Annotated in this window: 47 protein-coding genes and 2 pseudogenes (1 of these 49 running past the window's edge); 28 read left to right on the forward strand and 21 right to left on the reverse strand. The window is 64.7% G+C overall.

Going from position 1 to position 57,671, the window contains the following annotated elements:
* Positions 1-102, forward strand: a pseudogene (locus NCS00_RS15525) (IS3 family transposase); the annotation flags it as partial.
* Positions 103-177: 75 nt separating this feature from the next.
* Here the strand turns inward: NCS00_RS15525 and NCS00_RS15530 are convergent.
* On the reverse strand, positions 178-1,638 hold the full coding sequence (locus NCS00_RS15530) for an NAD-dependent succinate-semialdehyde dehydrogenase (protein WP_250440452.1): 1,461 nt from the start codon (positions 1,636-1,638) through the stop codon (positions 178-180).
* 739 nt (positions 1,639-2,377) lie between these two features.
* Positions 2,378-3,673, reverse strand: a complete 1,296-nt coding sequence (gabT, locus tag NCS00_RS15535) for a 4-aminobutyrate--2-oxoglutarate transaminase (protein WP_008353829.1) — start codon at positions 3,671-3,673, stop codon at positions 2,378-2,380.
* Between the two features lie 115 nt (positions 3,674-3,788).
* Here gabT and pdxR point away from each other — a divergent pair.
* Together pdxR and NCS00_RS15545 are read left to right on the forward strand one after the other, a co-directional pair.
* Positions 3,789-5,276, forward strand: a pseudogene (gene pdxR / locus NCS00_RS15540) (MocR-like pyridoxine biosynthesis transcription factor PdxR).
* Positions 5,277-5,397: 121 nt separating this feature from the next.
* Complete coding sequence (locus tag NCS00_RS15545) at positions 5,398-6,591, forward strand: M20 aminoacylase family protein (RefSeq protein ID WP_175979559.1); 1,194 nt, start codon at positions 5,398-5,400, stop codon at positions 6,589-6,591.
* A 6-nt stretch (positions 6,592-6,597) separates the two neighbouring features.
* On the opposite strand, the gene NCS00_RS15550 is transcribed toward NCS00_RS15545, so the two are convergent.
* The 5 genes from NCS00_RS15550 to NCS00_RS15570 all read right to left on the reverse strand — a co-directional run bounded on the left by NCS00_RS15550 (position 6,598) and on the right by NCS00_RS15570 (position 11,492).
* Positions 6,598-8,139, reverse strand: coding sequence for a methyl-accepting chemotaxis protein (locus NCS00_RS15550; RefSeq protein ID WP_034474397.1), 1,542 nt, complete (start codon positions 8,137-8,139; stop codon positions 6,598-6,600).
* 138 nt (positions 8,140-8,277) lie between these two features.
* The gene (locus tag NCS00_RS15555; protein ID WP_008353824.1) at positions 8,278-8,439 is read right to left on the reverse strand and encodes a hypothetical protein; all 162 of its coding nucleotides are present in this window, start codon (positions 8,437-8,439) and stop codon (positions 8,278-8,280) included.
* 27 nt (positions 8,440-8,466) lie between these two features.
* A complete protein-coding gene (locus tag NCS00_RS15560) occupies positions 8,467-9,054 on the reverse strand; it encodes a glycosyltransferase family 9 protein (RefSeq protein WP_008353823.1) in 588 nt (195 codons plus the stop codon).
* Between the two features lie 295 nt (positions 9,055-9,349).
* Positions 9,350-9,856 (reverse strand): hypothetical protein, encoded by a 507-nt coding sequence (locus NCS00_RS15565; protein ID WP_008353817.1) that lies wholly within the window; start codon positions 9,854-9,856, stop codon positions 9,350-9,352.
* Between the two features lie 139 nt (positions 9,857-9,995).
* A complete protein-coding gene (locus NCS00_RS15570; protein WP_250440453.1) occupies positions 9,996-11,492 on the reverse strand; it encodes a UdgX family uracil-DNA binding protein in 1,497 nt (498 codons plus the stop codon).
* A gap of 198 nt (positions 11,493-11,690) precedes the next feature.
* Between NCS00_RS15570 and NCS00_RS15575 the strand changes: the two genes are divergently transcribed.
* Entirely contained in the window at positions 11,691-12,401 is a 711-nt protein-coding gene (locus NCS00_RS15575) for a glycosyltransferase family 2 protein (RefSeq protein WP_250440454.1), read from the forward strand.
* A 7-nt stretch (positions 12,402-12,408) separates the two neighbouring features.
* Here the strand turns inward: NCS00_RS15575 and NCS00_RS15580 are convergent, their stop codons facing one another.
* The 6 genes from NCS00_RS15580 to NCS00_RS15605 form a co-directional block, all read right to left on the reverse strand.
* A complete protein-coding gene (locus NCS00_RS15580) occupies positions 12,409-12,996 on the reverse strand; it encodes a nucleotidyltransferase family protein (protein ID WP_175979123.1) in 588 nt (195 codons plus the stop codon).
* A gap of 110 nt (positions 12,997-13,106) precedes the next feature.
* Positions 13,107-15,329: a xanthine dehydrogenase family protein molybdopterin-binding subunit gene (locus NCS00_RS15585; protein ID WP_250440455.1), complete on the reverse strand. Its 2,223-nt coding sequence runs from the start codon at positions 15,327-15,329 to the stop codon at positions 13,107-13,109.
* Entirely contained in the window at positions 15,326-16,315 is a 990-nt protein-coding gene (locus NCS00_RS15590) for an FAD binding domain-containing protein (RefSeq protein WP_008353811.1), read from the reverse strand. The genes NCS00_RS15585 and NCS00_RS15590 overlap by 4 nt, the downstream gene beginning before the upstream one ends.
* A gap of 10 nt (positions 16,316-16,325) precedes the next feature.
* A complete protein-coding gene (locus tag NCS00_RS15595) occupies positions 16,326-17,018 on the reverse strand; it encodes a (2Fe-2S)-binding protein (RefSeq protein ID WP_250435556.1) in 693 nt (230 codons plus the stop codon).
* 309 nt (positions 17,019-17,327) lie between these two features.
* On the reverse strand, positions 17,328-17,843 hold the full coding sequence (locus NCS00_RS15600; protein ID WP_008353809.1) for an isochorismatase family protein: 516 nt from the start codon (positions 17,841-17,843) through the stop codon (positions 17,328-17,330).
* A 4-nt stretch (positions 17,844-17,847) separates the two neighbouring features.
* A complete protein-coding gene (locus tag NCS00_RS15605; protein WP_250440456.1) occupies positions 17,848-19,176 on the reverse strand; it encodes an inositol monophosphatase in 1,329 nt (442 codons plus the stop codon).
* 62 nt (positions 19,177-19,238) lie between these two features.
* Here NCS00_RS15605 and NCS00_RS15610 point away from each other — a divergent pair, with 62 nt between their 5' ends.
* The 9 genes from NCS00_RS15610 to NCS00_RS15650 all read left to right on the forward strand — a co-directional run bounded on the left by NCS00_RS15610 (position 19,239) and on the right by NCS00_RS15650 (position 33,068).
* Positions 19,239-19,661, forward strand: coding sequence for a GFA family protein (locus NCS00_RS15610; protein WP_008353807.1), 423 nt, complete (start codon positions 19,239-19,241; stop codon positions 19,659-19,661).
* Between the two features lie 7 nt (positions 19,662-19,668).
* Positions 19,669-20,580, forward strand: a complete 912-nt coding sequence (locus tag NCS00_RS15615) for a DUF72 domain-containing protein (RefSeq protein ID WP_175979128.1) — start codon at positions 19,669-19,671, stop codon at positions 20,578-20,580.
* A 151-nt stretch (positions 20,581-20,731) separates the two neighbouring features.
* Positions 20,732-22,318 (forward strand): S53 family peptidase, encoded by a 1,587-nt coding sequence (locus NCS00_RS15620; protein ID WP_250440457.1) that lies wholly within the window; start codon positions 20,732-20,734, stop codon positions 22,316-22,318.
* Between the two features lie 43 nt (positions 22,319-22,361).
* Positions 22,362-24,059 (forward strand): S10 family peptidase, encoded by a 1,698-nt coding sequence (locus NCS00_RS15625; protein WP_175979130.1) that lies wholly within the window; start codon positions 22,362-22,364, stop codon positions 24,057-24,059.
* A 930-nt stretch (positions 24,060-24,989) separates the two neighbouring features.
* Positions 24,990-27,110 carry a catalase HPII gene (katE, locus tag NCS00_RS15630; protein ID WP_241484931.1) on the forward strand — a complete coding sequence of 707 codons (2,121 nt, stop codon included), beginning with the start codon at positions 24,990-24,992 and terminating at the stop codon, positions 27,108-27,110.
* Between the two features lie 218 nt (positions 27,111-27,328).
* On the forward strand, positions 27,329-30,484 hold the full coding sequence (locus NCS00_RS15635; protein WP_250440458.1) for an ATP-binding protein: 3,156 nt from the start codon (positions 27,329-27,331) through the stop codon (positions 30,482-30,484).
* A gap of 125 nt (positions 30,485-30,609) precedes the next feature.
* Positions 30,610-31,143: a hypothetical protein gene (locus NCS00_RS15640; protein WP_008353800.1), complete on the forward strand. Its 534-nt coding sequence runs from the start codon at positions 30,610-30,612 to the stop codon at positions 31,141-31,143.
* 227 nt (positions 31,144-31,370) lie between these two features.
* Positions 31,371-31,637 carry a hypothetical protein gene (locus NCS00_RS15645; RefSeq protein WP_008353799.1) on the forward strand — a complete coding sequence of 89 codons (267 nt, stop codon included), beginning with the start codon at positions 31,371-31,373 and terminating at the stop codon, positions 31,635-31,637.
* 207 nt (positions 31,638-31,844) lie between these two features.
* Positions 31,845-33,068: a hypothetical protein gene (locus NCS00_RS15650; protein WP_250440459.1), complete on the forward strand. Its 1,224-nt coding sequence runs from the start codon at positions 31,845-31,847 to the stop codon at positions 33,066-33,068.
* A 15-nt stretch (positions 33,069-33,083) separates the two neighbouring features.
* On the opposite strand, the gene NCS00_RS15655 is transcribed toward NCS00_RS15650, so the two are convergent.
* Positions 33,084-33,968 carry a DMT family transporter gene (locus tag NCS00_RS15655; RefSeq protein ID WP_175979134.1) on the reverse strand — a complete coding sequence of 295 codons (885 nt, stop codon included), beginning with the start codon at positions 33,966-33,968 and terminating at the stop codon, positions 33,084-33,086.
* An 87-nt stretch (positions 33,969-34,055) separates the two neighbouring features.
* On the reverse strand, positions 34,056-34,241 hold the full coding sequence (locus NCS00_RS15660; RefSeq protein WP_008353795.1) for a hypothetical protein: 186 nt from the start codon (positions 34,239-34,241) through the stop codon (positions 34,056-34,058).
* Between the two features lie 181 nt (positions 34,242-34,422).
* Between NCS00_RS15660 and NCS00_RS15665 the strand changes: the two genes are divergently transcribed.
* The 6 genes from NCS00_RS15665 (at position 34,423) to NCS00_RS15690 (ending at position 42,597) form a co-directional block, all read left to right on the forward strand.
* Entirely contained in the window at positions 34,423-35,178 is a 756-nt protein-coding gene (locus NCS00_RS15665; RefSeq protein WP_250440509.1) for a DeoR/GlpR family DNA-binding transcription regulator, read from the forward strand.
* An 846-nt stretch (positions 35,179-36,024) separates the two neighbouring features.
* Positions 36,025-37,098: a 2-aminoethylphosphonate ABC transporter substrate-binding protein gene (gene phnS, locus NCS00_RS15670; protein WP_250435564.1), complete on the forward strand. Its 1,074-nt coding sequence runs from the start codon at positions 36,025-36,027 to the stop codon at positions 37,096-37,098.
* Complete coding sequence (gene phnT, locus NCS00_RS15675; RefSeq protein WP_250440460.1) at positions 37,098-38,159, forward strand: 2-aminoethylphosphonate ABC transport system ATP-binding subunit PhnT; 1,062 nt, start codon at positions 37,098-37,100, stop codon at positions 38,157-38,159. The genes phnS and phnT overlap by 1 nt, the downstream gene beginning before the upstream one ends.
* Positions 38,137-39,078 carry a 2-aminoethylphosphonate ABC transporter permease subunit gene (locus tag NCS00_RS15680; protein WP_250440461.1) on the forward strand — a complete coding sequence of 314 codons (942 nt, stop codon included), beginning with the start codon at positions 38,137-38,139 and terminating at the stop codon, positions 39,076-39,078. Before phnT ends, NCS00_RS15680 begins: the two co-directional genes overlap by 23 nt.
* Before the next feature lies 1 nt (position 39,079).
* Positions 39,080-39,898: a 2-aminoethylphosphonate ABC transport system, membrane component PhnV gene (phnV, locus tag NCS00_RS15685; RefSeq protein WP_175979137.1), complete on the forward strand. Its 819-nt coding sequence runs from the start codon at positions 39,080-39,082 to the stop codon at positions 39,896-39,898.
* Positions 39,899-40,143: 245 nt separating this feature from the next.
* Positions 40,144-42,597 (forward strand): glycogen/starch/alpha-glucan phosphorylase, encoded by a 2,454-nt coding sequence (locus NCS00_RS15690; RefSeq protein WP_008353789.1) that lies wholly within the window; start codon positions 40,144-40,146, stop codon positions 42,595-42,597.
* Between the two features lie 8 nt (positions 42,598-42,605).
* Here NCS00_RS15690 and NCS00_RS15695 read toward each other — a convergent pair whose 3' ends face one another.
* Together NCS00_RS15695 and NCS00_RS15700 are read right to left on the reverse strand one after the other, a co-directional pair.
* Positions 42,606-42,932 carry a hypothetical protein gene (locus NCS00_RS15695; RefSeq protein WP_008353788.1) on the reverse strand — a complete coding sequence of 109 codons (327 nt, stop codon included), beginning with the start codon at positions 42,930-42,932 and terminating at the stop codon, positions 42,606-42,608.
* Positions 42,933-43,042: 110 nt separating this feature from the next.
* Positions 43,043-43,450, reverse strand: coding sequence for a DUF6232 family protein (locus NCS00_RS15700; protein ID WP_250435569.1), 408 nt, complete (start codon positions 43,448-43,450; stop codon positions 43,043-43,045).
* A 186-nt stretch (positions 43,451-43,636) separates the two neighbouring features.
* Between NCS00_RS15700 and NCS00_RS15705 the strand changes: the two genes are divergently transcribed.
* From NCS00_RS15705 to NCS00_RS15720, 4 genes are all read left to right on the forward strand, one after another.
* Positions 43,637-43,930: an ArsR/SmtB family transcription factor gene (locus NCS00_RS15705; protein WP_008353786.1), complete on the forward strand. Its 294-nt coding sequence runs from the start codon at positions 43,637-43,639 to the stop codon at positions 43,928-43,930.
* Positions 43,931-43,984: 54 nt separating this feature from the next.
* Complete coding sequence (locus NCS00_RS15710) at positions 43,985-45,046, forward strand: alkene reductase (protein ID WP_008353785.1); 1,062 nt, start codon at positions 43,985-43,987, stop codon at positions 45,044-45,046.
* Positions 45,047-45,203: 157 nt separating this feature from the next.
* Positions 45,204-46,895, forward strand: coding sequence for an aspartate-alanine antiporter (gene aspT, locus NCS00_RS15715; RefSeq protein ID WP_008353783.1), 1,692 nt, complete (start codon positions 45,204-45,206; stop codon positions 46,893-46,895).
* Positions 46,896-46,944: 49 nt separating this feature from the next.
* Entirely contained in the window at positions 46,945-48,591 is a 1,647-nt protein-coding gene (locus tag NCS00_RS15720) for a bifunctional aspartate transaminase/aspartate 4-decarboxylase (RefSeq protein WP_250440462.1), read from the forward strand.
* 60 nt (positions 48,592-48,651) lie between these two features.
* On the opposite strand, the gene NCS00_RS15725 is transcribed toward NCS00_RS15720, so the two are convergent.
* On the reverse strand, positions 48,652-49,848 hold the full coding sequence (locus NCS00_RS15725) for a porin (protein WP_250435571.1): 1,197 nt from the start codon (positions 49,846-49,848) through the stop codon (positions 48,652-48,654).
* A gap of 240 nt (positions 49,849-50,088) precedes the next feature.
* On the opposite strand from NCS00_RS15725, the gene NCS00_RS15730 reads away from it, so the two are divergent.
* Entirely contained in the window at positions 50,089-50,457 is a 369-nt protein-coding gene (locus NCS00_RS15730) for a nuclear transport factor 2 family protein (RefSeq protein WP_250440463.1), read from the forward strand.
* Positions 50,458-50,472: 15 nt separating this feature from the next.
* On the opposite strand, the gene NCS00_RS15735 is transcribed toward NCS00_RS15730, so the two are convergent.
* Together NCS00_RS15735 and NCS00_RS15740 are read right to left on the reverse strand one after the other, a co-directional pair.
* Positions 50,473-51,588, reverse strand: coding sequence for a succinylglutamate desuccinylase/aspartoacylase family protein (locus NCS00_RS15735; RefSeq protein WP_175979142.1), 1,116 nt, complete (start codon positions 51,586-51,588; stop codon positions 50,473-50,475).
* Between the two features lie 199 nt (positions 51,589-51,787).
* Positions 51,788-52,582, reverse strand: a complete 795-nt coding sequence (locus NCS00_RS15740) for an ABC transporter substrate-binding protein (RefSeq protein ID WP_008353777.1) — start codon at positions 52,580-52,582, stop codon at positions 51,788-51,790.
* Positions 52,583-52,956: 374 nt separating this feature from the next.
* On the opposite strand from NCS00_RS15740, the gene NCS00_RS15745 reads away from it, so the two are divergent.
* Both NCS00_RS15745 and NCS00_RS15750 read left to right on the forward strand, forming a co-directional pair.
* Positions 52,957-54,369 (forward strand): MFS transporter, encoded by a 1,413-nt coding sequence (locus tag NCS00_RS15745; RefSeq protein ID WP_250440464.1) that lies wholly within the window; start codon positions 52,957-52,959, stop codon positions 54,367-54,369.
* 86 nt (positions 54,370-54,455) lie between these two features.
* Complete coding sequence (locus tag NCS00_RS15750; protein WP_008353775.1) at positions 54,456-55,352, forward strand: ferritin-like domain-containing protein; 897 nt, start codon at positions 54,456-54,458, stop codon at positions 55,350-55,352.
* Here the strand turns inward: NCS00_RS15750 and NCS00_RS15755 are convergent.
* On the reverse strand, positions 55,342-56,076 hold the full coding sequence (locus NCS00_RS15755) for a TetR/AcrR family transcriptional regulator (protein ID WP_008353774.1): 735 nt from the start codon (positions 56,074-56,076) through the stop codon (positions 55,342-55,344). The two genes, NCS00_RS15750 and NCS00_RS15755, sit on opposite strands and share 11 nt — an antisense overlap.
* 163 nt (positions 56,077-56,239) lie before the next feature.
* Here NCS00_RS15755 and NCS00_RS15760 point away from each other — a divergent pair, with 163 nt between their 5' ends.
* Together NCS00_RS15760 and NCS00_RS15765 are read left to right on the forward strand one after the other, a co-directional pair.
* Positions 56,240-57,421 (forward strand): isovaleryl-CoA dehydrogenase, encoded by a 1,182-nt coding sequence (locus NCS00_RS15760; protein ID WP_062603797.1) that lies wholly within the window; start codon positions 56,240-56,242, stop codon positions 57,419-57,421.
* Positions 57,422-57,431: 10 nt separating this feature from the next.
* Positions 57,432-57,671: the beginning of a carboxyl transferase domain-containing protein gene (locus NCS00_RS15765; RefSeq protein WP_250440465.1), read on the forward strand. The gene runs 1,368 nt beyond the window's last position; only the first 240 of its 1,608 coding nucleotides appear in the window; its start codon is at positions 57,432-57,434; its stop codon lies beyond the right edge, outside the window.

Raw genomic sequence — 57,671 nt, forward strand, 5'->3', positions numbered from 1 at the left:
CGGAATCAGACGCTACATTCACTACTACAATCACCACCGCATCAAGCTGAAGCTGAAAGGGCTGAGTCCTGTGATGTCAGAACTCAGCCCTTAGCGGCCTAGCCCAAAACTGTCCAACTTTGCGGGGTCAGTTCAGAAAGCGCCGAGGCTTTTTCTTTTCGCGTCAACGAAACGCGATCACACCGCCATGCAGAGATACTTGATGACGACGTAATCGTCGATGCCGTAATGCGAGCCTTCGCGCCCGAGGCCCGACTGCTTCACGCCGCCGAACGGCGCGACTTCGTTCGAGATGAGGCCGGTGTTGATGCCCACCATGCCGTATTCCAGCGCTTCGGCGACGCGCCAGATGCGGCCGATGTCGCGGCTATAGAAGTACGCGGCGAGGCCGAACTCGGTGTCGTTGGCGAGCTGCACGACTTCATCGTCGGACGAGAATTTGAAGATCGGCGCGAGCGGGCCGAAAGTTTCTTCCTTCGCCACTTTCATGTCCGGCGTGACGCCGGTCAGTACGGTCGGCTCGAAGAACCCGTGACCGAGCGTGTGCCGCTTGCCGCCCGAAGCGAGCGCGGCGCCTTTCGCGAGCGCGTCCGCGATATGCGATTCGACCTTTTGCACGGCCGCTTCGTTGATGAGCGGCCCGAGCGCGACGCCGCTTTCCGTGCCGCTTCCGACCTTGAGCTTGCTCGCGGCTGCCGCGAGCTTTTGCGCGAAGGCATCGTAGACGCGCTCGTGGACGTAGAAGCGGTTCGTGCACACGCAGGTTTGTCCGCTATTCCGATATTTCGATGCAATCGCGCCTTCCACGGCGGCGTCGAGATCGGCGTCGTCGAATACGATGAACGGTGCGTTGCCGCCGAGTTCCAGCGTCACCTTTTTGACGGTCGGCGCGCTTTGCGCCATCAGCAGACGGCCGACCGCCGTCGAGCCGGTGAACGACAGCTTGCGCACGATCGGATTTCCCGTCATTTCGCCGCCGATTGCTTTCGGATCGCCGGTGAGGACGCTGAGCACGCCTTTCGGCAGGCCCGCGCGTTCTGCGAGCACCGCGAGCGCGAATGCGGAGAAGGGCGTTGCTTCTGCGGGCTTCACGACGATCGGGCAGCCGGCTGCGAGCGCCGGTCCGACCTTGCGCGTGATCATCGCGGCGGGGAAGTTCCACGGCGTGATTGCGGCGCAGACGCCGATCGGTTCCTTGGTCACGACGATGCGCTTGTCGGCAGCGGGCGTGGCGAGCGTATCGCCGGCGACGCGCTTGCCTTCCTCCGCGAACCATTCGATGAACGACGCCGCGTAGGTGATTTCGCCCTTAGCTTCGGCGAGCGGCTTGCCTTGCTCGGTCGTGAGGATGAGGGCGAGATCGTCGGCGTTTGCCATCATCAGGTCGAACCAGCGGCGCAGGATGGCCGCGCGTTCCTTCGCGGTTTTTTTGCGCCAGGCGGGCCAGGCGGTGTTGGCGGCATCGATCGCGCGGCGCGTTTCGGTTGCGCCCATGTTGGGGACTTTGCCGAGGGATTCTCCCGTTGCCGGGTTCACCACTTCAAACGTTTCGCCGTTGTCGGCTTGTTGCCATTCGCCGTCGATGTACGCTGCGTGACGCAAGAGCGTCGGGTCTTTCAGGTGTTCTTTCAGGCTCATTTGCTAGTCCTTTCGGGTCGGCTCGGGGTTGTCGCTGGATCGCGTTCTCGTGTCGGCTCCGGTTTTTCGCCGGATCCCGTTTTCTTAGTGGTCTATTAGCACTGCCCCTGTGCGGGGCGGCACATACTTTCTTTGCTGCTGCAAAGAAAGTAAGCAAAGAAAGCAGCTTCCGATACGCCCGCGGTCACACGCAATTTGGGTAGTCCTCTCGTCGTTCGTGGGCTGCCTAAAGAGTGCCCTCATAGGCCCCATCGAGCTTGGCTCGCGCACGGTCTGTGTCATCGCACCACACACCAAACGGGTTCAGCACCAAATAGCTCCGGCCCGCTTCGCGGCCGACCGGTCAAGCGGGTCCGCGCGTGCTTCGCTACTAACGTCTCAATCTCGCTGCACTTGCCGCACGTTGGTTTCCCTTGCATACGGGGCGGCAGCGCGTAGCGCTGTGCCGAAGCTCTTTCGTGCTGAACCAGTGTCCTCAGCGTTTTCGGGCGGCGGACCGTGCGCGAGCCAAGCCCGATTAGGTGTTTGAGGGCACTCTTTAGGCGAGTGCCGCCTGGGACGAGAGGACTACCCAAATTGCGTGTGACCGCGGGCCTGAAAAGCTGCTTTCTTTGCTTACTTTCTTTGCAGCAGCAAAGAAAGTGAGTGCCGCCCCGCACAGGGGCAACGCTAATAGACCGACGCGAATACGGGATCCGGCGACCAACGCAAAACAAAAAACCAAAAACCAAAAACCAAATCAAACCGCAACGCCAACAGTCTCCGTCAACACATCTTCAAGAATACCGAGCGCCTCATCAAAAACCGCATCCTGAATGGTGAGCGGAAACAGGAACCGAACCACGTTCGAATAAACGCCACAAACCAACAGCAGCAACCCGCGCTCCAGCGCCCGCGTCTGCACGAGCTTTGCAAAAGCAGCATCCGCATCATGCGAACCGGGCTTGCAGAACTCGACCGCGATCATCCCCCCCGGCCCGCGCACATCGGCGATCTGCGGCACATCGCCCTTCAGCGCTTCGAGTTTCGCCTTCAGCTTGTCGCCGAGCACAACCGCGCGCTCGCAGAGCTCTTCATCGTCGATGATGTCGAGCACCGCATGCGCCGCCGCCACCGCCAGCGGATTGCCCGCATACGTGCCGCCGAGCCCGCCCGGCGCCGCCGCATCCATGATCTCCGCGCGCCCGACGACGCCCGACAGCGGCATCCCGCCCGCCAGCGACTTCGCGATCGTCATCAGATCCGGCACGACGCCGTGATGCTCCATCGCGAACAGCTTGCCGGTGCGCGCAAAGCCCGTCTGCACTTCATCGGCGATCAGCAGAATGCCGTGGTCATCGCAAATCTTGCGCAGGCCGCGCACGAATTCCGTCGGCGCCGGAACGAAACCGCCTTCGCCCTGCACCGGCTCGAAGATGATCGCGGCAACACGCGTCGCTTCGATATCCGCCTTGAAAAGATGCTCGATCGCGCGCAGCGAATCCTCGACGGACACGCCATGCAGCGAATTCGGGAACGGCGCATGGAACACGTCCGACGGGAACGGCCCGAAGCCGATCTTGTACGGCGCGACCTTGCCCGTGAGCGCCATGCCCATCAGCGTGCGGCCGTGAAAGCCGCCCGTGAACGCGATCACGCCCGGCCTGCCCGTCGCGGCGCGCGCGATCTTCACCGCGTTCTCGACAGCCTCCGCGCCCGTCGTGAAAAACGCCGTCTTCTTCGCGTGCGAGCCCGGCGCGCGGGCGCTGATCTTCTCGGCGAGCGACACATACGACTCGTACGGCACGATCTGATACGCCGTGTGCGTGAAGCAGTCGAGCTGCGCGCGAATCGCCTCGACGATCTTCGGATGGCGATGCCCCGTATTGCACACCGCGATGCCCGCCGCGAAGTCGATGAAGCGGCGGCCCTCGACATCCCACAGTTCCGCGTTCTCGGCGCGCGCCGCGTAGAAATCGCACATCACGCCGACACCGCGCGGCGTCGCAGCGTTCTTGCGGGCGTGCAGATCGGCATTCTTGAGGTTGGTGCTCACGGAAATCTCCTGGATCGTTGGTGGCCGCATCGGCCGACTGAATATAGAGACGACTATAGTAAGATTTGGCCCTCAAGTTCAGAGCCATTTCAATAAATCTATAGGAGCCAATTTGATGTCGACGCGCGCAAGCGTGCTGTCCGACTGGCTGGCGCAGCGCATCGATCGCACGAACGGCCAGCCGATCTACCGGCAATTGCATCGGCTGCTACAGCAGGCCATCCTCACGCGCGAGCTCGCGGCGGGCGCGAAAGTGCCGTCGTCGCGCTTGCTTGCCGCCGAGCTCGGCGTCGGGCGCAACACGGTGACGCAGGTCTACGAGCAACTCGCGCTCGAGGGCTACGTGTCGTCGGCGACGGGGCGCGGCACCTTCGTCGCGGACAGCACGCCCGACGACATCGTGTTCGACGACGCGCCGCCCGCGGCGATCGCGCCATCCGATGCACAATCGACGCTCTCCACGCGCGGCGCGCGGCTGATTTCGGGCGCGGGCGTGTCGAAGCGTCAGGGCGGCGCGTTCATGCCGGGCGTGCCGGACGTATCGCGGTTTCCGTCGCGCGTGTGGAACCGGCTGCACGCGAAATACTGGCGCAAGCCGCTGCCCGATCTGCTCACCTACGCGCCGGGCGGCGGCCACGCGGGACTGCGCCACGCGCTCGCGCACTATCTGCGCACGTCGCGCTCGGTGCGTTGCACGCCGGAGCAGATCGTCGTGACGACGGGCATCCATCAATCCATCGATCTCGCCGCGCGCCTGCTCGCCGATCCGGGCGACACGATCTGGACCGAAGATCCGTGCTACTGGGGCGTGCGCAGCGTTTTGCAGGTTTCGGGGCTCGATCTGAAGGCGATTCCCGTCGACGCGGAAGGCATCGCGCCGACATCCGCCGATCTCGCGTCGCCGCCGAAGCTGATGCTCGTCACGCCGTCGCATCAATATCCGCTCGGCATGGTGATGAGCCTCGCGCGCCGCCGCATGCTGCTCGAATATGCGCGCCAGCACCGCTGCTGGATCATCGAGGACGATTAGGACAGCGAATTCCGCTACGGCAGCCGGCCGCTCGCGTCGCTGCAGGGCATGGACACGGCGGGGCAGGTGATTTACGTCGGCAGTTTCGGCAAGACGCTGTTTCCGGGGCTGCGCATCGGTTATGTGGTCGTGCCGGAAGCGCTCGCGGAGAGCTTCGCGATGGCGAGCGCCGAGCTGTATCGCGAAGGGCAGTTGCTGCAGCAGGCCGTGCTCGCGGAATTCATCGAGCAGGGGCATTTCACGTCGCATATCCGGCGGATGCGCGCGCTCTACGGCCAGCGCCGCGACGCGATGCTCGCGACCATCGCCGCGCGCTACGGCGACACGCTTTCGATCGCCGGGGGCGATGCCGGGCTGCATCTCGTGCTGAAACTGCCGCGCCACGTCGATGATCGCGCGCTCGCCGCCGCCGCGCTCGCGCAGAACATCGTCGTGCGGCCGCTGTCGGGGTATTACGCGCATCGGCCGGACGCGGAATCCGGCTTGCTGATCGGATATGCATGCGTGCCGGACGACGACATCGCGCCGGCTTTCGCCACGCTCGCCGACGTGATCGACCGGTTTCTGCGCTAAAAGCGGTCGAAATTTCACGATTCGCTTACGGTCAGCGAAAAAAACGCGCGCGGAACTGGCAAGCGCGGCGCATGTGGAGGATCATGTGCGCCGTTTTCCGATCAACCGCAAGGGCTTCTCCATGACGATCTCGTCCGACCACCACTTCACCGTCATCGCCGATCTCTCCGACGACGCGCCTTCGCTGCGCGAAATTCGCCACGATATCCATCGTCATCCGGAGTTGTCGTATGAGGAGACGCGCACTGCGGCGCTCGTCGCGGAGCGGCTCGAAGAGTGGGGCTGGACGGTGACGCGCGGCGTCGGCGGGACGGGCGTCGTCGGCACGTTGAAGGCGGGCGACGGCACGAAGAGCATCGGACTGCGCGCGGACATGGACGCGCTGCCGATCATCGAGCAGAGCGGCAAGCCCTGGGCGAGCGAGACGCACGGCAAGATGCACGCGTGCGGCCACGACGGCCACACGACGATGCTTCTCGGCGCGGCGCGCCATCTCGCGCGCACGCGCAATTTCAACGGCACGGTGCATCTGTATTTTCAGCCGGCGGAAGAGCACGGCGTGCCGAGCGGCGCGCAGAAGATGATCGAGGAAGGTCTTTTCGAGCGCTTTCATTGCGACGCCGTGTTCGGCGTGCACAACCATCCCGGCGCGCAGCCCGGCACGTTCCTGTTCCGCAAGGGGCCGTTCATGGCGGCGGGCGATCAGGTGTCGATCGTGGTCGAAGGCGTCGGCGGGCACGCGGCGCGGCCGCATCTGTCGGTCGATCCGGTCGTCGTGACGGCGAGCATCGTCATGGCGCTGCAGACGATCGTCGCGCGCAACGTCGATCCGGCGCAGCCGGCCGTCGTCACTGTCGGCTCGATGCACGCCGGAACGGTCAACAACGTCATCCCGAATCGCGCGACGCTCGAACTGTCCGTGCGCTCCTTCGACCCGCAAGTGCGCGAACTGCTCAGGCGCCGCATCAAGGAACTGGTGGAATCGCAGGCGGCGAGCTACGGCGCGAGCGCGACGGTGAAGTATCTGGAAGGCTATCCGGTCGTCGTGAATTCGGACGCGGAAACGGAGTTCGCTATGGAGGTCGCGCGCGAACTGGTCGGCGCAGAGAACGTCGTCGCGCACGCCGATCTGCTGATGGGCAGCGAGGACTTCGCGTTCATGCTGCAGCAGCGGCCGGGCTCGTTCCTGCGCCTCGGCAACGGTGCGGGCGAGGACGGCTGCATGGTCCACAACCCGCACTACGATTTCAACGACAAGAATCTGCCGGTCGGCGCGGCTTACTGGGCGCGCCTCGTCGAACGATTCCTGGCGTGACCGAAATCACGCCGGCAGCCTGAAACTTCCGATCGCCTCGCGCAGCACATCGACCTGATCCTTCAGCGAATGCGCGGCGGCGGCGGCTTCCTCGACGAGCGCGGCGTTCTGCTGGGTCACCTGATCCATCTCGACGACCGCGCGGTTCACCTGCTCGATGCCCGCGCTCTGCTCGCGCGACGCGTGGCTGATCTCGTCGAGAATCTCGTTCACGCGGCGCACCGATTGCACGATTTCCGTCATCGTCGCGCCCGCGTTCGTCACGAGCGACGCGCCTTGCTCGACCGTCTGCGTCGACGTTTCGATGAGCGCCTTGATTTCCTTCGCCGCCGTCGCCGAGCGCTGCGCGAGACTGCGCACTTCCGCCGCCACGACCGCGAAGCCGCGTCCCTGTTCGCCCGCGCGCGCCGCTTCGACCGCCGCATTCAGCGCGAGGATGTTCGTCTGGAACGCGATGCCGTCGATCACGCCGATGATGTCGCCGATCTGCTGCGAGCTCGCGGTGATGCGCGTCATCGTGTCGATGACGTCGTCGACCACGCCGCTGCCGCGCGTCGCCACGTCCGCCGCCTGCTCCGCGAGACGCGCCGCCTGCGCGGCGCTCTCCGCGTTGTTCTTCACGTTCGCGGTCATCTGATCCATGCTCGACGCGGTCTGCACGAGCGCCGCGGCCTGTTCCTCGGTGCGCTGCGACAGATCGGTGTTGCCCGCCGCGATCTCCGACGCGCCCACGTTGATGTTGTCCGTGCCGCTGCGCACCCGCGACACGGTATCGACGAGACCGCTCTGCATCACGCTGAGCGCGTGCAACAGACTTGTGGTGTCGTTCGGACGGACGTCGACGCTGCTCGTCAGATCGCCACGCGCGATGCGATGCGCCGCGTCGACCGCCAGTTCGAGCTCGCCGCCGAGATTGCGTTTGATGCTGCGCAGAACGATGAGCATCGCGGCCGTCGCGAAGCCGCCGAGCACGGCCGTGATCGCGAGCCAGCGCAGCGCGCTTGCCCAGAACGCGCTCTGCACGTCGTCCATGTACATGCCGGTGACGATGTACCAGTCCCACTGCCCGAAGCGCTGCGAGTAGGAGAGCTTGCCGACTGGCTTGTCGCTGCCGGGCTTCGGCCACAGATAGCTGATGAAGCCGCCGCCGGGCTGATCGCCCGCCTTGACGATATCGACGAACAGGCGAGTGCCCGCCGGATCGGCATAACTCGACAGATCCTGCCCGTTCATCGCGGACTTGATCGGGTGCATCACCATCCTCGGATGCGAGTCGTTGATCGAGAGATAGCCGTCCGTGCCGTAGCGGATCGCGCCGACCACTTCCAGCGCGCGCTTTTTCGCTTCGTCTTCGGTGAGCGTCTTGTTCGCGGCGAGCGCCGCGTAGTGCGCGGTGATCGAGTGCGCCTCGTTGACGAGCGTCTTCAACTGCTCCTTGCGGTCGTCGATCATCGACGTCCGGTTTTGCCATGCCCCGATGATCCCGATCGCGATCAAGCCGATCCACAGCACGGCGATCAACGAGCCGAGCTTCTTGTTCAACGTCATTCTGTTCATGTTGCGCCCGTCGCCTGTTTGCGTTGTATTCGCGTTGTCGTTTGCGACGGCGCACGCCGCCGCATGCCCGCTTTACGGCAGGCATGGGCGACGAATGTAGGGCGGGAATTCCCGTAGGGAAGCGTCGGATCAGAGACGCCGGATCGGATCCTTGTCGGGCGGCGCGTCGGGATGCTGCGGCTCCTCCGGCCGATGACCGGGCGAAGGCGGCGTGAGCGGATCGGCTTCCGGATCGCGGTTCGGGTCCGCGACGGGATCCGGAACGGGATTGGTCTGCATGTCGAATTTCATGATGTCCCCCGAAAGGTGGCTCTTCGTCTATGCCGATTCGTGCGCCGCCGGCATGTGCAGCGTGAACGGCTCGCCCGGATGCGCGCCGCCGGTGTGCGAGAGCGCGTCGCGGGCGTGTGCGGCGATCGCGTCGCTGCCGGTGTCGCGCGGATGTTCGTCGAGCACGATATGCGGCGTGCCGAGCGCGCGGGCGGCGGCGACGGGCGAGGACGCTTCGGCGTCGTCGGACAGGAGCAGCCGCGCATTGGCGATCAGGCGCGGCAGCGTCGCCGGCGCGACGGCGCCCGCGAGAAAGAGCGCGGCCGTCTGCATCGCGCCGAGCACGCCGGCGGTGCGCTCGGGATCGGGCGAATCGCCGACGATCGCGATCTGCCAGCCATCGGCGGCGAGCTGGTCGGCGACATCGGCATATCGTTCGGCGGGCCAGGCGGGCGCGGCGTGATGGCTGCCCGGATGGATCAGCACCAGGCGCTCGCGCTCGATGCCGTGGAACGCGGCGAGCGTGTCGTAATCGTCGCTCCCGTCACGCGCGGCGGCGGGCGGGGCGCTCGGCGCGTCGGGGACGAGCGTTGTCGTGAGGTCGTCGCTCAACGTGGAAAGGGGATTGGCTCGCATCTTGGCTCCTGCAAGTGGCGTGGCCTCGCTCGATTCGGCGCAACTCGCGGGGCCGCGCGCTTGGCAAGCACCCGCCATGCCCGGCGCGTTTGCGGCACGTTCCGCCTGAAAATGCCCGCGTTGGACACAGATTGCGTTCCGAAGCGTGACAGTTTGAGCGTCGATTGCGGCATCTGTCACGTATTGAAGGAGGCGCGGCGGCGCTCGTCAAGGCGCGAAGTTTTCAGCGTCGATGTAAAAAAGCCGCCACCTCGCGATGGCGAGGCGGCGGCTTGGATGCGGCGTCGAGCGGCGCTCAGGTTTCCGTGTTGCCGTCGGCGGCGGGCAGCGTCTTCGGCGTGAACGCTTCGGCGCGGCGGCGGATGCCGTCGACTTCGCCAGTCACGAACGTGCGCTTGTCCGCGGCGAGCGCTTCCTGATACGACACGCCTTCCGGCACGCGATGCAGCAGCGCGCGCAATTCGCCTTGCGTCGTCTGCTCGACGGGCTCGTAGTCGTAAAGACCGAGCTCCAGTTCGGCGCGCTCGTGCAGGATGAACAGGCACGACGCGAACACCGCGACGCCGAGCACTTCCTGCACGCCGAAGCGGAATGCGTGCGGCACAGGCGAGAACGGCAGCCACGCGATGAGCGCGACGCCCGCGAGCGCCACCGCGATGGTCACGTTGAGCAGCAATTGCAGACGCGCGACGATGCGCTCGCGTTCGGTCTTCAGTTGCCCGGCCGATTTCGGCACGAGCGCGCGTGTGTGCAAGCCCTGCGATTGTTGACGGCGGAGTTCTTCGAGCGGGAGAGCGGCCATTTGGGTGTGATGTGGACCATCGGTGAGCGCCAGTCGGCGCGACACCGGTATAACGCGCGGCTTACAGGAACGTTGACGACGCTTTCGTCTTGTTGCGTCCTGTTTCGTCCTGTTTCGTCCTGTTGCATCTGCGGCTCGCTCAGCGCGTCGGGTCCTTCACCGGCGTGCGGATGGTCGCGGTGCCGTCGGCGATCTGCTGCGCGAAAACGAGCGCCTCGACGATCGTCCCGAAGACTTCCGCGCGCACTTTGTCGTCGGCGAGGCGCATCAGATACGACGGGTGATACGTCGGCACGATGATGTGCCCCTTATGCTCGATGGTCTTGCCGAGATACTCGGACAACGCCGTGCGATGCCCCGTGAGCGCCTTGAGCGCCGTCGCCCCGAGCGCGACGACGACTTTCGGCCCGATGCGCTTCAGTTCTTCGTCGAGCCAGTAGCGGCAGGCTTCGCGTTCGCGCTGCGCGGGCGCGAGATGCGCGCGCTCCTCGCCTTGCGCTTCCCATTTGAAATGCTTCACCGCGTTGGTCAGATAGAGCGATTCGCGCGCGATCTGCGCCTCGGCGAGCGCTTCGTCGAGCAGCTTGCCCGCCTGACCGACGAACGGCTTGCCCTCGCGGTCTTCCTGATCGCCCGGCTGCTCGCCGACCAGCATCACGCGGGCGTCGCCGGGACCGACGCCCGGCACCGCCTGCGTCGCGTTGCGCCACAGCGCGCAGCGCCTGCATGCATCGAGCGACGGCGGCTCGATCAGCATCGTGCCCTTGATCGGCTCCAGATCCGTGTTGATGGCGACTTCCATGTCGGGCGGCACATTACGCGGATGACGGTCGCGCCGCGAATAGGGATCGGCGCGGGAGATCAGCGCGGGATCGGTGCGCGCGTTCTCCGGGCTTTTCCAGTAGCGCACCGGCATATGCGACGCCATTTCGGCGGCGTTTTCCTGCGCCGGCGCGAACGTGCTCTCGTAATACGCGAGCCAGAGCGCCTCGATGGCGTCGCCGCTGATGGCTTCGCCGCTCATCGCGGTGTCGCCGAAATCCATCGGCTTTTCTTCCGGCTCGCTCGTGCGGTCCACGCGCAGGAGCGCGCCGTCCCAGAACGCGGCGCCGTGCGGCGTGGCGATCATCCACGTGGCGCTGCCCATGCGCGTGGCGAAGTGCATCGCGGCGTGCTCCAGCACATCGTGCACCGGCTCGAACCAACTGATGAACTCGGGCGGCCCGAGCGACGAATCGCGATGCCGGAAACGCAGCACTCTGCGCATTTCGCTTTCTTCGGCCTCGACCGATTCGATCATGCGCCGCAGCCGATGCCCGTCCGGATCTTCCGGCGAGGCGATCGCGCGGTCGCCCTGCGTCCAGCGCCACAGCGCCTTGTAGAGAAACCGCCAGCGGTCGGGCGCGCGATAGCACGCCGCCGTTTCGAGCATGGCGAGGAATTCGCGCGCGATCTTGACCGGCTTCTTCGCATTCGGATCCGACGGGCCACGCGACGCAACGATGGAGCCGAACACCGTTGCCGATGCATCGGTTTCGAGCCATTCCACGTCTTCCGGGCGCGCGTCTTCCATGAGGAGATTGCGCGCCTCGGTACGCCAGGCAGCGAACGACGGATCGATGGTGACGCTTTTCATCGGCGAACGGAATCATAAAAGCACTGTATATCCATACAGTAATTCTAGCGATTCCCGCCGCTTTTCAGCAACTATTTAGAGACGATCGCGCCCTTATACGGCGGAGCGGCCCGCCATTCGCGGGAACGGCCATTGCTGAAATTCATCCATCGCGCCGTCCGATTGCCAACGGAAAAAAACTCACACACGGAGCCGCCAATGCTTGCCATCGTCATTCCTGCTCACAACGAAGCCGCGCATATCGGCGCGTGCGTCGCGGCTGCACGTCGCGCGGCAGATCATCATCAACTGCTTGGCGAGGCGGCGCGCGTGATCGTCGTCGCCGACAGTTGCAGCGATGACACCGCCGCCATCGCGCGGGCGCTGGGCGCGGAAGTGACGTGCATCGAGGCGTGCAATGTCGGCGTCGCGCGCGCGCATGGCGCACAGCGGGCGCTGGCGCTGGGCGCGCGCTGGCTCGCGTTCACCGATGCCGATACGACCGTCGCCGCAGACTGGCTCGTGCGCCAGCTCGACTGCTGCGCGGACGCGGTGTGCGGCGTGATCGGCGTGCGCGACTGGTCGCCGCATATCGGCGCGGTGCGCGAGCACTTCGGGCGCACTTATACCGATGCGGACGGGCATCGGCATATTCACGGCGCGAACATGGGCGTGTCGGCGAGCGCGTACGTGAAGGCGGGCGGATTTGCGCCGCTGGAGACGAGCGAGGACGTGGCGCTCGTCGAAGCGCTGATGGCGACCGGCGCACGGATCGAGTGGAGTGCGTCGCCGCGCGTGGTGACGAGCGCGCGGACGGATTTCCGGGCGAAGAAGGGATTCGGCGCGACGCTGCTCGACGTCAGCCGGCGCTATCTGCCGATCGGCGCCGACGCCGAAGATTCCGCGGAAACGGCGGCGATCGCGGCTTAAGTCGCGCTCAAGTCTGCCCGAGGTCGCTCGGCAAATCCACGTCGCGCAGCACGTTCGCATCGTCCACTTCGACGATGAACGGCTTGTGCGTCGTGAAGATGGCGCGTGCGCCCGCGTCGCCGTCGAGCGTGGCGAGCATCTCGCGATGCGCGATGCCGAAGCCCACCGGATGCCCGCGCTTGCCACGATGGAACGGCGCGACGAGCGCTTCCCCGCCGTCGAGCGCACGCGCGACCGCTTCATACGACGACGCTTCGATCCACGGCATGTCGCCGAGCGCGACGAGCCAGCCATCGGCTTCGGACGTCGCGCGCACGGCCGCGGCGAGCGTCGCGCCCATGCCGCGCTCGGCGTCGACGCTGAAGATGACGTTGCAGCCTGCTTCGTTGAGCACGTCGGCGAGCTTTTCGGCGCCGGGACGCACGACCGCGATCACTTCGGCGCACACGGCGAGCAGCCTGCGCGCCGACTGGAACACGATGGACGTTCCGTCGGGCAGGGTGGCGAGCAGCTTGTTGTGGAGTCCGGACGGGTCGAAACGGGTGCCGAGACCCGCCGCCAGCAGAATGCCGGTCGCGTTCGACGAATAGGTCATCGCGGGTGCTCGTGTGGGGATGAATCGCGATTGTGCGGCGCATCGAACGGCGTCGCAAGCATAAAAAAACACACGGCGGCCGGGCGGACCGCCGTGTGCGTCGTTTCACTTCACGCCATCGTCGGCGGCAGGATTTTGTCGAGCGTAATCGGCAGATCGCGCACACGCGCCCCCGTCGCGTGATACACCGCGTTGCCGAGCGCGCCTGCCACGCCCGTAATGCCGATCTCGCCGATGCCCCGCGCGCCGTGCGGATTGATATGCGGGTCCGGCTCGCCGACGAACGCGATATCCAGCATGCCGATATCCGCGTTCACCGGGACGTGATATTCCGCGAGATTCGCGTTCGTATAGCGCCCGTAGCGCGAATCCATCTCGCTCTTTTCCAGCAGCGCCGAGCCGACGCCCCACACGATGCCGCCCATCAACTGGCTATGCGCGGTCTTTTCGTTGAAGAGCGTGCCGACGTCGTACACGCCGACGATGCGCGGCACGCGGATGATCCCGAGGTCCGCATCGACATGCACTTCCGCGAACACCGCGCCGAACGAGTGAAACGAATACTGCTTTTTCTCGTCGCCGGGTCGGGTCGTGGCGATCGCCTCGATCGGCTTGCCGCCGTTGCGCGCGATGATCGCCGCCGCGGGATCGCGCTTGTCAGGATTCGACAGGCTCACGACCCAGCCGTTGGACACGGTCACGTCCTCGCGCGCGAGACCGGCGACGGGCGATCCGCGATCCGCGAGCGCCATCGCGATGAGTTGATCGCGCGCCTCCATCGACGCCGCCCGCACCGCCGGCGACACGCTCGCCGCCGATTGCGAGCCGCCCGAGACCGGCGCCTTCGGCAAGGACGAATCGCCGAGCGCGAAGCGCACGTAATCGAGCGGAAAGCCGAGCGCGTCGGCGGCGACCTGCGTCATGATCGTGTACGTGCCGGTGCCGAGATCCTGCGTGCCGGACGCGACCATCGCTGTGCCGTCGGGCAGGATGCGCGCCACCGCCGACGCCTCGCTGCGATTCGCCGGATACGTCGCCGTCGCCACGCCCCAGCCGATGAGCGTATTGCCTTCGCGCATCGACTTCGGCGCGTGGTTGCGCTTGGACCAGCCGAAGGTATCCGCGCCGCGCCGATAGCATTCGAGCAGCGCCTTCTCCGACCACGGCTTCTTCTCCTGCGGCTCCATGTTCGCGTGATTCTTGATGCGAAACGCGAGCGGATCCATGTTCAGTCGATACGCCATTTCGTCCATCGCCGATTCGAGCGCGAACGAGCCGCTCGTCTCGCCGGGCGCGCGCATGAAGGTCGGCGTGCCGATGTCGAGCTTGACCAGCTTGTGCGACGTCGACTGGTTCGGCACCGCGTACAGCATGCGCGTGACGATCGCGGAGCTTTCGGTCCAGTCCTCGAACGTCGATGTCGTCGAAACGACGTCGTGACGCATGCCGGTCATGATGCCGTCGTCGCGCGCGCTCACCTGAAAGCGCTGCTCGGTGAATGGCCGGTTGCCGACCATGCCGAACATCTGCGGCCGTTCGAGCACGAGCTTGACGGGGCGGCCGGTCTGCTTCGACGCCATCGCCGCCAGCACGACGTGCGACCACACCGACCCCTTGCAGCCGAAGCCGCCGCCGACGAACGGGCAGATCACGCGCACGTTCTCATCGGAGATGCCGAAGAACTTCGCGACCGCGCTTTTCGCGCCGGACACGCCTTGCGTCGCGTCGTAGAGCGTGAGATTCGGGCCGTCCCAGCGCGCGACGGTCGCGTGCGGCTCCATCGGATTGTGATGTTCGTACGGCGTCGTGTAGACGGCGTCGAGGCGCGTCGGGCCTTGTTTCAAACCTGCGTCGACGTCGCCGCGTTTCGTCGTGATCGCGCGGCCCATCATCTTTTCCGGCTGATACGCCGAGGCCTTCGCGCGTGTGAAATCCGCGTTGGGCATCGCGGCTTCGTAGCGCACGTCGACGTAACGCGCCGCGCCTTGCGCGTGCTCCAGCGAGTCCGCGACGACGACCGCGACCGGCTCGTTGCTGTAGCGCACCTCGTTGGTCTGCAAGAGCGTGAGCTTGCGCACGGCGGGCGGCTGCGCGTCGGGGACGCCGTTGTTCGGCAGGCGCATCGCGTTCCGATACGTCATCACAAGAAGCACGCCGGGCATCGATTGCGCGCGGCTCGTGTCGATCGACGCGATACGGCCGTGCGCGACCGTGCTCGTGACGATGACCGCATGCGCGAGCTTGGCGTCGGTGTTGTCGGCGGAATAGCGCGCCTGGCCGGTGACTTTCAGCACGCCGTCGGTGCGATCGAGCGGTTTTCCGATGACAGTCATGCGACACCTCCGGCCTGTTGAACCGCGCGCACGATCGCGCGTTGCGCGAGCACGATCTTGAACGCGTTGTCGCGCTGCGGCTGGGCGCCCTGTACGGCGAGCGCGGCGGCGTTCTGCAGCGTGGCTTTATCGAGCGATTGGCCGACGAGCGCGCGTTCGGTCGCGTTCGCGCGCCACGGCTTGTGCGCGACGCCGCCGAGCGCGATGCGCGCGCTTTTCACCGTGTTGCCGTCCATCTGCAACGCGGCCGCGACCGACACCAGCGCGAACGCATAACTCGCGCGGTCGCGCACTTTCAGATACTTCGAGTGCGCGGCGAAGAGCGGCGGCGGCAGATCGACCGACGTGATGAGCTCGCCTGCGTGCAAGGTCGTGTCGAGCTCGGGCCTGTCGCCCGGCAGCCGATGAAACTCCGCGAACGGAATCGTCCGCTCGCCGTTCGGGCCCGCGACGCGCACGACGGCATCGAGCGCCGCGAGCGCGACGCTCATGTCGGACGGATTCGTCGCGATGCACTGACGGCTCGCGCCGAGAATCGCGTGCATGCGATTGTTGCCGTCGATGGCCGCGCAGCCGCTGCCCGGCGAGCGCTTGTTGCATTGAGGAAAGCCGGTGTCGTAGAAGTACGCGCAACGCGTGCGCTGCATCAGATTGCCGCCGACGGTCGCCATGTTGCGCAGTTGCGCCGATGCGCCCGCGAGCAGCGCCTGCGACAGAAGCGGATAGCGTTCGCGCACCCACGCATGATTGGCGGCGTCGCTGTTGCGCACGAGCGCGCCCAGCCGCAGACCGCCATCGGGCAGGGCGGTGATGCCATTCAGGCCGTCGATGTGCGTGATGTCGACGAGCCTCATCGGCCGCATGACGCCGCCTTTCATCAGGTCGAGCAGATTCGTGCCGCCGCCGATGAACATCGTGCCCGGCTGGCTCGCGGCCGCGAGCGCCGCGCCAATATCCGGCGCGCGCTGATAGGAGATCGCGTCCATGTGCGTCTCCTTACGCGTTGCCCGACGCGACGGCTTTTACCGCCGCGACGATGTTCGGATACGCGCCGCATCGACAGATGTTGCCGCTCATGCGCTCGCGAATTTCGTCGTCGGAGAGTTGCGCGGGGCGAAAGCGCACGTCGGCCGTGACCGCGCTCGCGTCGCCGTTGCGATATTCGGCGATGAGCGCCGTCGCCGAGCACAATTGCCCCGGCGTGCAGTAGCCGCACTGAAAGGCGTCCTTCTCGATGAACGCGCGCTGGATCGGCGCGAGCGTGTCGCCGTCGGGCGCGAGGCCTTCGACGGTCGTGACGGATTCGCCGTCGTGCATCACCGCGAGCGTCAGGCACGAGTTGATGCGCCGGCCCGACACGATCACCGTACACGCGCCGCACTGGCCGCGGTCGCAGCCTTTCTTCGTGCCGGTGAGGTTGGCATATTCGCGCAGCGCGTCGAGGAGCGTCGTGCGCGCCTCGACCTGCAGTTCATACGGATGGCCGTTGATGGTGAGCTTCACGGGCAACATCGGCGTGGCGGCGGGCGGCGGCGCCAAGGCAGGCGTCGCAGCCGGTTGCTGCGCGTGCGCGTGCGGCGCGGCGGTCACTGCTGCGGCCGCGGCGGCGGATTGCAGGAAACGACGGCGCGACGGCTTTTGCGCCGCGTCGCTGGCGTCGTCGTGAGGATGGGTATCGGCTGGGGACATGGCGATCGGTTGCTCCTCGCTCGTTCGGAAGGGCGTCGACGGGCTCAAGTCTTCACGGGGATTCGCTCGCAGCCGATTGCGACGGATCGGGCGGAGCGCCGATGCTCGAGTCCTCGGGGCGGCGCAAGAGGCGCGGTTCGCGATCGTTCGGCAACTGTAAGGGAACCGAACGTTCGTCGAGCCGCAATCGCAGACTACAGCAAGTGGGGTGCCATGCGCTCGGGACGGACGCTGGCTGGCTTATGAGCGGGCCGTGCGGGTAAATGCTGCATGCGCGCGTAAAACTAACGGTCTGGTTCGAAACCCACGTCACTTGATCAGCGCAAGCACGTCCCGAAAGCGCGGATGCCGGCAACTGCCCATCCATCCGAAGATCGTCGTTTCGACCGTCGTGAGCCGCGCGCCGTCCTGCCGCGCCCGTTCGATCGCGACGGCGCGATCCGCGGCTCGCCGCGACGCGACCGCGTCCGCCACGAATTCCACGCGATAGCCGAGCCGCAACACTCCGAGCACCGTCAGCAGCACGCACACATGCGCCTCCGCGCCGGCGACCCACAGCGTCGCGGGCGCGGGCGGCAGCGCATCGACGAACGCGGGTTCGAGCGTCGCATCGAATGTGTGCTTTTCGACGACTTTCGCCGACCGGAGATCGACGGGCAGGCTTTCGACCGTCCCGCCGAGCCCGCGCGGATTCTGCTCCGTAAAAAGCACCGGCACGTCGAGCAGGTTCGCCGCGCGCAAGAGCGTGCCGGCGCGCTCCGTCAGACGTTGCGCGCCATCCAGATGCGGCAGGAGCCGCGCCTGCATGTCGACGATGACGAGCATCGCGTCAGGCCTCGCTCTCCATGATCCGGTCGATGAGCCGCGCGTTCTCGCCCGCGGAGCCGATGCCCGCATGCTTGGCCATCGGCACGAAGAAGTGCGTGGCGATCGGCAGCTTCGAGCGTTCGAGCCAGTTGGTCAGATGCGCGGCGAGGCGCTTCGCCGGCGTCTTCAGTTCCTCGCGCAGCACGCCGGGCAGCTTCTCGAAGTGCCGCATGTCGGTCTGATACGGCTCGGGCGCGACGCACAGCGCGTTCGGCCGGCCATCGACATCGACGGGAAGGCGTTCCAGCGCCTGATGCAGCAGCGCGACGCCGAGGCCCTCGCCGCGCCACGGCTTTCTCACTTCCCACAGGCTGATGTAAATCACGCGATGCGCGTTGTAGACCTCGCACAGCTTGTCCGGACCGAGCGCTTCCGTCGATGCGAGCGCGAGCGAGAGCATTTCGCCCGAGTAAGTGTCGAGCGTGTAGACGAGATCGGCGCTGCTCGTGAGCGGCGGCACCTTGACGAGTTTCAGCCGCACCGCCGCCGCGACGATATCGCTGCCCGCCTCGTGGAAGACGGCGAACGCGGTGCCGAGCCGCTCGTCGTCGACCTGCGGGTATTCGTGACGATAGGTCATCGTGAAGAGAAACGGCCCGATCTTCTCGCGATACGCGAGCGGCCTGTCGACGTCGTAATCGTCGACGCCGTCGAGACCGTACGGATCGTAATCGCGCTTTTCTCGCCGCTCGCCGTTTTGCGCGGCGGCGAGCGCCGCGAGCGGACGGCGCGATTCCGGCACGAGATCCTCCGGCAAACCTTCCCAGCTCAGACGCAAAAACTCCCGTCCGCCGCGATAGTGCGTCTCGAAGAGCGAAAGAACCGGCTCGCCCGCGACCGGATCGAGAATGCGCTGGGCGCACTCGTAGGCGCGGTCGAGCAGCTGATCGGCTTCGGCGGGATCGGGCGCGAGATGCGGCTCGCTGCCTTGCGGCTCGGCGGGCAAGCCTTTTGCAACGCGTTCCTTGTGCGCGAGTTCGAGCCATTCGTCGGCCGCGCGTTCGGCGATGAAACCCGCCGCGATGCGATAGCCCGTCAGCACGATCGACTGGCCGGTGCGGCCGAGCGGGAACACGTACTCGTCGTTCATGACGTCGTCGACGGTGACGCCGCGGAACGTTTCGCGCGGCGCGTTCGCATTCGCGACCGCATCGAAGCGATCATGCGACAGCACGTGGGCGACGAGGTCGGATGCGGCCGGACCGAACTCCGATCCGGCGCCGGGAAGCAGCTTCAGCAGGGACAAGGTACTCGCGGTATACGTGGTGCCGGTCGTGCTTGGTGTGCTCATGAGTGCCATCTCCGATCGTGAAGGGTTATCGTAACAAACCATCGTATTTACGGGAGAGATCGATGAGCGTTGAAAAGGACGAAACGCGGGCGGCTACGGTTCATGAAGGCGGATGCGCGTGCGGCGCGTTCCGCTTTCGCGCGACGGGCAAGCCCATTCGCGTCTGCATCTGCCACTGCACGACGTGCCGGCAAGTGCATGGCTCCGCCTTCGGAGCTTATGCGATTTACGCGCGCGGCAACGTGATGATGAGCGGCAGCCTTTCGACGTGGAAGAGTTCCGACGATGGCCGGCGGCACTTCTGCCCGGCGTGCGGCTCGGTCGCGTACATGGAATTCACGACGCGCGACGAGGTCGATCTGCCCATCGGCGCATTCGACGAAACCGGCGTCTTCGAGCCGACTTACGAGCTCTGGTGCAAGCATCGCGAGCCGTGGCTGCCGCAGGGCGCGCGGGCGGAATACGACGAAGGCCGTCCGCACTAGGCGCGCGATGACCGGGCGCATCCGCATCGGTATTTCGGGCTGGCGCTATGCCGGCTGGCGCGGCGTGTTCTATCCGAAAAAGCTCGCGCAGGCCCGCGAGCTCGATTTCGCGTCGCGCGCGGTCCAGACGGTCGAGATCAACGGATCGCATTATTCGCTGCAAAGCGTGACGAGCTATCGCGCGTGGCGCGACGCGACGCCCGATGGCTTCGTCTTCAGCGTGAAGGGGCCGCGCTATCTGACGCACATGCTGCGTTTTCGCGACGAAACGGCGATTCCGGCGATCTCGAACTTCTTCGCGTCCGGCGTGCTCGCGCTCGGCGACAAGCTCGGTCCGTTCCTCTGGCAGTTTCCGCCGAACTTTTCCTTCCGTCCCGAAGCCTTCGAACGCTTTCTCGAATTGCTGCCGAAGGATACGGTCGCCGCCGCGCGGCTCGCCCAGGGCCACGACACGCGCGTGAAAGACCCGTGGTTCGAGCCCGGAAGAAAGCGCGCGCTGCGGCACGCGATCGAGATCCGTCATCCGAGTTTCTGCACCGATGAATTCGTGCGGCTGCTGCGCAAACACGGCGCGGCGCTGGTCGTGTCGGATTCGGTGGCCGGCTGGCCCTATGCCGAAGATCTCACGTCCGACTTCACTTATTTGCGGCTTCACGGCAGCGAAACGCTTTATGGCGGCAGCTATAAGGACGAGGCGCTCGACGAATGGGCACGCCGCATCGAATGCTGGGCGTCGGGCGGACAGATCGCCGACGCGCGGCTGATTTCATCGGCGAAAGCACGGCCGCGCGCGGGCCGCGACGTCTTCTGCTACTTCGACAACGATCAGAAAGTGCGCGCCCCGTTCGACGCGCGACGCCTGATGGAGCGCCTCGGCATCGCGCTCCCCGCCGAGCCGCACATCGAGACGAAACGTTGAAGACCGGGACAGCTTTTGTCTCGCTGGAACTGCATGCTCTCGTCAACGGTCCGAGCAATTGCATTCGCGCCCGGAAAATAAGACGATAAGCGCGGGCAGCGGCAGGATCGAGAAACTTTGATTTTCATGGCCAACGAGGAGCATCGATACCATGACGAAGCAACCGGTCAGCGGCAGCGACAAGATTCATCCCGAAGGCGCGCAATGCATCGGCGACTGCGATCCGTCCGAACAGATCGAAGTCATCGTGATGCTGCGGCGCAAGGACGAGGCGGGCTTCAAGCAGATGATGGCGCGCATCGATTCTGGCGAAGCGCCCGCGCAAGCCGTATCGCGCGAGGAATTCGACAAACGTTTCACCGCCTCGGACGACGACATCGCCAAAGTGAAGGCGTTCGCGCAGCAGTACGGCCTGACGGTCGTGCGCGCGGAAACCGAAACGCGCAGCGTCGTGCTGAAAGGGACCATCGAACAATTCCAGAAGGCTTTCGACGTCAAGCTCGAACGCTTTCAACATCACAACATCGGCGAATATCGCGGACGCTCGGGGCCGGTGAAGGTGCCCGACGAAGTGCACGACGCCGTCACCGCCGTTCTCGGCCTCGACAGCAAGCCGCAGGCGCGTCCGCACTTTCGTTTCCGTCCGCCGTTCAAGCCGGCGCGCGGCGCGGCGAGCGCGTCGTTCACGCCGGTCGATCTCGCGCGTCTCTACGATTTCCCCGATGGCGACGGCGCGGGCCAATGCATCGCCATCATCGAGCTGGGCGGCGGCTATCGCGATGCCGATCTTTCCGCGTACTTCTCGAAGCTCGGCGTGAAGTCGCCGCAAGTCGTGTCGGTCGGCGTCGATGGCGGCAAGAACGCGCCCACGGGCAATCCGAACGGCCCGGACGGCGAGGTGACGCTCGATATCGAGGTCGCGGGCGCGGTGGCACCGGGCGCGCGCATCGCCGTGTACTTCGCGCCGAACAGCGACGCCGGTTTCGTCGATGCCGTCAATCGCGCGCTGCACGATTCCACCAACAAGCCTTCGGTCATATCCATCAGTTGGGGCGGGCCGGAGGCGAACTGGTCGTCGCAATCGATCGGCGCGTTCAACGACGTGCTGCAAAGCGCGGCCGCGCTCGGCGTGACGGTGTGCGCGGCATCGGGCGACAGCGGCTCGTCCGATGGCGCGGGCGACGGCGCGGATCACGTCGACTTTCCGGCGTCGAGCCCGTATGTGCTCGGCTGCGGCGGCACGAGCCTGAAGGCGTCGGCGACGGGCATCGCGAAGGAAGTCGTCTGGAACGACGGCGATCAGGGCGGCTCGGGCGGCGGCGGCGTGTCCGGCGTGTTCGCGCTGCCGGCGTGGCAGAAGGGTTTGTCGGTGATGCGTAACGGCAAGCCAACGGTGCTCGCGAAGCGCGGCGTGCCGGACGTTGCGGGCGACGCATCGCCGCTGACCGGCTATGAGGTGCTGATCGACGGCGAGGATACGGTCGTCGGCGGCACGAGCGCGGTCGCGCCGTTGTGGGCTGCGCTGATCGCGCGCATCAACGCGATCAACGGTTCGCCATCGGGCTTCGTCAATCCGAAGCTCTACACGGCGAAGACGGCGTTTCGCGACATCACGGAAGGCAACAACGGAAGTTTTTCCGCGGCGGCCGGCTGGGACGCGTGCACCGGCATGGGCAGTCCCGACGGCGCGAAGATCGCGGCCGCGTTGAAACCCGCGAAGTCTTTGAGCAAGGCGTAAGACAGTGAACAACAACCACGACGACGATTCTGGAGCGATCACGATGAACTCCGATCCACTGGCAGCGAGCGACAAACCTGCGAACGCGGAAGAGCCGGCCTTGACCGCCGCCGCGAAGAAAGCGCCGAAGAAGACCACGACGGCGAAGAAGGATCAGCCGTATTTCGATCCGGTCGCGTACGGCAACGGTCCCGACGACGCCATCGCGGCGACCGAGGCCGACGAGAACGCGGCGATCACGCATCACAGCGTGACGATCGGCGGCGCGAAGATCGCTTATACGGCGACGGTCGGCCATCTCGTCACGGTCGATCCGAGCAGTTCGAAGCCGAGCGCGAAGATGTTCTACGTCGCGTTCACGAAAGACGGCGCGAAGGAAGAGGCGCGTCCGCTGACCTTCTTCTATAACGGCGGGCCGGGGTCGTCGTCGGTGTTCGTGTTGCTCGGCTCGTTCGCGCCGCGCCGCATCAAGACGGCGATGCCGGGCTTCACGCCGCCCGCGCCGTATCAGATGGAAGACAACCCGGACAGCCTGCTCGACCGCAGCGATCTCATCTTCATCAATCCGGTCGGCACGGGCTATTCGGCGGCGATCGCGCCGAACAAGAATCGCGATTTCTGGGGCGTCGATCAGGATGCGGGGTCGATCGCGCAGTTCATCAAGCGTTATCTGACGAAGAACAATCGCTGGAATTCGCCGAAGTTTCTGTTCGGCGAGTCGTACGGCACGGCGCGCAGTTGCGTGCTCGCGTACAAGCTGCATGAGGACGGCATCGATTTGAACGGCGTCACGCTGCAATCGTCGATTCTCGATTACGCGCAGGCGGGCAATCCTGTCGGCGCGTTGCCGACCGCCGCCGCCGACGCGTGGTATCACAAGAAACTCGGCGTGCATCCGACGCCGACCAACTTGCTGACGTTCGTGGAGGAAGTCGCGGAGTTCTCGCGCACGGATTATCTGAACGCGCTGCGCAAATTTCCGCAGACGGACGATGAAGTGGTCGAGAAGCTCTCCGAATACACGGGCATCGACCGCGCGACGTTGCTGGCGTGGAGTCTCGATATCGCGGCTTACGACAGCCGGGGGAATTCGCTTTTTCTCACGACGCTCTTGAAGTCGAAGGGCGAATCGCTCGGCTCCTACGATGGTCGCGTGACGGCGATATCGACGGGCATCGCGGGCAAGATCGATCCGAATTCGGGCGGCAACGATCCGACGATGACCGCGGTGAGCGGCGTCTACACGACGATGTGGAACAGCTATCTGAACGAGCAGTTGAAGTTCACGTCGACGTCGTCGTTCACGGACCTGAACGATCAGGCGTTCCTCAACTGGGACTTCAAGCATACGGACCCGACGGGCGAACAGAAGGGCCTGGATTCGAAGGGCAACATCATTCTCTACACGGCGGGCGATCTCGCCGCGGTGATGGCGCTGAACGTCGATCTGAAGGTGCTGGCCGCCAACGGGATGTACGACTTCGTGACGCCGTTCTATCAGACGATCATCGACTTGCAGCAGATGCCGCTGATCGACAAGACGGTGCGGCAGAATCTTTCGGCGACGTTTTATCCTTCCGGACACATGGTCTATCTCGATGGCGGATCGAGGACGCAGCTCAAGGCGGATCTCGCGAAGATGTACGACGAAGCGACCACGAATCATGCGGCTATGAGCCGGATCATTACGTTGCAGAAGACTACGGCGGATAAGTTGGGGGCGTTGTCGCCGGTGGGGTGATGGTTTGCTTTTACCGCGAGGCGGTGGGGTTCGGGGGTTTTTGTTTTGTTGTCGCCGGATCCCGTATTCGTGTCGGCTCCGGTTTTTCGCCGGATCCCGTATTCGTGTCGGCTCCGGTTTTTCGCCGGATCCCGTATTCTTAGTGGTCTATTAGCACTGCCCCTGTGCGGGGCGGCACTTACTTTCTTTGCTGCTGCAAAGAAAGTAAGCAAAGAAAGCAGCTTCCGATACGCCCGCGGTCACACGCAATTTGGGTAGTCCTCTCGTCCATCGTGGGCTGCCTAAAGAGTGCCCTCATAGGCCCCATCGGGCTTGGCTCGCGCACGGTCTGCCACATCGCACCACACAACAAACTGGCTCAGCACCAAATAGCTCCAGCCCGCTGCGCGGCCGACCGGTCTATCGGGTCGGCGCGTGCTTCGCTACTAACATCTTTATCGCACTGCGCGCGCAAACCGATGGCTTCCTTTGCAGACCCGGCGGCAGCGCGTAGCGCTGTGCCGAAGCTCTTTCGTGCTGCACCAGCGCGCTCAACGTTTTCGGGCGGCGGACCGTGCGCGAGCCAAGCCCGATTAGGTGTTTGAGGGCACTCTTTAGGCGAGTGCCATCTTGGACGAGAGGACTACCCAAATTGCGTGTGACCGCGGGCCTGAAAAGCTGCTTTCTTTGCTTACTTTCTTTGCAGCAGCAAAGAAAGTGAGTGCCGCCCCGCACAGGGGCAGTGCTAATAGACCGCTAAGAAAACGGGATCCGGCGACTACAGCAAAGAAAGTGAGTGCCGCCCCGCACAGGGGCAATGCTAATAGACCACAAAGAAAACAGGATCCGGCGAAAACAACCACGGCGAAAAGCACCCCCGCCCGGGAACATCAATTGCTGTGGAGGACCGCAAGTCCTCACCCAAACCCCGGAGTCCGCAAAAAAATGGCAATGGAGAAGCAACCGCCCGAAGGCGGCGTAGCCCGCACCCCCTCGCAGAGCAACACCAACAAAAAAGTCGAATCCCTCGAAACGTTCCGCTCCGACGCGACCAACCAGGCCCTGACGACAAACCAGGGCGTCAAGATCGCCGATAACCAGAACACCCTGCGCGCCGGCGAACGCGGCCCTTCGTTGCTCGAAGACTTCATCATGCGTGAAAAAATCACGCACTTCGACCACGAGCGCATTCCGGAACGCATCGTCCACGCCCGAGGCTCGGCCGCTCACGGCGTCTTCAAGGTGTACGAATCGCAGGCCGAACTGACGAAGGCCGCCTTCCTGCAAGACCCGTCGAAGGAAACGCCCGTCTACGTGCGCTTCTCGACCGTGCAAGGCTCGCGCGGCTCAGCCGATACCGTTCGCGACGTGCGCGGCTTCGCCGTCAAGTTCTACACCGAAGAAGGCAATTTCGATCTCGTCGGCAACAACATGCCGGTATTCTTCATTCAGGACGCGATCAAGTTCCCCGACTTCGTCCACGCGGTCAAACCCGAGCCGCACAACGAAATGCCGCAAGGCGCATCCGCGCACGACACCTTCTGGGACTTCGTCTCGCTCGTGCCCGAATCGGCGCACATGGTGCTCTGGACCATGTCCGATCGCGCGATTCCCCGCAGCCTGCGCACGATGGAAGGCTTCGGCATCCACACCTTCCGCTTCATCAACGCGCAAGGCAAAGGACGCTTCGTCAAGTTCCACTGGCGGCCGACGATCGGCTCCGCATCGTTGCTCTGGGACGAAGCGCAGAAACTCGCGGGCAAGGATTCGGACTTCCATCGGCGGGATCTCTGGGAAGCGATCGACAACGGCGACTATCCCGAATGGGAACTCGGCGTGCAGATCGTCGAAGAAGAGGATGAACACAAGTTCGACTTCGATCTGCTCGATCCGACCAAGATCATTCCCGAAGAGCTCGTGCCGCTCAAGATGATCGGCAAGCTCACGCTGAATCGCAATCCCGATAACTTCTTCGCCGAAACCGAGCAGGTCGCGTTCTGCCCCGGGCACATCGTGCCGGGCATCGATTTCACCAACGATCCGCTGCTGCAAGGGCGTCTGTTCTCCTACACCGACACGCAGATCAGCCGTCTCGGCGGCCCGAACTTCCACGAAATTCCGATCAACCGGCCGCTCGCGCCACTCGCCAACGGCCAGCGCGACGCGATGCATCGCCAGACGATCGACAAGGGACAGGCGTCCTACGAGCCGAATTCCATCGACGGCGGATGGCCGAAGGAAACCCCGCCCGCCGCATCGGGCGGCGGCTTCGAAAGCTACACGGAGCGCGTCGAAGGCTCGAAGATCCGCGTGCGCAGCCCGTCGTTCAAGGACCATTATTCGCAAGCCACGCTCTTCTGGAACAGCATGACCGATCCGGAAAAGGATCACATCGTCGGCGCGTATTCGTTCGAGTTGTCGAAGGTCGAGCGCAAGCACATCCGCGAGCGCCAGCTCGGCATTCTCGCGAACATCGATGAGACGCTCGCCGCGCGCGTCGCCGAGAATCTCGGCTTGCCCGCGCCGAAGAAGAACGCGGATGCCGACGAGCTCGGCAAGTCTTCGGTGACGGAATCGCCGGCGCTGTCGATCGTCGCGAAAACGAAGCCGTCGATCAAGACGCGCAAAGTCGCCATTCTCGCCGCGCCCGGCGCCGATGCCGCGAGCATCAAGGCCGTACAGGACGCGCTGAAAGCCGAGGGCGCGCACGCAAAGGTCATCTCGCCGACGCTCGGCTCGCCCGCGCAAGGCATCGAGGCCGATGCGACCATCCTCGGCATGCCGTCGATCATGTTCGACGGCGTGATCGTCGCGGGCGGCAAGGACAGCGCGAAGACGCTGTCGGAATCCGGCGACGCGCGTCACTTCGTGCTCGAAGCGTTCAAGCATCTGAAGGCCATCGGCGCGATCGGCGACGGCGAGGACCTGCTCGCGGCCGCGCATCTGCCGGGCGGCGAGGAAGGCGTCGCCGTGGGCAGCGACGCGAATGCCGTGCTGAAGAGCTTCATCGAAGCGATGAGCAAGCATCGCGTGTGGTCGCGCGCGCAAAAGGCGGAGTCGGTGCCCGCCTGACGCGCGTTTCGCGCCGCGCAACGAAGCGCGGCTTCATGCGTCACGCCGTCGATATACGCGCCCGGGTGTTTTTGAGACACTAGCCGCACTCGGGTCCATCGGGGCGTGACGTGTTCAATCTAGCGCAGCATCGCGCCGGCGCCGGGCGGGGCGCGTGCGCTGTTCTCGCGTGTGTGGTCTGCATCGCGTGCGGGTTTGCGCATGCGAAGGAGTCCATCGTGATCGGCGCGGTGCCGGGCATGGCGCCGCCGCTCGACATGGCCGATTCGGTGAATCATTGTTCGGCGCGGCCGGGCTTGCCGCGCGGCATCTCGGCCGATTTTGCGAACGCCGTCGCGAGTGCGCTCGGAATCGATCCGGACTGGCGCTTCTTTCCCGACAGGCCGGCGATGATCGCGGCGCTCAGGCTCGGCGACATCGACATGGCGACGGGCGCGACAGGCGAAGACGCCGGCGAACCGCTCGCGTTCAGCCGCCCGTATCTGCCGACGAAGCTGATCTACGTCGAGCCGCTCCATTCCCATCCGCCGACGCATCGGCTTGCTTACGTGGCCGCGCAGACGTCGCCGGCGCGTCTGCGCGCGGCGTATCCATCGCTCGAACCCGTCGCTTATCCCGATCTGACCGGCGCGCTGCTCGCGGTGTCGCTCGGCGACGCGGACGCCTTCGTCGGCGACATGACCGTGGCCTCGTACACGATCGATCATTTCGATTTGCCGAACCTGACGATCACCGGTTTCGCGACCTTCGACGAAGGCGGCTACAGTTTCGCGTTCGCGCCCGGACGCGCCGACGCCGATGCGCTGCGCAAGCGCGTCGACGATGCGCTCGCCGCATTGCCGCCGAGCTTCGCGCTCGTGACGCACGAGCGCTGGCAGCCGGCGGCGTCCGCGATCACGCGCAACACGCCGATCCCGCTCACGCGCGAGGAAGCAGCGTGGATCGCGGCGCATCCCGTCGTGCATTATTCGATGCTCGCGCAGGCCGCGCCGCTGATGTTCCGCGATCAGCGCGGCAACGCGGCGGGCATCGCCGTCGATATCCTCGACGCGATCGCGCGCGTGACCGGCTTGCGCTTCGAGCCGCGCATACGCACGTCGATGGCGCAGTTGCGCGCCGATCTGAAGAGCGGCGCGTCCGCGATCGTGCCGTTCAGTCTCGGCGCGTTGTCGCCGTTGCCCGGCGGCGAGGCGACCACGCCGACGGGCGAAAGCATTTTTGCGATCGTGACCGCCGTGGGCCGTCCGCCCTTGCGCGACGCCGCCGCGCTCGCCGGCAAGCGCATCGCGATTCCGCACGATTGGCCGATCCTGAACTTCGTGCGCGAGGATGCGCCGCAAGCGCGCATCGTCGATTCGAAACCGTTCGACGGTCCGTTTCGCGCCGTGGCCAACGGCGACGCCGATGCGGCCGTCGCCGATCTGCCTTTCGCCAATTACGCCGTGGGCAATCCGTTTCGCGGCACGCTCACGATCAGCGGCGTGCTGTCGACGAAGCCGATTCCGCACGGACTCATCGTCAGTGCGGGCGAGCCGGTGCTGCTCGGCATCGTGAATCGCGCGATCGCGAGCCTGCCGCCGCCGGAACTCGAATCGATCCGCACGCGCTGGAAGCTCGCCGAGCATCCCGAAATGATGTGGGAGCGCCGCCGTCCGCAAGTCGAGCTGGGCGCGCTGCTCGGCATTGCGCTTTTGCTCGCGCTCGCGGGCTGGGCGTTGACGCTGCGCGTGCAGATCGCGCGACGGATCGCCGCCGAACGCGCCATGCGCGCCGCGAAGGAAGAGGCGGAAACGGCGAATCGCGCGAAATCGACGTTCCTCGCGACGATGAGCCACGAAATCCGCACGCCGATGAACGCCGTGCTCGGCCTGCTGGAAATGGAGCTGCGTGCGCCCGGCGAGCGCGCCGCGACCGAGCGCGCGCTGTCGACCGCGCATCACGCCGCGCGCGATCTGCTCGGCATGATCGACGATCTGCTCGACGTCGCGAAGATCGAGGCGGAGCGCCTCGTGCTCGCGCCCGCGCCGCTCGAGGTCGAATCGTGGATCGCGGGCGTCGCGGCGATCTACGAGCCGGCCGCCCGCGCTAAGGGCATCGCGCTCGTCGTGAAGCGGCTTTCCGGCGACGGTCCCGTCTGGATTCTTGCCGATGGTCAGCGTTTGCGGCAAATCGTCGGCAATCTGCTCTCGAACGCGATCAAGTTCACCGATACCGGCGCGGTCACGCTCGCACACGACGTCGCGCCGGCGCTGGACGGCAGGCGCGCGGTGACGCTCGCGGTGTCCGATACGGGCATCGGCATCGCGCCCGGGAAGCAGGCGCTGCTGTTCACGCCGTTCGTGCAGACGCACGATGGCCGTGCGCGCAGCGTCGGTGGCACCGGCCTCGGCCTCACGATCAGCAAGCGGCTCGTCGAGATGATGGGCGGCGCGATCGAGCTGGCGAGCGAGCCGGGGCGCGGCACGCGCTTCACCGTGCGGCTCGATTTGCCCGAGGCGGATGCCGTCGCGTGCGCCGCCGATGCGCCGGCCGTGGAGACGGGCGTATCGGCGGAATCGCTTGCGGGCTTGCGCGTGCTCGTCGTCGACGATCATCCGGCGAACCGCATCGTGCTCGACGGACAAATCCGGCTGCTCGGCGGCGTCGCGCAACTGGCCGTAGACGGCAAGAGCGCGCTCGCACGCTGGCGCGCCGCGCCGCACGCCGTCGACGTGATTCTGACCGACTGCTCGATGCCCGAAATGAGCGGCGAGGAACTGGCCCGCACGATTCGCGAGGACGAAGCGAAGCATCCGGCGACGCGCGCCGTGCCGATCATCGGCCTGACAGCGAACGCGCAGCCCGAGGCGGCATTGCGCGCGGTCGCATCGGGCATGAACGCGTGCCTCGTGAAGCCGCTCGGCCTCGACGCGCTGCGCGAGGCCTTGCTCGCCGCGACGCGCGACGGCCGCGTGCCGGTTGCAGCGCCGGTCGCATCGGCGACGCGCGAATCCGGCGAGCCGGTTCTGGATGCCGCGTTGCTCGCCGGTTTCGGTGAGCAGGCCGGGACGCTCGTCGATACGCTGAAATCCGCGAACGCGAGCGATCTCGCCGACGCGCACGCCGCGTTCGCCGACAACGACCACGCCTTGCTGCGCGACATCGCCCATCGCATGAAGGGCGCGGCGGCGGTGATCGGCGCGGCGTCGTTCATGCGCGCGTGCGTCACGTTGCAGCGCGACTGCGAACTGGCGGTCGACGACGATCGCAACGGCGAGGACGATGCGCGCATCGCGGCATCGTTCGCGGCGTTCGTCGCGGCGGCCGAGGCGCTCGATGCGGCGCTCGACGCGGCGTCGGCATCGGTTTGTCCGGCGTCCGGCGCGTCGACGTGACGCGGCTTCGCGGATCGCGGGCAACTCTTCGCGTGCGGCGCGCGTTTCGTGTGCTTTAATTGAACCTCCGATCATCTTGAAAACAAGCGGCGGACCGAGGCCGCGATCGATGGCGCACGAAACGCATGAGTCGAAGGGATACCGGGTTCACCGAGGAACCGAAACCGGGCGCGCGCCGCGCCCGCCGGGCCGCGCGCGCGGCGCTCGCGTGCTGCTGCGCGATGCTCGCATGCGTGCCCGGCACGCCGCGCGCCCAGCGCGCCGAATGGCTCGATGCGCGCGTCACGCAGGCGACCATCGTCGATACGATCTGCATTCCGGGTTACGTCGACCGCGTGCTGCCGTCGTTTGAAATCCAGATGCGTCAGAAGGAGCGGCTGCTCAAGCAGCGCAGCATCGATCCGTCGTTCGCGTCGGAATACGCGCTCGATCATCGTATGCCGGTGCTGCTCGGCGGCTCGCCCAACTCGCCCGCGAATCTCGATCTGCGCCGCTGGGAAGGGCGCGAGGGCCAGCGCCGAAAGGAACGGCTCGCGGTGTACCTGAAGCGCTGCGTCTGCACCGGCGACATGACGCTGAAAGAAGCGCAAACCGCAATGGCGGGCGACTGGCCGAATCGGTATCCGAATCTTTCCAGCATGACCTGTACGGGCCTGTAACGATGCGTTCGGCTTATCCGTCCGATTTAGAACATCTATTGAAATAGGCGGAATGTCGCATCACACGCGCCATTAACGGGATTAGTATGGAGCTATCTCGAAATTAATCCTGGAGTCGCCATGATGCTCGCGTATGTGTCCCTCTTCGTTGTCGGTACGCTCGCGGCGCGGATGATCGCGAGGCAGAGCCGGCGGCCTGTTTTCGCACGCGCAAGAAGGTGACGACGATGAACCTGCTCGTCTGGAATCTTCCTCAACGCTGCGCCGCGCGCGACGTGCGGCGATTTCTCGAGCACGAACTCGGGCAGTATGCGAGCGACATCGAAGTTCACGGCGCGGGCACCGCTCACGCCTACGCGACCGCCAGGCTCGCGACCGATGTGCCTTACATCGGCGAGGCGATCGCCCAGAAGCTGTGCCATCAGCGCTTTCACGACGAACCTTTGCGTGCCCGGGCTTCCGCGTCCGGCGACGCCTCCATCCGTCTGCATTGATGTTTCCGCTGCGCCGCGCATCGTCGCGCGTGCGGTCGGAACGAACTTTGCTGCGCTTCCGTTGACGAACCTCAAGTGGCGGCGAAGCCGGCGCGTCGTGCGCGCCGGCTTTTTTGTCGATGCGCGCAGTCTCGCGCATGGGCCGCTCGAACCGGGCGATCCGGTGGATCGTCCGTTGGCGAATGGCAAAGCGGATCAATCAAATCAATGCATCAGGCAGGAAAGAGCAGGACGAACAAGACGCCGATCGGCGCAAGGTTTCTCGTGTGCGCGGCGGCGGGCGCGCTTCTTTCGATCTCGACGGCGGCTCGCGCGCAGCCTCAGGCGGCCTCGGGCGCATCGGGAGCGGTCGCGCAGGGACGCGTGACGGCGTTGCCCGTCGCGCCCGTCGCCCGCCCTATCCCGGTGCCGCCGATGCCGCAGGGCGCAAGCATTCCGCAAGCCGCGAGCGCGCCCGAGCGCGCGCTTCCTGCCATGCCCGTGCCGATGCCCGCGCAACCGGCTCCGGAAGCGTCGGCTGCATCGGCTGCATCGGCTGCATCGGCGGCGAGCGCAGCCAGCGCGGCATCGGCGGCGAGCGCGGCATCGGAAGCGGCCGTGCCCGAAGTGCCCTTGCCGCCGGAAACACCCGAGCCGAATCTCGCCCAGCGCAGCGGCATGCAGCCGGCCGGCGCGTATGCGATGCGGCAGACCTTCGCGAAGGAAGTCGATCGGCGGCTCAATGTGCCCGTCGCGGATCAGCAGGGCTACGGCCGTCTGCTGCAACGTACGCTGGAAGAAGACGGTCACGGCGGCCTCGTCAACGAATTCGTCGTGATGGTCGATCGCAGCGCGAACGTGCAGGCGATCTTCGTCTATTTCCGCGCGAAGGCCGACGATGCGTGGTCGATGATCGGCGCATCGCCGGTATCGACGGGGCGTCCCGGCAGTTACGATCACTTCCTCACGCCGCTCGGCGTCTTCCAGCATGTGCCGGGCAACATGGACTTTCGCGCCGAGGGCACGCTCAACGAGTTCAAGATTCGCGGCTACGGCGCGCGCGACATGCGTATCTACGATTTCGGCTGGGCCGAAGGCGAGCGCGGCTGGGGCCACGGCGGCAAATCGCCGATGCGCTTTCAGATGCACGCCACCGATCCCGAGAAACTGGAGCCGCTGCTCGGCATGCGGCACTCGAAGGGCTGCGTGCGGATTCCGTCGACGCTCAACACGTTCTTCGATCATCACGGCATTCTCGATGCGCAATACGAGGCGCGCGTATCCGAAGGCCAGTCGATGTGGGTGCTGAAGGCCACGCGCAAGACGACGCCCTGGGCGGGGCATTATCTCGTCGTCGTCGATACCGGAAGGAAGACGCGGCCCGCGTGGGCGCCGGGTCCGGGCAAGGCGGTGCGCGAGCACATCCCGGCGGGCGCGGACACGGTCGATTGAGGCGTGCCGGGCGTGCTATTTCGAGCGCGCGAGCAGCACGCCCGCGAGCGCGACGCCGAAGCCCGCGAGCTGCATCGCGTCGAGCGTCTCGCCGAATGCGAGATAGCTTTCGAGCGCGGCGAGCGGCGGCGCGAGAAAGAGCAGGGCGGTCGCGCGCGATGCGTCGCCGCGACGGACCATCCATACGAGCAGCGTCGTCGCGACGCCCGAGAGCATCACGATGCCCCACGCGAGCGCGAGCCACGTCGTCGTGGAGACGATGAAGCGATGCTCGCCTAGCGCGATCACGAGCACGAGCGCGACGATCGTCGCGCCCGCGTTCTGCAACGCGCTGGCGCTGCGGATATCGGCGCGCGCGAGCGAAGTCTTCTGATACAGCGTGCCCGCGGTGATCGCGACGACGGCGAGCACGGCGATCGTCGCGACGAGCCATTGCGGCGCGTGTCCGGACGATGCGTGCGTGACGGGCGCGCCGCTCGCCGCGATCTTCGGCGCGAGCACGAGCGCGACGCCGAAGAGGCCGAGCACGAGCCCGCTCCATGCGCGCGGCGAGAGCCGTTCACCGAAGAGCCGCGCGGCGACGGCGGCGGTCAGAAGCGGTTGCAGCGCGCCGAGCAGCGCCATGATGCCCGCGCCCATGCCTTGCGCGACGGCCCAGTAGCCCGCGCCGAGATAGACGCCTTGCAGCAGCGCGCCGGCGAACAGATGCCGGCCGATGTCCCCGCCTTTCGGCCATGGCGCGCGCGTGACGACGGCGATTGCGAGAAACAGCAGCGTCGTGCCGCCGAAGCGCGCGAGCAAATAGAGATTCGGATCGACGTAGGGCGTGATCGCCCTTGCGACGATGAAACCCGTCGACCAGAGAAACACGAAGACGGGTGCGGCGAGAATCGAGACCATGTGAGGCAAGCGGCGAAACGAAATGCCGCAGTATCGGCCGGAACGCTTGCGCGCGTCTTGTCTAACCGTGCACTTCGGCGCGGCGCGTCATTCGATGGTGAACGTATCGAGCGGCTGATTGGCGCGCGCTTCGCCCTCGAAACGCCGCGATAGTTGCGCATGCAAGCGCTTTGCCTCGTCGAGTGTGAGGTCGATCCAGTAGGGATCGCCAGCCGCGTCGTTCAGACGTTCGGGAGGGAACTGGATTTCGATCACCACGCCTTTCTTGTACATCGTGTTGCCTCGTTCAAAGCTCGTGCATAAGGCACGAAGTCTAGCGGAGGCGTGCTTGTCGATTGCGTACCCGGGGGAAAGAATTCATTGCGCGTCGTGGCTTGACGAATCGCGCTTGCCAGAGAAATGCCACATAGGGCCGCTAAACTCCACACGCCGCCTTGCCTTTCTTCATCGAACGATGCTCGCCGAACAACGTCACCAGTACATCCTCTCCGAATTGGACAAGCATGGCGCGCTCGCGGTGGCGGATCTCGTGCGTGCGTTGTCGGTGTCGCGCGAGACGGTGCGGCGCGATCTCAACGCGCTCGCCGGACGCGGGCTCGTGACGACGACGCATGGCGGCGCGTTATCGGTCGACCGGCGCGAGCCGCACGTCGATGTGCGCGAAGCCGAGAACGCGGCGGCGAAACATGCGATCGGCGTGCGCGCGGCGGCGTTCGTGCCGGACGGGGCGTCGCTCGTCATCGATTCGGGAAGCACGACGCAGGCGGTGGCGCGTGCGTTGGGGCAGCGGCATCGGTTGACGGTGTATACGAACGACTGGCGTATCGCGATGTTGCTGGCGCGGCGCAATGGCAATCGCGTGACTTTGCTGGGTGGCGAGATCGCCGATCTCGAAGATGCGACGTTCGGGCTCGATACCATTCAGCAGCTTGCGCAGTATCACGCGGATTTTGCTTTCGTCGGGGCGGGGGGGATTACGAATGACGCGCATCTGACGGGTTATTCGCGGCTCGCCGCTGAGGTGCGCGGGAGCATGATCGCGTCTGCTGCGTGCCCGGTCGTGGTTGCTGATTGCTCGAAGTTCGGCCTGGTTTTGCCAGTTAGGATCGCCGGGTTCGAGGCGGTTCGGTTTCTGGTTTGTGAAGCTCTGCCTGAGCGGGGGGTCCGAAGGGCGCTGGCCGCGCGGGGGCTTGAGGTCGTTGTTGCTTGATTTTTGTTGTTCGCTTTCGCTGGGTCTCGTTTTCGTGTCGGCTCCGGTTTTTCGCCGGATCCCGTTTTCTTAGTGGTCTATTAGCGTTGCCCCTGTGCGGGGCGGCACTTACTTTCTTTGCTGCTGCAAAGAAAGTAAGCAAAGAAAGCAGCTTCTGATACGCCCGCGGTCACACGCAATTTGGGTAGTCCTCTCGTCGATCGTGGGCTGCCTAAAGAGTGCCCTCAAACACCTAATCGGGCTTGGCTCGCGCACGGTCTGTGTCATCGCACCACACAACAAACGGGTTCAGCACCAAATAGCTCCGGCCCGCTTCGCGGCCGACCGGTCCATCGGGGATGCATGTGCTTCTCTACTAACGTCTCCATCTCACGGCACTCGCCGCTCGCCGGTTTCCCTTGCGGACCCGGCGGCAGCGCGTAGCGCTGTGCCGAAGCTATTTCGTGCTGAACCAGCGCGGTAAAGGGAATGGCTCGTCAGACCGTGCGCGAGCCAAGCCCGATTAGGTGTTTGAGGGCACTCTTTAGGCGAGTGCCGCCTGTGACGAGAGGACTACCCAAATTGCGTGTGACCGCGGGCGTATCAGTAGCTGCTTTCTTTGGTTACTTTCTTTGCAGCAGCAAAGAAAGTGACTGCCGCCCCGCACAGGGGCAGTGCTAATAGACCGACACGAAAACGGGATCCGGCGAAAAAGCAGACACCAAAGAACAAACCACAAGCCCCTTGGCGAAATATGCAAATACGTGGCGACCCGTGGCGCCTTCACGTCGATGTCACACATCTCTGCAATATTCCGGGTCGAAGGTCGCCCCCGACCTTCATCGATCCCCGACACGAGAGACCACCATGACCCGCGATTCCCGCTTCGCGCGCACTGTGCTGCCGGCGTTCGCCGCCGCGTTTGCTCTGCTTGCCGCGATGCCCGCTCACGCCGCCGACGCCGTCGTCCTCTACACCGCCGATGGCCTCGAGAATCTCTACAAGGACGTGCTCCCCGCATTCGAAAAGAAGGAAGGCGTGAAGGTCAACATCGTCACGGCGGGCAGCGGCGAAGTGGTGAACCGCGCGACCGTCGAAAAGGATTCGCCGAAAGCAGACGTCCTCGTCACGCTGCCGCCGTTCATCCAGCAAGCGCAACAAGGCGGCCTGCTGCAGCCGTATCAGAGCGTGAACTACAAGAACGTGCCCGCCATCGCGAAGGAAAAAGACGGCGCATGGGCCACCTTCGTGAACAACTATTTCTCGTTCGCGATCAATCCCGAAGTCACGAAAACCGCGCCCAAGACCTTCGCCGATCTCTTGCATCCGAACTACTCCGGCAAGATCGCATACTCGAATCCAGCCACGGCAGGCGACGGCATGGCCGTCATCATCCTGACGTCCGCGCTGATGGGCGAAGACCAGGCTTTCAATTACCTGAAGGATCTCGAACAACACGCGAAGTTCCATACGAAGGGCACGGGCTATCTCGACGTGCTGCTCTCGCGTAACGAGATCGCATTCGCGAACGGCGACCTGCAAATGGACCTCGACGATGCCGCGAACGGCGGTCTCTCCATCAAGCCGCTCTTCCTGTCGCACAAGGCAGGCGAAGCGCCGAGCACATTCCAGCTTCCGTATGCAATCGGCCTCATCAAGAGCGGACCGAATCAGGCGGCGGGCAAGAAGCTCATCGACTATCTGATGTCGTCGGATGTGCAGTCGAAAGTGCCCGATATCTACGGCATCCCCGGCCGCACCGACGTGCCGCTCGCCGGCAAGAACGGCGAAGCCGTCAAGCAGGCGATCTCCGGCGTGAAGCTCATTCCCGTCGACTGGAACGAAGTCATGCAGAAGAAGGCGGGCTGGACCGAGCGCTGGAAGACCGAAGTGATCGGCAACACCGGCAAGCAGACCGACGTCGTCAAGCCGAAGTCCTGATGAGCGCCGTCCCCAAGGAAGCGTTCGGCGTCGATCAAACGCCGGGCGTGCACATCGATCGTCTGACGGTGCGCTTCGGCACGCGTACCGTGCTCGACGATCTCTCGCTTCGGATCGAACGCGGCGAATTCCTCACCGTGCTCGGCCGGAGCGGATGCGGCAAGACCACGCTGCTGCGCTTCATCGCCGGCTTCGTGAAGGCCGATGCGCTCGCGGGCACGCTCGCCGTCGCGGGCCGCGATCTCACGCACGTGCCGCCGCATCAGCGCAATCTCGGGCTGCTGTTCCAAAGCTATGCGCTGTTCCCGCATTTCTCGGTGTTCGACAACGTCGCGTTCGGCTTGCGCGCACGCAAGCTGAAGACGGGCGAGATCGCGCGACGCGTCGCCGATGCGCTCAAGCTCGTGCAGCTTTCCGATGCCGGTCACGTCATGCCCGCGCAGCTTTCCGGCGGCATGCAGCAGCGCGTGGCGCTGGCGCGCGCGCTCGTCATCGAGCCGGACGTGCTGCTGCTCGACGAGCCGCTCTCGGCGCTCGATGCGAATCTGCGCGCTTCGGTGCGCAGCGAGCTGAAGGCGTTGCATGAGCGCTTGCCGAATCTGACGATCGTCTGCGTGACGCACGATCAGGACGATGCGCTCGTGCTCTCCGACCGCACGCTGCTGATGCGCGATGGCCGCATCGCGCAACTCGGTGCGCCGCGCGAGCTGTACGACGCGCCCAACGATGCGTTCGTCGCGCGCTATCTCGGTGCCGCGAATTTGCTGCCGCCGCGCGTGGTGTATCCCGTCGGCGATGCGCGGCACGACGAGCGCGAACGTCTCGCGTGCATTCGTCCCGAACGATTCGCGATCGCGCCGTTGGGAGAAGGCCATCTGCATGGCACGATCGCGTCCGTCGAATGGTATGGCGCGGCGCTTTCCATTTCCGTTGCGCTCGATGCGTTGCCCGGCGAGCCCGTGCTCGTGACGACGCAGCGCGGCCATTCGCGCATGCCGGACAAGGGCGCGCGCGTTTCCCTTCGCTTCGAGGCTGACGATGTCGTCCTTGTTCGTCGCTGACAGCGTCGCGCGCGACGAACGCGCCATCTGCGACGCCTATCTCTCCGCGCAATTCGCAGCGCACGCCAAAGAAGCGCAACGCCGCGAGCGCAAGGCGCGGTGGCATCTGCTCTTCATTCTCGTCGTCGTGCTCGGGCCGCTCGTGGTGTATCCGCTCGCGCGCCTCGTCATGTCGAGTGTGACCGGGCCGCACGGTTTCTCGCTGCACGCGTACAGCGCGTTCTTCAGCAACCCCGAAACGCGCGGGATGATCGGCACGACGCTCGGTATTCTCTTCGCGAGCGCGAGCATCGCTTCGTTGCTCGGCGTCGCGCTCGCATCGATGCTGTTCTTCAGGCCGTTCGCGCTCGCGCGCCTGCTCACGCGTTTTCTGGAATTGTTCGTCGCGTTTCCGTCGTTTCTGGTCGCGTTCACGCTGATCTTTCTATACGGCTCGCAAGGTTCGGTGAGCATCGGTCTGCAGCGGATCTTTTCGCTCGATGCGCCGCCGCTTGATTTCCTTTTCGGCATCGGCGGCGTGATTCTCGCGGAGGTCGTGTTCTATGCGCCGTTCGTCGTGCGTCCGACGCTCGCATCGTATGCGACGCTCGACATGCGGCTCGTCGAAGCCGCAAAGAGCCTCGGCGCCGATGGCTGGATGGTCGCGACGAAAGTCGTCTTGCCGCTCGCGTGGCCGGGCATCGCGGCAGGCACGATCCTCTGCTTTCTGCTGACGTTGAACGAGTTCGGCATTCTGCTCGTGCTCGGCAGCGCACATCTGATCACCTTGCCGATCGCGATCTACAGCGCCGCGACCGTCGACCTCGATCTGGCCACCGCGGCCGCGGGTTCGGTCGTGATGCTGTTGATGTCGCTATCGCTGTATGCGTTGTATCGACGCGTGAATCGGCAAACGAGTCGCCGTTCGGGAGAGCGCTGACATGCAACTCATCGCTGCTGCGTTCAGACCTCGCGCGCTCCTGCGTCATGCGTTCACGGGCCTCTTCGCGTTGCTGTGCTTCTGGCTCTTCGTGCTGCCGGTGATCGTCGTCGCGTTGTCGAGCGTCGCGTCGCACTGGTCCGGCACGATCCTGCCCGATGGTTTTTCCACGCGCTGGTTCGCGCGTCTTTCATCGAGCGATCTCGATGCGGTCGCGACGAGTCTCGAAGTCGGCCTGGGCGTCGCGTTTCTCGGCACCGCGCTGGGACTCTGGCTCGCGCTCGCGCTGGAAGGACGCGACCGGCGCGGTCTCGGCGCACTCGTCGATGCCGTCGCGATGATGGGCAGCGGCGTGCCGAGCGTCGTCCTCGGGCTCGCCGTGTTGATCGCGTATCACAAGCGTCCGCTCGATCTGTCGGGATCGGCCGCAATCGTCGTGCTCGTGCAACTCGCGCTCGTGTTGCCGTTCTGTTATCGATGCGCCGCCGCGGCGCTGCGCCCCGAGCTCACGACGCTGCGCGAAGCCGCCGCGAGTCTCGGCGCGCCGCCGCGCATGGTGCTCGCGCGCGTGGTATTGCCGCAACTCGTGCCCGCGATCCGCGCGAGCCTCGCGCTCGGTTTCGCGCTCTCGCTCGGCGAACTTGGCGCGACGCTCACCGTGTATCCGCCCGGATTCGCGACGGTGCCGATCGTCGTCGTCGGGCAGGTGAATCGCGGTTACTATCTGCCGGCGTCCGCGCTCTCGCTGATTCTGCTGGGCGTATCGCTCGCGGCGCTTCTGCTGATCGCCGCACGCGCGCCACGCCGCTCCATCGCATGACAAACATACGGAATCCGAACTAAATATCGATGCCATCATGTGCCCGCAAGCTCTTCGTTAGCAATTTGCGGGCCGCTCTCCGTTTCCGCCTTGTCATACCAAAAAAAATAAAACTGGCGTAACCTGCACGTTCAGGCACGTCCGCACCCGCCAGACCGGGGCAGGGCGCCAATTCGGTGCGTCCGGATTGAACTCCCGTCAGGCTTTCGCGGTCGTTGCATATGTTGCAAACACCGGAGGTTTCGATGACATCCGTCGATCTGGAATTCGACCAGCTCAACAGTACCGTCGATGCGCTCAGGCGCTCCATCTCGAACCGCCTGATGTACGGCGTCGGCAAGGATGCAGTCACCGCGCAGCCGCGGGACTGGCTTCACGCCGCTGAACTGGCCGTGCGGGATCGTCTCGTCGCGCGCTGGATGCGCACCACGCGGCTCCAATACGAACAGGACGTGAAACGCGTCTACTATCTGTCGATGGAATTTCTCATCGGCAGAACTTTCAGCAATGCGCTGCTCGCGCTAGGCATCTACGACGAAGTGCGCGATGCGCTCGCCGGCTTGGGCGTCGATCTCGCGGCGCTCGAGGAACTCGAGCCGGACGCCGCGCTCGGCAATGGCGGCCTCGGACGCCTTGCGGCCTGTTTCCTCGATTCGATGGCGACGGTCGGCGTGCCGGGCTTCGGCTATGGCATCCGTTACGAATACGGAATGTTCCGTCAGACGATCGTCGACGGCAATCAGGTCGAGATGCCCGATTACTGGCTGCGCGCGGGCAATCCGTGGGAGTTTCCGCGGCCCGAAGTCGTGTACACCGTGCATTTCGGCGGGCGCACGGTGCAACATGACGATCGCACCGACTGGATCGACACCGAGCACGTCAACGCGATGGCCTACGACACGGTCATTCCCGGCTTCGCGACAACGGCCACCAACACGCTGCGCCTGTGGTCCGCGCGCGCAACCGACGAGTTCGATCTCTCCGCGTTCAATCAGGGCGACTATCGGCGCGCGGTGGAGGCGAAGAACACATCGGAACATGTGTCGCGTCTCTTGTATCCCGACGACTCGACTCAGGCCGGACGCGAGTTGCGTCTGCGTCAGGAATACTTCTTCGTCTCCGCGACGATGCAGGATCTGATACGCCGCTATCAGCGCACGCATACGCACTTCGGTCGGCTCGCGGAAAAGGTCGCCGTGCATCTGAACGACACGCATCCGGTGCTCGCGATTCCGGAGCTGATGCGCCTGCTCGTCGATCGGCATCATCTGCCGTGGGACAAGGCGTGGAAGCTCGTGCAGCAGATGTTCTCCTACACGAATCACACGCTGATGCCCGAAGCGCTCGAAACATGGGACGTCGAGATGCTCGCGCGCTTGCTGCCGCGGCATCTGGAGATCATCTTCGAGATCAACGCGCAGTTCCTGAAGCAAGTCACCGAGAAGTTCGGGCGCGATGTCGAACTGATTCGGCGCATCTCGCTCGTCGATGAATTCGGCCAGCGGCGCGTGCGCATGGCGCATCTCGCGATCGTCGCGAGTCACAAGGTGAACGGCGTATCGAAGCTGCACTCGCAACTGATGGTGCAGAACATCTTCTCCGACTTCGCGCGCATGTATCCGGAGCGCTTCACGAACGTGACGAACGGCATCACGCCGCGCCGATGGCTCGCGCAGGCGAGTCCGTCGCTGTCATCGCTGATCGACAAGCGGCTCGGGCCGCGCTGGCGCACCGATCTCTTCGAACTCGGCAGGCTGCGCGAATGGCGCGACGATCCGGAGTTCTGCAAGGCCTTTCACGATGCGAAGTTCGCCAACAAGCTGCGGCTCGTGGAACGCGCGAAACGGGACGCCAACGCGATCATCAATCCGGAAGCGCTGTTCGATCTGCAGGTGAAGCGCATCCACGAATACAAGCGGCAATTGCTCAACATCCTGTATGTGATCGTGCGCTATAACCGCATCCGCGAAAATCCGGAGCAGGACTGGACGCCGCGCGTCGTGATGTTCGCGGGCAAGGCGGCGTCCGCGTACAAGATGGCGAAGAACATCATCAAGCTCATCAACGATGTGTCCCGCAAGATCAACACGGACCCGCTCATCGGCGATCGGCTGAAGGTCGGCTTTATTCCGAACTACGGCGTTTCCGTGGCCGAGCTCATCATTCCGGCGGCGGATCTGTCGGAGCAGATTTCGATGGCGGGCACCGAAGCATCGGGCACCGGCAACATGAAGCTCGCGTTGAACGGCGCACTGACAATCGGCACGCTCGATGGCGCGAACATCGAGATCTGCGATGCCGTGGGGCGCGAGAATATTTTCATCTTCGGCAACACGACCGACGAGATCGAATCGTTGCGCGCGGCGGGTTATCGGCCACGGCAGATTTACGAGGAAAACGCGGAGCTCAAAGTCGCGCTCGACCAGATTCGACTCGGGCACTTCTCGCCGGAAGAGCCGCACCGTTTCTACGACATCTTCCATACGCTCGTGGACTGGGGCGATCACTACATGGTGCTCGCCGATTTCGACAGCTTCGACAAGACGCAGACCGAAGTCGATCTCAAGTACCGCGACAAGGATGCGTGGACGCGGAGCGCGATCGAGAACGTCGCGGGCATGGGCATTTTTTCGTCGGACCGCACGATCGCGGAGTATGCGCGCGACATCTGGCACGTCGAGCCGTTGCAGATCACCTGACGACGCGTTCAGCGCCGTGTGATGCGCGTAATGCGCGTCACGCGGCCGAGCGTTGCGTTGGGAAAATGCGCGGTGAGCGTGCCGATGACATCGTTGATGTCATCGCGATCGGTCTCGACATGGAGCGTGGTGCAATCGCGGAGGCGGCTCGTCTCCACGATATAAGCCTGCGTGCCCGCGCCGAACGCATACGCGAGCATGTCGCGTGCGGCCGACGAATCCAGTCCCGGAACGGTGAGATCGAACGCGACGCAGTGGCGTGCTTCGCGGCGGCGCGGCGAGCCGCCGTTGACCACGCGCGAAAGAGCGATCGAGTCGAATGTGCGGATATCCATCGATGGAAGCCGTCCGGCGACGGCTCGTTGTGGCGATGCCCGCACTCTAGCGCCGCGCGCCTAAAGGCCGGGCTAAAGAAGCGCGCCGCCGTGTAAACGGCGCATCAAGATCAGGCTTGCGATGACTTCGCGCCTGCGCTCGCCGCATGTTTCGCGACCGCCTCGCCGACGAGCGCCGCGACCTTGTCCGCGAATTCCTGATCCTTCGTGATGAGCACTTCGCGCTCGCCGTCGGGCGTCGCGACCATCAACTGATAGATCACGTCCTGCGTGATCCAGGTGAGATAACCCACGACGACGATCATCACGCCGAGCACGAGCGCCGCGCCCGAGCCGGTGAAGATGCCCGCGCCGAGCACGATCAGCCCGATCAGCGCGATGATGACCGGCAACGGCTTCTGGCGCGGGATCATCACGACGCGCGCGGCGCGCAGATCGCGCAGCGGAATCATCTGACCGGACGCCGAGAGTCCGGCGCGCGAAAGCGTCACGCCACGTTCATTGAAAGGAGTATCCATAAGGGTTGTGCAGTCTTCTTGCAGCCGATGAAACCGGGGAGCGTACCAGACGGCGCGGCGCGGCGGCATGTCGCACATCGACGCATTCGGCGGGGTTTGCATATCGTAAATTTACGATATATACTTCGCAGCAAGACGATTCGGAACAGGCTGCACGTTCCGTCCGTCAGACGCACGAGCAACGAAATGGACATCGACGCAATTCACAAGGCCCTCGCCAACCCCCTTCGCCGCGAGATTCTGGAATGGCTGAAGGAACCCGAGCTGCATTTCCCTGATCAGGAATTGCCGCACGTGCACGGCGTTTGCGCGGGTCAGATCGATGGGCGCTGCGGCATGTCGCAGTCCACCGTTTCGGCGCATCTCGCGACCTTGCACAAAGCCGGACTCGTCACCACGAAGCGCGTTGGACAGTGGGTGTTCTTCAAGCGCGACGAAGCGGTCATTCAGGCGTTTCGCGATTCCATCGGGAATCTCTGAGCTTGCTTGCCATTCGGTGAAAGTCTGCTTTCAATTTCATTAGGAATCCAATTCATGTCGACTCTTTTCGATCCGCTTAAAGTTGGCGCACTCACGTTGAAGAACCGCATCATCATGGCGCCGCTCACGCGTCAGCGCGCGGGCGTCGAACGCGTGCCGAACGCGTTGATGGCGCAGTACTACGCAGACCGCGCATCGGCGGGGCTGATTCTGAGCGAAGCGACGTCGGTGACGCCGCAAGGCGTCGGCTATGCCGACACGCCGGGCATCTGGTCCGACGAGCAAGTGGAAGGCTGGAAGCTCGTCACGAAGGCCGTGCACGAAGCGGGCGGCAAGATCTTCCTGCAACTGTGGCACGTCGGCCGCATTTCCGATCCGATCTTTTTGAATGGCGAACTGCCGGTCGCGCCGAGCGCGATCGCGGCGGGAGGACACGTGAGCCTCGTGCGTCCGCAGCGTCCGTACGTGACGCCGCGCGCGCTCGAACTGGATGAAATCGCCGGTGTCGTCGCGGCGTACCGCAAGGGCGCGGAAAACGCGAAGCGCGCGGGCTTCGACGGCGTCGAAGTGCACGGCGCGAACGGCTATCTGCTCGACCAGTTCCTGCAGGACAGCACGAACAAGCGTACCGACGCCTACGGCGGCCCGATCGAAAATCGTGCGCGCCTGCTGCTCGAAGTCGTCGATCAGGCTATCGAAGTTTGGGGCGCGGATCGCGTCGGCGTGCATCTTGCACCGCGCGCGGATTCGCACACGATGGGCGACAGCGATCGCGCCGCGACCTTCGGTTACGTCGCGCGTGAACTGGGCCGCCGCAAGATCGCGTTCATCGCGGCACGCGAGCATGAAGCCGCCGACAGCCTCGGGCCGCAATTGAAGAAGGCGTTCGGCGGCGTGTATATCGCCAACGAAGGCTTCACGAAGGCCAGCGCCGAAGCGATCATCGCCCGCGGCGACGCCGATGCCGTCGCGTGGGGCAAGCCCTTCATCGCGAATGCGGATCTGGTGCGCCGCTTCGAAGTCGATGCCGATCTCAACAACTGGGACACGTCGACGTTCTATGCGCCGGGCGCGAAGGGCTATACGGATTACCCGTTGCTCGAAACGGCGGAATAAGACGCGTCGAAGTTAGCGTCTCGATGAAAAGAGCGGCTCCGGCCGCTGTTTTCATTGATGGTTTCAAAGCTGCACCAAATAGTGTATTGCTGGCGTTCGGATCATTCATTCCCTTCATCGCTGATGTGCGAGCGGCTCATACCGCAAAGGAGTGCCTATGTCCTGGCTTACGGCAACACTGCGCAGTTATCCTGAAATCGCCATCTTTCTGTCGCTCGGCGTCGGCTATTGGGTCGGCGGAAAAAGCTTTCGCGGCTTCAGCCTCGGCGCCGTGACGGCGACCTTGCTCGCGGCCATCGCCATCGGGCAACTAGGCATCACCATTTCGTCGAACGTCAAATCGGTCTTCTTTCTGATGTTCCTGTTCGCCGTCGGTTACGGCGTCGGTCCGCAGTTCGTGCGCGGCATCGCGAAAGACGGCTTGCCGCAGGCGATCTTCTCCGTCATCCAGTGCGTGCTGTGCCTCGCGGCGCCTTACGCGGCGGCGAAGATCGCGGGTTATGACGTCGGCTCGGCGGCGGGCCTGTTCGCGGGCTCGCAGACGATTTCCGCTTCGATGGGCCTTGCCACCGACGCCATCAACCGGCTCGGCCTGCCGCCGGATCAGGCGAAGGCGCTGCTCGACGCGATGCCGACCGCATACGCCGTGACCTATATCTTCGGGACGATCGGCTCCGCGCTGATTCTCGCGATGCTCGGGCCGAAGCTGCTCAACATCGACCTCGTCGCGGCCTGCAAGGAATACGAGGCGACGCTCGGCGGCGGCGGCGATCTCGGCGGCGCGGGGCAGGCGTGGCACAAGTTCGAACTGCGCGCGTATCGCGTGGCCGAGCACGGGCGCGCGGCGGGCATGTCGGTCGCGCAGGCCGAAGCGCTGGAGCCGGAAGGCGCGCGGCTCTTCATCGAGCGGATTCGGCGGGGCGGAACCATTCAGGAAGCGAAGATCGACGACGTGCTGCAACCGGGCGATGTCGTCGCGGTCTCCGGGCGGCGCGAGCTGCTCGTCGATCTGCTCGGCGGCGTCGCGACCGAAGTGGACGACGCCGAACTGCTCGCCGTGCCGATCGAAGGCGTCGATATCTACGTGACGAGCAAGGCCGTCGACGGCAAGACGCTGCAGGAGCTCGCGCATATGCCCGCGTCGCGCGGCGTGTTTCTGCGCAAGATCAAGCGCGGCGCGACCGAAACGCAGATACCGATTCTGCCGAGCACGAAGCTGCATCGCGGCGACACGATCACGCTCGTCGGCCGGACGCAGGACACGTCGGCGGCGGCGAAGGCGATCGGCGTGCTCGACCGTCCGACCGACGCCGCCGACATGGCGTTCGTCGGCCTCGCGATCACGCTCGGCGCGTTGATCGGCGCGCTCGTGCTGCATGTCGGCGCGATTCCGCTCACGCTGTCGACGGCGGGCGGCGCGCTCATCGCGGGCATCGTGTTCGGCTGGCTGCGCGCGATCCATCCGACGTTCGGCCGCATTCCGTCGCCGACGATCTGGTTCATGAACTCAGTCGGCCTGAACGTCTTTATCGCGGTCGTGGGGATTTCGGCGGGGCCGGGCTTCGTCGCGGGCTTGCAGAAGCTCGGCGTGAGTCTCTTTCTGTGGGGCATTTTCGCGTCGGCGGTGCCGCTCATCATCGGCATGTACATCGCGAAGTACGTGTTCAAGTTTCATCCCGCGATCCTGCTCGGCATCTGCGCCGGCGCGCGCACGACCACCGCCGCGCTCGGCATGATCTGCGACGCCGCGAAGAGCCAGGTGCCGGGCCTCGGCTACACGGTGACGTACGCGGTCGGCAATACGCTGCTCACGATCTGGGGCATGGTCATCGTGATGCTGCTGACGTGACGCGGTCTTCCTGTCGCATTGTTTCCATCATCAATTCTGGAGGTGTTGGATGGCAAAGTCCGATAAATCGGGTTCCAACGACCGCGCCGGCATGGCGGCGCTCAGCCCGTTCGAGCTGAAGGACGAGCTCATCAAGGCGGCGGGCGGCGGGGCGGTCGAGCGTCCGGCCAATCTCGCGATGCTCAATGCGGGGCGCGGCAATCCGAACTTTCTCGCGACGATACCGCGTCATGGTTTCTGGCAACTCGGCCTCTTCGCGATGCGCGAGTCCGAGCGCTCGTTCGCGTACATGCCGGAAGGCGTCGGCGGTTTTCCGAAGCGCGAAGGGCTCGAAGAGCGCTTCGAGATTTTCGCGCGCGAGAACAAGGGCGTGCCGGGCATCGCGTTTCTTGCGGGCGCGGTGTCGTATGTGCGCGATCAGCTGGGCCTGAACGCGGGCGACTTTCTCTATGAGATGTGCGAAGGCATCCTCGGATCGAACTATCCCGTGCCGGACCGCATGCTGAAGCTGTCGGAGCAGATCGTCGCGCAATATCTGCGGCGCGAGATGATCGGCAAGCATCCGTTCGTCGGCGAATTCGATGTCTTCGCGGTCGAAGGCGGCACCGCCGCGATGACCTACATCTTCAACACGATGCGCGAGAACTTCCTGATCGCGCCCGGCGACACGATCGCGCTCGGCACCCCGATCTTCACGCCGTACATCGAGATTCCGCGCCTGAACGATTACAAGCTGAAGGTCGTCAATCTGGAGGCGGACGTCGCCCGCGGCTGGCAATACTCGAAGGCCGAGCTCGACAAGCTGCGCGATCCGAAAGTGAAGGCGTTTTTCCTCGTGAATCCGAGCAATCCGCCATCGGTGAAGATGGACGACGAAAGCCTCGAATACATCGCGGAGATCGTGAAAGAGCGGCCCGATCTGATCCTTCTGACCGACGACGTCTACGGCACCTTCGCCGACGATTTCGTGTCGCTGTTCGCGTTGTGCCCGAAGAACACGATCCTCGTTTATTCGTATTCCAAGTATTTCGGCGCGACCGGCTGGCGTCTCGGCGCGATCGCGACGCATCGCGACAACGTGCTCGACAAGCAGCTCGCCGCGCTGCCGAAGGACAAACGGGCGGAGCTTCACGAACGCTACGAATCGATCACGACGGAGCCCGACAAGCTCAAGTTCATCGACCGGCTGGTTGCGGACAGCCGTACCGTCGCGCTGAATCACACGGCGGGATTGTCGACGCCGCAGCAGGTGCAGATGGTGCTGTTCTCGCTCTTCTCGCTGATGGACACGCCCGACGCGTACAAGAACGCGTTGAAGCGCCTGATCCGCAGCCGCAAGCAGGCGCTGTATCGCGAGATCGGCATCGCGCTCGAAGAAGAGGACAAGAACGAGGTCGATTACTACACGATCCTCGATATCGAATATCTCGGCGAGCGCAGGCACGGCCGCGAACTGGTCGACTGGGTCGTCAAGAACACGGAGCCTTCGGAGATGCTCTTCAGGCTCGCGAAAGAAGCGCGTGTCGTGCTGCTGCCGGGGCGCGGCTTCGGCACGCAGCATCCGTCGGGGCGCGTGTCGCTCGCGAATCTGAACGAGAGCGACTACATGCAGATCGGCCGCGCGATCCGCAAGCTGATGGACGAGTACATCGAGCGCTATAACAAGGCCGTCGGCAAGAAGTCCGACAAGAGGTAAACAAATCGGGCCGCCCGATACGTCTGGCGGCCCGATCTCATGTCAACTCAGGAAGCAAGCTCAGAACTTGTGGCGGATGCCGATGCGGAACGCAAGCTGATCGTCTTCGCCCAGACCCGACGTGCCGAAGTAGCTCGACGACGACGAACCGATCGACGCCTGATTCTCGACGCCGCGGTTCGAACCCGAAGCCTTCTGATAGATGCCGAGCACGTACACATCGGTGCGCTTGGAAAGCGCGTAGTCGACGCTCGCGTCGACCTGGTTCCAGTGGCCGCTCGAGTTGCCCGTCATGTTCAGGTACGAGTAGCCGAGGCCGGCCGACAGCGCCGACGTGAAGCTGTACTTGCCGCCGATATCGAACGCGTTGAGCTTGGAGCTCGCGCCGTTGATCGGCTCGAACAGCGTGTTGGTCCACAGGCCGAACACGGTCGCCGCGCCGAACGCGTAGTTCGCGCCGACGCCGAACGTGCGCAGATCCTTGCCGGCGTTCGCGGTGCCCATCGTCTGGATGTTCGCGACGGCCGTGCTGAACGCGGGCGTCGATGCCGCCGGATAGCGGATGTCGGTGTACGCCGCGCCGATGCCGAACGGACCCGCCTTGTAGTTCAGGCCGAAGCTGTACGCGCGCGACGAACCCGCCGTCGTGGTCGTGCCGACGGTCGTGTTGGGCGTGCCCGCGAACGCGCCTGCCTGGTTCGAGAAGCCGTACATCGCGCCGAACGTCACGCCGTAGAAGCTCGCGCTGCTGAACTTGACCGCGTTGTTGATGCGGCTCGACGTCAGCTGGTCGACGTCGTTCATGTGATACGCGTAGTTGCCCGCGAGCGTCTGGCCGCCGATCGAATAGTTGCTGCCGAGGTAATCGGTCGAGAACGAATATTGACGGCCGAAGGTCAGCGAGCCGACGTCGTTCTTCGCGAGACCGACGTATGCCTGACGGCCGAACAGCGCGCCGCCCTGGCCGAGCGTGCCGGTGCCGCTATTGAAGCCGTTCTCCAACGTGAAGATCGCCTTCAGGCCGCCACCCAGGTCTTCCGAACCCTTCAGGCCCCAACGGCTGCCTTGCGCGACGCCGTCGTCGTACTTGAAGAGCTTATCGCCCGCGCGCGTCGCGGTTTGCGTGCTGTTGTTCACGTAGCTGATGCCGGCGTCGATGATGCCGTAGAGCGTTACGCTGCTTTGCGCTTGCGCGGACGTGGCGGCGAGGGCGGCAAAGGTGGCGAGCGCGGCGGTCGCCAAGAGATTCTTCTTCAAAACAAGCTCCGTATGATGGTTCGCGGTGTGGTTGTTGACGGTGTCTGCAGTGCGTCGCGCTCTGATGGCGCGTGGCGTTCGACGGGCGCAAATGTAGCGGGCGCTAAAGAAAGAAATGTGACAGTGCTTTCAGCCGCCTTGCGGTGTGTCGCGTGTGCAACAGGGATGGCGAAATATCGGCGCTTGTGTATTCGGCGCGTCCGATGCGATGCTCTCGGTTCCGTCACCGCGAGCGAAAACATGGACGAGCAAGGAATCCGCGAACTGGAGGAGCGCCTGAAGAAGGCGATGCTGGCATCGGACGTGGACGCACTCGATGCGCTATTGGCCGACGACCTCAGTTTCGTCGATGCGACCGGCAAGGTCTGGACGAAGTCCGACGATCTCAACGGACATCGTTACGGCATGCAGCGCATCGAGAAACTGGACGTCGAGGATCAGAGCGTGCGCGTGTACGGCGCGTTTGCCGTGACGGTCACGCGCGTGACGCTTTCGGGAACGTTCGCGGGCGCGCTGTTCGCGGGCAGCTTGCGCTACACGCGAACGTGGGGCGACATTGGCGGCGCGTGGAAGATCGTCGCGGCGCAATGCTGTCTCGCGCCGTTCTGATCCGCCGCGAAACGCTTACGCCGACAGCAGCGAGCCCGTGCGATAGGCCTTCGCGCCCGCAATGCGCGCCACTTCCAGCCCGGCCGTCGCGAAGCGCGTGATATGCCGCGCGTACATCACGCCGGAGGTCGTGCACTTGAGCGTGGTGACGACATCGGTGAGCGGATCGACGATATCGGCGATCGGCTCGCCCGCTTCGATGAACGCGCCCACTTGCGCGCGAAACACGAGCACGCCCGACGCCGGCGCGACGATCGGCTCCGCGCCCGCGAGCGGCGTCGCCGGATACGCGAGCGGCGGCTGCTCGGGCACGGGCGCGTCGATCACGCCGCGGTGGATCAGATAGTTGACGATGGCCTGCGCGTCTTTATCCGCGAGTTCGTAGGACACGTCGTGCTGGCTGCGCAGTTCGACCGTCACCGAAATGCCGCCATTCGGAATCGGGAAGCGCTCGCCGTAACGCTGGCGCAAATCCGACCAGCAGAAGCTGTGGATTTCGTCGAACGGATTGCCGACCGAATTCAGCGCGAGCAGCGACGCTCTTGCATCGAGATAGCGCGCGAGCGGCTCGACTTCGTCCCAGATGTCCGGATTGGTGTAGAGATGCAGCGCGGCGTCGAGATCGCAGTGCAGATCGAGCACGACATCGGCGTCGAAGGAAAGCTTTTGCAGCGCGAGGCGTTGCGATTCGAGCTCGGTGTGCGGCGTCTGCTCGTCGAGCGCTTCTTTCATCGCGGCGCGCACGGCGAGCTTGTTCGCGCCGGCGTCCTTGCCGAGGCGCGCTTCGATGCGCGGCGCGATCAGCGCGGCGAGATCGTGGAAATTGCGGTTGAAGTTGTGGCCGCTGTTGGTCTCGAAGCGGCCCATCAGCGTGCCGTGCAGATGTTGCGACAGGCCGATCGGATTCGGCACCGGCACGATGACGACTTCGCCGCGCAGCTTGCCCGCCGCTTCGAATTCGGCGAGCTGGCGGCGCAGACGCCATGCGACGAGCATGCCGGGCAGTTCGTCCGCGTGCAGCGACGACTGGACGTAGATTTTCTGGCCGCCGCCGGGGCCGTAGTGAAAACTCGTGATGTTGCGGGAAGTGCCGAGCGTCGGCGAGATCAGGGAATGAGTTCTGGTTTGCATGTTGGTCGCGCGCAGGCGAGTGCGCGGTCTTGCCTCGGAAAAGTGCTCCGCGCCGCGGCGTCTCCTTCCGTCGGCGCTGTCTCGAACGTTCGATCTTAGCGGAAATCGGCCGCCAAAACCGCTGTCCGAAAAGCAAACGGGCTCCGCGCCCTTGAGCGCGGAGCCCGTTCGTCAGCCGGTGTGGCTTGTGGCGAGCGGCTTAGCTGCCGTACACGTCGAAGTCGAAGTACTTCTTTTCGAGCTTCTTGTAGGTGCCGTCCTTGATGATGTCGGCGATAGCCTTGTCGATCTTCGCCTTCAGATCGGTGTCTTCCTTGCGCAGACCGATGCCCGCGCCGTTGCCGAGCGTCTTCGGATCGTCGATGTTTTGACCGGCGAAGTCGTAGCCCGCGCCGCGCGGCGTCTTCAGGAAGCCGATTTCAGCCTGCACCGCGTCTTGCAGCGCGGCGTCCAGGCGGCCCGAGATCAGATCGGCATAGACCTGGTCCTGGTTCTGGTACGGCGTGACCGTCACGCCCTTCGGCGCCCAGTAGGTCTTGGCGTAGGTTTCCTGGATCGTGCCCTGTTCGACGCCCACGTTCTTGCCCTTCAGGCTTTCGGCCGTCGGCAGGATGTTGCTGCCCTTTTTCGCGACGAGGCGCGTCGGCGTGTTGAAGAGCTTGCTCGAGAAGGCGATCTGCTCGGCGCGTTGCGGCGTCATCGACATCGAGGAAAGCACGCCGTCGAACTTCTTCGCCTTGAGCGCGGGAATCATGCCGTCGAAGTCGTTTTCCACCCACACGCACTTCGCCTTCAGGCGCGCGCAGATCTCATTGCCGAGATCGATGTCGAAACCGACCAGCTTGCCGTCGGAACCCTTCGACTCGAACGGGGGATAGCTTGCGTCGACGCCGAAACGGATCGTCGAATAGTCCTTCGCAAGCGCCGGCGTGACGGCGGTGAGCGACGTGGCGGCGAGGAGGGACATCGTCAGTGCCGCGAGCAGTTTCTTCACTGTTTTAACTCCAGAAGGTGGTCAGTTCAGCCCGGAAGGTCTCGTACCGGACGTCCGGCGCGTCGTTGGGCGCCAGAGCATGATATTCCGCGGATCGTGTCCGTTCAGAATCGGCAGAAGGTTACCAAGCCAAAATAGTTCGGGAGCTAGTAAAAGCCCGGATAGCGGGGCTTTAGAGCTTTTCTTCGTATCGGGGGCTGAGCGGGTGGTTCTTCCGGAAGCCCGGCAGTCCGATGGCGATCGGTGTGACGCACGAGGCGACGGGATTCAGCTTCCAGCTCATGTTACCCACCCGGTTAAAATTCGTCCCTCGTCCGACCGCGCCGCGCCAGCGATGCCGCGCGGCGCACCCCGCCTCATGAGGAGACACCCCGATGGCAACACCCCGCAGCGCACACGCACAGGCGCTTCCCGTCACCGCCGGCAGCATTTCCGCCCGGCTCGATCGCCTGCCCGCCACGCGCTCCGTCTGGACGCTCATCGTCCTTTTGAGCCTCGGTTTCTTCTTCGAGCTCTACGATCTGCTGTATTCCGGATACGTCGCGCCGGGTCTCGTCAAAAGCGGCATTCTCACGCCGACGACCAGCGGACTTTTCGGCATGACGGGCGTCGCGAGCTTTATCGCGTCGCTGTTCGCGGGGCTTTTCATCGGCACGATCGCCTGCGGATTTCTCGCCGACCGCTTCGGACGGCGCGCGATCTTCACGTATTCGCTGCTCTGGTACACCGGCGCCAACCTCGTCATGGCGTTCCAGGACACGGCGACCGGCCTGAACATCTGGCGCTTCGTCGCGGGCGTGGGCATCGGGGTGGAACTGGTGACGATCGGCACGTATATCTCCGAACTCGCGCCGAAACACATCCGCGGGCGCGCGTTCGCGTGCGAGCAGGCGGTCGGTTTCATGGCGGTGCCGGTGGTCGCGTTTCTCGCCTATCTGCTCGTGCCGCGCGCGCCCTTCGGCATCGACGGCTGGCGCTGGGTCGTCATCATCGGCGCGCACGGGGCGCTCTTCGTCTGGTGGATTCGCCGCACGCTGCCCGAAAGCCCGCGCTGGCTCGCGCAGAAAGGACGCCTCGACGAAGCCGATCGCGTGATGCGCGCGCTCGAACAGAAAGTCGCGCGCGAATACGGCAAGCCGCTGCCGCCGCCCGAACCCGCCGTCGAGACAGCGGAGCGGCGCGGCGCGTTCGCCGACATGTGGAAGCCGCCCTACGGCAAGCGCGCCGCGATGATGATCATCTTCAACATATTCCAGACCGTCGGTTTTTACGGCTTCGCCAACTGGGTGCCGACGCTGCTGGTCAAGCAGGGCATCACGGTGACGTCGAGCCTGATGTATTCGAGCATCATTGCGATCGCCGCGCCGGTCGGACCGATCATCGGGCTCGCCATTGCCGACAGGATCGAGCGCAAGACCGCGATCGTCGCGATGGCCGCGCTCAACATCGTCTGCGGGCTGGCCTTCAGCCAGTCGGGCAACCCGGCGTTTCTGATCGCGATGGGCGTCGGCCTCACGCTCTCCGCGAACATCATGTCGTACAGCTATCACGCGTATCAGACCGAACTCTTTCCGACGAGCATCCGCGCGCGCGCCGTCGGTTTCGTGTATTCGTGGAGCCGTTTCTCCGCGATTTTCACGTCGTTCATCATCGCGGGCGTGCTGAAGGGTTTCGGGACGACGGGCGTGTTCGTGTTCATCGCGTCGGCGATGCTGATCGTGATGGCCGCGATCGGTTTCATGGGCCCGCGAACGCGCGATCTCGCGCTGGAGAAAATCTCGCGATAGGCGAAAATGCGCGCATGATGCTGCGAGTCAGCGTCCTGTATGCCAAAATCCGCAGGACCTACCCATTCGGCGGCCAATATTCGAATATGTCCGACACGCTCAACCCGGTGGAAGCAGATCATGCGATGCGCAACTGGACGTACCGGTCGACGGGGAAGATTCCGATCGGTTCGGACCTGCACAAGCGCATGTTCTGCGAGATGTTGCTGACGACGCACAATCCGTACAAGCCGGCCGTCATCGACTGGCCGAAGCTCGATCCCGCGGCGTTGAAGCGCGTGACTTCGCTGCCGATCTGGGATATCGCGGTGCAGACGGAAGGGCGCGCGTCGATCCGCGTCGCGACCTACGCGGGCACCGTCGGCGATCCGCAATTGCGCGAAGCCTTGCGCATGAACGGCGGCGAGGAAGCGCGGCACAAGCTGGTGCTGTCGAAGCTCGTCGAGGCATATGGCATCGAGCTCGCGCCCGAACCGCCGTATCCCGCTCCCGACGATGCATTGCGCGCGTGGATGCTCACGGGTTACAGCGAGTGCATCGACAGTTTTTTCGCGTTCGGCCTATTCGAGGCGGCGCGACAATCGGGTTACTTTCCCGAGGAACTCGTCGAAACCTTCGAGCCGGTGATTCAGGAAGAGGCGCGGCACATCCTGTTTTTCGCGAACTGGGTCGCGTGGTATCGGCGGAGTCTGCCTTGGTATCGCAAGCCGTGGTTCCTGATCAAGACCGCGAGCGTGTGGATTTCGCTGATTCGCGACCGCATCTCGCTCGCGCGCGGCTTCGACAAGAGCGGCGCGGCGCAGGATGCGAACTTTCCGGCGAATGTCGGCGATTCGGTCGCGGGCGATGTATCGGTTCGCTCGCTGATCGAACTGTGTCTCGCCGAAAATGATCGCCGCATGGGCGGTTACGACGCGCGCCTGCTGCGTCCGACCACCGTGCCGAAACTCGCGCGGCTCGCGCTGCGCTTCGTCAAGAAGTAGGTTTCTCGCGCGCGGCGCTCGCTTCGAAGCGCCGCGACGCTTCCTCGACGTCCTGCCGGAACTGCGCGAGCGCCGCCAGTTGCGCGTTCGGCGGCTGCAGCGCCGCCCACAATACTTCCACCAATTCGTTCGCCGTCGTCTCGATCTGAGTCTGACTCAGGCGGCGCTTCGCGAGCGTCGCGTCCCACAGGACGTGCTCCATCGGCCCGAAAACGAGCGAGCGCAACAGACGCAACGGCATGTCGGCGCGCACGTGGCCGAGCGCCTGGCCGCGCGCGAGCACGTCCATCAGCGGCGCGGTGTAGCGGCGCTGCAGCTCGGTCAGCGTGTCGGAGAGATCGTGCTGCTTCGTGCGGCCTTCGGACAGCACGAGCGCGCACAACCCGGTGCCGTTCATCAGCATCAGCCGCATGTGCGTTCTGACGATGAACGCGAACTGCTGCCTCACGGAGCCGTCGCGCGGGAGGCCGCTCTCGAACGCATCGATGATTTCGTCGTACCAATCCGCGATGACGCGCGCGCACAACTCGCGCTTGCCGCTGAAATAGCTGAACACCGTCGCTTCCGAAATGCCCGCGCGCTGCGCGATCTCGGCGCTCGTCGCGGCGTCGTAGCCTTTCTCGGCGAAGACGTCGCGCCCCGCCTGCAGGATGTCCTTCACGCGCTGCTGCGATTTGACGCCGGCGGGCGCGCGGCGGCCGGTGGCGGTGGTTTGCGTCGACATTGGCGGGAAACGTGGGGAAATAAATGTGAGCGTAGCTCAAAAATCTATTGACGGCTAGGCGATTTGAGCGTGAAATTGCCCCATTCCGTGGTTTGTGGTCCTGTGTGAGTGAGGCTCATATTTCAGGACGCACCGAAAACATCGCATCTGGAGGAGACGACCCATGAGCAACGTACCCGGCCTGAATTTCGCGTTGGGCGAAGACATCGACATGTTGCGCGACTCGCTCGCCAATTTCGCAGCGAAGGAAATCGCGCCGCGCGCGGGCGAGATCGATCACAGCGATCAGTTCCCGATGGACCTCTGGAAGAAATTCGGCGATCTCGGCGTGCTCGGCATGACGGTCTCCGAGGAATACGGCGGCGCGAACATGGGCTATACGGCGCACATGGTCGCGATGGAAGAGATTTCGCGGGCGTCGGCGTCGGTCGGGTTGTCGTACGGCGCGCATTCGAATCTGTGCGTGAACCAGATTCATCGCAATGGCACCGAGGCGCAAAAGCGCAAGTATCTGCCGAAGCTCGTGTCCGGCGAGCATATCGGCGCACTTGCGATGAGCGAGCCGAACGCCGGCTCCGACGTCGTCAGCATGAAGCTGCGCGCCGAGGAAAAGGGCGATCACTACGTGCTCAACGGCACCAAGATGTGGATCACCAACGGGCCGGATTGCGACACGCTCGTCGTGTATGCGAAGACGGACATCGAAGCCGGTCCACGCGGCATCACGGCGTTCATCGTCGAGAAGGGCATGAAAGGCTTTTCGGTTGCGCAGAAGCTCGACAAGCTCGGCATGCGCGGCTCGCATACCGGCGAACTCGTGTTCGAGAACGTCGAAGTGCCGAAGGAGAACATTCTCGGTCAACTGAACGGCGGCACGAAAGTGCTGATGAGCGGCCTCGACTACGAGCGCGCGGTGCTCGCGGGCGGGCCGACCGGCATCATGCTCGCGTGCATGGACGCGGTCGTGCCGTATATCCACGATCGCAAGCAGTTCGGTCAGGCGATCGGCGAATTCCAGCTCATTCAGGGGAAGGTCGCGGACATGTACTCGACGCTGCAAGCGTGCCGCGCGTATCTTTACGCCGTCGGCCGTCAGCTCGATACGCTCGGCTCGGACCATGTGCGGCAAGTGCGCAAGGACTGCGCGGGCGTCATTCTCTACACCGCCGAAAAAGCGACGTGGATGGCGGGCGAAGCGATTCAGGTGCTCGGGGGCAACGGCTACATCAACGAATATCCGGTCGGCCGTCTGTGGCGCGATGCGAAGCTCTATGAAATCGGCGCGGGCACGAGCGAAATCCGCCGCATGCTGATCGGCCGCGAACTGTTCGCCGAGACGGCTTGAGGCGCGCGTCATGACGATCATCGAATCGAAACTGAATCCGCGCGGCGAGGAATTCCGCACGAACGCGGCGGCGCTCGAAGCGCTCGTCGCGGACCTCAAAGAGAAGATCGCGAAGATCGCGGAAGGCGGCGGCGGGGCCGCGCGCGACAAGCACGTATCGCGCAACAAGCTGCTGCCGCGCGATCGCATCGCGCAACTGCTCGATCCGGGCACGCCGTTTCTCGAACTGTCGCAGCTCGCGGCGTACGGT

It is taken from the genome of Caballeronia sp. AZ1_KS37, assembly GCF_023631165.1.
Classification (GTDB): Bacteria; Pseudomonadota; Gammaproteobacteria; order Burkholderiales; family Burkholderiaceae; genus Caballeronia; species Caballeronia zhejiangensis.

What these genes read in the sequence shown, in the direction of transcription:
- NCS00_RS15530 (WP_250440452.1), bottom strand. Translation starts at nt 1,638, where the DNA reads ATGAGCCTGAAAGAACACCTGAAAGACCCGACGCTCTTGCGTCACGCA.
- NCS00_RS15545 (WP_175979559.1), top strand. Translation starts at nt 5,398, where the DNA reads ATGACGATCTCGTCCGACCACCACTTCACCGTCATCGCCGATCTCTCC.
- NCS00_RS15550 (WP_034474397.1), bottom strand. Translation starts at nt 8,139, where the DNA reads ATGACGTTGAACAAGAAGCTCGGCTCGTTGATCGCCGTGCTGTGGATC.
- NCS00_RS15555 (WP_008353824.1), bottom strand. Translation starts at nt 8,439, where the DNA reads ATGAAATTCGACATGCAGACCAATCCCGTTCCGGATCCCGTCGCGGAC.
- NCS00_RS15560 (WP_008353823.1), bottom strand. Translation starts at nt 9,054, where the DNA reads ATGCGAGCCAATCCCCTTTCCACGTTGAGCGACGACCTCACGACAACG.
- NCS00_RS15565 (WP_008353817.1), bottom strand. Translation starts at nt 9,856, where the DNA reads ATGGCCGCTCTCCCGCTCGAAGAACTCCGCCGTCAACAATCGCAGGGC.
- NCS00_RS15570 (WP_250440453.1), bottom strand. Translation starts at nt 11,492, where the DNA reads ATGAAAAGCGTCACCATCGATCCGTCGTTCGCTGCCTGGCGTACCGAG.
- NCS00_RS15575 (WP_250440454.1), top strand. Translation starts at nt 11,691, where the DNA reads ATGCTTGCCATCGTCATTCCTGCTCACAACGAAGCCGCGCATATCGGC.
- NCS00_RS15580 (WP_175979123.1), bottom strand. Translation starts at nt 12,996, where the DNA reads ATGACCTATTCGTCGAACGCGACCGGCATTCTGCTGGCGGCGGGTCTC.
- NCS00_RS15585 (WP_250440455.1), bottom strand. Translation starts at nt 15,329, where the DNA reads ATGACTGTCATCGGAAAACCGCTCGATCGCACCGACGGCGTGCTGAAA.
- NCS00_RS15590 (WP_008353811.1), bottom strand. Translation starts at nt 16,315, where the DNA reads ATGGACGCGATCTCCTATCAGCGCGCGCCGGATATTGGCGCGGCGCTC.
- NCS00_RS15595 (WP_250435556.1), bottom strand. Translation starts at nt 17,018, where the DNA reads ATGTCCCCAGCCGATACCCATCCTCACGACGACGCCAGCGACGCGGCG.
- NCS00_RS15600 (WP_008353809.1), bottom strand. Translation starts at nt 17,843, where the DNA reads ATGCTCGTCATCGTCGACATGCAGGCGCGGCTCCTGCCGCATCTGGAT.
- NCS00_RS15605 (WP_250440456.1), bottom strand. Translation starts at nt 19,176, where the DNA reads ATGAGCACACCAAGCACGACCGGCACCACGTATACCGCGAGTACCTTG.
- NCS00_RS15610 (WP_008353807.1), top strand. Translation starts at nt 19,239, where the DNA reads ATGAGCGTTGAAAAGGACGAAACGCGGGCGGCTACGGTTCATGAAGGC.
- NCS00_RS15615 (WP_175979128.1), top strand. Translation starts at nt 19,669, where the DNA reads ATGACCGGGCGCATCCGCATCGGTATTTCGGGCTGGCGCTATGCCGGC.
- NCS00_RS15620 (WP_250440457.1), top strand. Translation starts at nt 20,732, where the DNA reads ATGACGAAGCAACCGGTCAGCGGCAGCGACAAGATTCATCCCGAAGGC.
- NCS00_RS15625 (WP_175979130.1), top strand. Translation starts at nt 22,362, where the DNA reads ATGAACTCCGATCCACTGGCAGCGAGCGACAAACCTGCGAACGCGGAA.
- katE (WP_241484931.1), top strand. Translation starts at nt 24,990, where the DNA reads ATGGAGAAGCAACCGCCCGAAGGCGGCGTAGCCCGCACCCCCTCGCAG.
- NCS00_RS15640 (WP_008353800.1), top strand. Translation starts at nt 30,610, where the DNA reads ATGAGTCGAAGGGATACCGGGTTCACCGAGGAACCGAAACCGGGCGCG.
- NCS00_RS15645 (WP_008353799.1), top strand. Translation starts at nt 31,371, where the DNA reads ATGAACCTGCTCGTCTGGAATCTTCCTCAACGCTGCGCCGCGCGCGAC.
- NCS00_RS15650 (WP_250440459.1), top strand. Translation starts at nt 31,845, where the DNA reads ATGCATCAGGCAGGAAAGAGCAGGACGAACAAGACGCCGATCGGCGCA.
- NCS00_RS15655 (WP_175979134.1), bottom strand. Translation starts at nt 33,968, where the DNA reads ATGGTCTCGATTCTCGCCGCACCCGTCTTCGTGTTTCTCTGGTCGACG.
- NCS00_RS15660 (WP_008353795.1), bottom strand. Translation starts at nt 34,241, where the DNA reads ATGTACAAGAAAGGCGTGGTGATCGAAATCCAGTTCCCTCCCGAACGT.
- NCS00_RS15665 (WP_250440509.1), top strand. Translation starts at nt 34,423, where the DNA reads ATGCTCGCCGAACAACGTCACCAGTACATCCTCTCCGAATTGGACAAG.
- phnS (WP_250435564.1), top strand. Translation starts at nt 36,025, where the DNA reads ATGACCCGCGATTCCCGCTTCGCGCGCACTGTGCTGCCGGCGTTCGCC.
- phnT (WP_250440460.1), top strand. Translation starts at nt 37,098, where the DNA reads ATGAGCGCCGTCCCCAAGGAAGCGTTCGGCGTCGATCAAACGCCGGGC.
- NCS00_RS15680 (WP_250440461.1), top strand. Translation starts at nt 38,137, where the DNA reads ATGTCGTCCTTGTTCGTCGCTGACAGCGTCGCGCGCGACGAACGCGCC.
- phnV (WP_175979137.1), top strand. Translation starts at nt 39,080, where the DNA reads ATGCAACTCATCGCTGCTGCGTTCAGACCTCGCGCGCTCCTGCGTCAT.
- NCS00_RS15690 (WP_008353789.1), top strand. Translation starts at nt 40,144, where the DNA reads ATGACATCCGTCGATCTGGAATTCGACCAGCTCAACAGTACCGTCGAT.
- NCS00_RS15695 (WP_008353788.1), bottom strand. Translation starts at nt 42,932, where the DNA reads ATGGATATCCGCACATTCGACTCGATCGCTCTTTCGCGCGTGGTCAAC.
- NCS00_RS15700 (WP_250435569.1), bottom strand. Translation starts at nt 43,450, where the DNA reads ATGGATACTCCTTTCAATGAACGTGGCGTGACGCTTTCGCGCGCCGGA.
- NCS00_RS15705 (WP_008353786.1), top strand. Translation starts at nt 43,637, where the DNA reads ATGGACATCGACGCAATTCACAAGGCCCTCGCCAACCCCCTTCGCCGC.
- NCS00_RS15710 (WP_008353785.1), top strand. Translation starts at nt 43,985, where the DNA reads ATGTCGACTCTTTTCGATCCGCTTAAAGTTGGCGCACTCACGTTGAAG.
- aspT (WP_008353783.1), top strand. Translation starts at nt 45,204, where the DNA reads ATGTCCTGGCTTACGGCAACACTGCGCAGTTATCCTGAAATCGCCATC.
- NCS00_RS15720 (WP_250440462.1), top strand. Translation starts at nt 46,945, where the DNA reads ATGGCAAAGTCCGATAAATCGGGTTCCAACGACCGCGCCGGCATGGCG.
- NCS00_RS15730 (WP_250440463.1), top strand. Translation starts at nt 50,089, where the DNA reads ATGGACGAGCAAGGAATCCGCGAACTGGAGGAGCGCCTGAAGAAGGCG.
- NCS00_RS15735 (WP_175979142.1), bottom strand. Translation starts at nt 51,588, where the DNA reads ATGCAAACCAGAACTCATTCCCTGATCTCGCCGACGCTCGGCACTTCC.
- NCS00_RS15745 (WP_250440464.1), top strand. Translation starts at nt 52,957, where the DNA reads ATGGCAACACCCCGCAGCGCACACGCACAGGCGCTTCCCGTCACCGCC.
- NCS00_RS15750 (WP_008353775.1), top strand. Translation starts at nt 54,456, where the DNA reads ATGTCCGACACGCTCAACCCGGTGGAAGCAGATCATGCGATGCGCAAC.
- NCS00_RS15755 (WP_008353774.1), bottom strand. Translation starts at nt 56,076, where the DNA reads ATGTCGACGCAAACCACCGCCACCGGCCGCCGCGCGCCCGCCGGCGTC.
- NCS00_RS15760 (WP_062603797.1), top strand. Translation starts at nt 56,240, where the DNA reads ATGAGCAACGTACCCGGCCTGAATTTCGCGTTGGGCGAAGACATCGAC.